Source organism: Mameliella sp. MMSF_3455 (assembly GCF_030733205.1).
GTDB lineage: Bacteria > Pseudomonadota > Alphaproteobacteria > Rhodobacterales > Rhodobacteraceae > Antarctobacter.
This window is the reverse complement of the sequence record NZ_JASHJL010000039.1, coordinates 1-48,182: the sequence shown is the minus strand read 5'-3', so window position 1 is coordinate 48,182 and position 48,182 is coordinate 1. Positions and strand designations below refer to the sequence as shown.

Below are 48,182 nucleotides of genomic sequence, written 5' to 3'. Positions count from 1 at the left end.
AACTGTCCAAGGACCAGGCCGACTACATCGGCGTCGCGCCCGAAGGACCGTTCAAGCCGGAACACTACCGGTATTGAGGGAGGGCGAAATGAGCAATCGCACACCGCATATCGTCGGCCTGGGCAATGCCCTGGTCGATGTCGTCGCCGCCGTGTCGCCCGAGGTGCTCAGCCGTCACGGGCTGACACCGGGCGGGATGCACCTGGTCGAGGCCGAGGCCGCCCATGCCCTGTTCAAGGAGGTCGGACCGGGCGTGCGCCAGTCCGGCGGCTCTGTCGCCAATACCATCGCGCATCTGGCCGATACGCCGGTGCGGGGCACCTACATCGGCAAGGTCGCCGATGACGATCTCGGCGCGACCTTTCTCGACGAGATGGTCGGTCTTGAACTGGCCGCGCCTGTCGCGGTCGCCCAAAACGACGATCACGGGACCGGGCGCTGCGTGGTTCTTGTGACCCCGGATGGCGAACGTACCATGAGCACCTACCTCGGTGCGGCGACGACCCTGATGCCTTTCGAGGCACGCGCGGCGTTGCCGGAGGAGTTCGATATCCTCTTCATCGAGGGCTATATCTGGGACGCTCCGCATGGCGCCGCCGTGATCGAAACGCTGGCCCAGATGGCAAAGGCCGCGGGCGCGACCGTGGCGCTGACGCCGTCCGATGCAGGCTGCGTGGAGCGCAACATCGGGGTGATGCGCAACACCGTTTCGCGCTATGTCGACGTACTGATCGGCAATCATGCCGAAATCGGTGCACTGGCGGAGAACGACAACGCCGAGGCGGCGCTGGACTGGGCCATGTCCAAGGTCGCCGTCGCCGCCGTCACCGAGCACGAAAAGGGCTCGTGGGTGGCTGATGCGAATGGCCGGCATCATGTGCCCGCGGCCCCTGTCGCCCAGGTGATCGACACCACCGGCGCGGGTGACGCCTATGCCAGCGGCTTCCTTGCAGGGCTGGCTCAGGGCTTGCCGGTGGACCGGGCCGGAGGCATGGGCGCAGGGCTGGCGGCCAGCGTGCTCGGCCACTATGGCGCGCGCGACGGTGCGGCAGCCCGGGCCATCGCCCTTCCGGCGGCCTGAGCCGGCCCCCGAACTGGCCAACAAACAGACCGGCCGGAGCGTGATCATCGCTCCGGCCCACTGCTGCCCCCGGCACGCCGGACCCAGCGAGAGGACACTGTCATGACCGTGCAAACCCCTGTTGCCCCTTTCTTTACCGAAAAACTGTCGTCCAGAGATCCGGAAATCCGGCAGGCGATCACCGGCGAGCTTGGCCGGCAGCGCGACGAGATCGAGCTGATCGCCTCCGAGAACATCGTCTCGCGCGCGGTGATGGAGGCGCAGGGTTCGGTGATGACGAACAAATACGCCGAAGGCTATCCCGGCCGGCGCTACTATGGCGGCTGCCAGTGGGTCGACGTGGCCGAAAACCTGGCCATCGACCGGGCGAAACAGCTCTTCGACTGCGGCTTTGCCAACGTGCAGCCGAACTCGGGCAGCCAGGCCAACCAGGGTGTCTTCCAGGCGCTCCTGAAGCCCGGCGACACCATCCTGGGCATGAGCCTGGACGCCGGCGGCCATCTGACCCACGGTGCGAAACCGAACCAGTCCGGCAAGTGGTTCAACGCCGTGCAATACGGCGTCCGCCAGCAGGACAACACGCTGGACTACGACCAGGTCGCGGCGCTGGCGCAGGAGCACCAGCCGAAGATGATCATCGCCGGCGGGTCGGCCATCCCGCGGCAGATCGATTTCGCCCGCATGCGCGAGATCGCCGACAGCGTCGGCGCCTGGCTGCACGTCGACATGGCGCATTTCGCCGGTCTGGTGGCCGCGGGCGAACATCCCTCGCCTTTCCCGCATGCCCATGTGGCCACCACCACCACGCACAAGACCCTGCGCGGGCCGCGTGGGGGCATGATCCTGACCAATGATGAAGATATCGCAAAGAAAGTGAATTCGGCGATCTTCCCGGGTATCCAGGGCGGCCCCCTGATGCATGTGATCGCCGCCAAGGCGGTGGCCTTCGGCGAGGCGCTGCGGCCGGACTTCAAGACCTACCAGCAGAACGTGATCCGGAACGCGCAGGCGCTGTCGGACCAGCTGATCAAGGGCGGGCTGGACACGGTCACGCATGGCACCGACACGCATGTGGTGCTGGTCGACCTGCGGCCCAAGGGCGTCAAGGGCAATGCCACCGAAAAGGCGCTGGGCCGCGCGCATATCACCTGCAACAAGAACGGCGTGCCCTTCGATCCGGAAAAGCCCACCGTGACCAGCGGCATCCGGCTGGGATCGCCGGCGGGCACCACCCGCGGCTTCGGCGAGGCCGAGTTCCGCCAGATCGCCGACTGGATCATCGAGGTGGTCGACGGCCTGGCCGCCAACGGCGAGGACGGCAACGCCAAGGTCGAGGCCAAGGTCCGCGCCGAGGTCGACGCCCTCTGCAAACGCTTCCCGATCTATCCCGAGCTCTGAACCCGGATTGGCGTTTGGTGCGGTCCCCTTTCAGCCGTTTCCTTTCATACCCTGCTGGCGCATCTCCACTTGATGCGCCAGCGCGTCAACAGCACGGTGCAGCAGGATGGTCAGGAGCGCGACCACCAGAACCGCGGCGAACATCAGGTCGATCTTGGCCCGTCCGTTGGCCAGCAACATCAGGTAGCCCAGCCCGCGCGAGGCGCCGACCCATTCGCCGATGATCGCCCCGATCGGCGCGTAGACCGCCGCCAGCCGCAGCCCCGACATCAGGCCGGGCAGCGCCGCGGGCATCCGAACACACCACAGGATGCGGGTCCGACCCGCCCCCATGATCCGTGCCTGCGAGACCCAGGCGGGCGGCGTCTTGATCAGCGCATCGTAGAAGGCCGAGGTCACCGGAAAATAGATAATGAGCAGCGCCATGGCGATCTTGGATCCCAGCCCGTAGCCGAACCAGAGGGTAAAGATCGGCGCAAGGGCGAAGACGGGAATGGCCTGGCTGAAGACGAGCAAGGGCCTCAGCGCCCGCGCGGCGACCGGCGACAGGGCCAGCAGCGTGGCGGAGATCCAGCCGAGAACGGCACCCAGCAAGAGCCCGAGCAGAACCTCGGAAATCGTGATGCGCGCATGTTCGACCAGCAATGCCCGATTGTCCCATAGCGCCTCTGCCACGCGCAGCGGCCCCGGCAGGATGAAAGAGGGCATGTCGAGCGCAAGAATGATACCTTGCCAGAGCGCGAGGCCGATCAACAGCGGAAGGCCGATGCGCAACAGGTTCATGCGACCTCCAGCAACAGGCGGGTGAGGCGTCCGGTTGTTGAAAGGGTGTCCGGATCGTCGGGTACACGAGGGATCGGTGCGGCGCCTTCCGGGTCGATTGTCTCGATGCCCCCTGCGGTCAGGATCAGGATGCGTTCACCCAGCCTTGCGGCCTCTGCCGGGTCGTGGGTGACATGTAGGACCGTCCGACCGCCCAGTTCGACTGCGGCCAGGTCCTGCATCCGCGCCCGTGTCGCCACGTCGAGCGCAGAGAAAGGCTCATCCAGCAGCACCACCGGTCGGTCCTCGTATAGAGTCCGGGCCAGGGCCGCGCGTTGCCGTTGCCCGCCGGACAGAGCGTGCGGCTTGCGTCCTGCCAGATCGGTCAGGCCGACGCGGGCCAGAAGAGTGCGGGCGCGGTCCCGGTCAGGCGCTTCGCGGCGCATTCGCGCGCCAAGCGTCACGTTTTGGGCCACGGTGAGCCAGGGCAGCAGGCCGTCGGACTGCGCCATCAAGGCCACGCGCCCGGCCAGGGGACGCCCGTCACCGGCTTCGATCCGCCCGTCGAGGGTCAAGCCGTCGGTCAGGCCGGCCAGGCAGTGCAGCAGGGTGGACTTGCCCATCCCCGAAGGTCCCAGCAGGCAGGTCCAGCGTCCCGGCTCTGCCCGCATCGCAACGGGGCCGAGCAGGACCGTATCGCCCAAAGTGACGCGACCGGAGAAGGCAAGCCCCGGTGGCTTCACGGGGCCAACCCCATGTCCCAGAACCCGATTTCCAGCCGCGTTGCCGTGGCAAAGCGGCGGCAGAGGTCGGTCCAGCGCGGGCTGTCTTTGGGCGCGGGACCCAGCCTGCGCGCCACCGCGCCGTCGATCAGCGCGCCGACCTCGGTGCACAGCGCCTGGTATTCGGCGCTGCCATAGGTGCCGATCCAGTCGCGATAGGTGTCCGATGTGGCCTCGTTGGCCAGCCGCGCCCCGATTTCGCCGTAGCCCAGCACGCAGGGCGCCAGGGCCGCCAACAGATCTGCGAAGTCACCGGCGTGACCCGCGTCCAGAACGTAGCGCGTATAGGCGAGGTTTTCCGGCCGTTCCTCGGCGGCCTGCAGGGTCGCCTCGTCGATCCCTTCTGCGGCGCAGGTCTGCACGTGCAGCCGCATTTCCTCGTCGATCAGCGCCTGTGTTGTCGCCGCACAGGCGCGCATTTCTTCTATTGTTCCGGCTTTGGTGACGGCCAGCCCCCAAGCCCGTGCGAAATGGACGAGAAAGACGTAGTCCTGGACAAGATAATGCAGAAAGGCAGCGCGCGGCAGGCTCCCGTCAGAGAGCCCTTCGACAAAGGCGTGGCGGGTATAGTTCTGCCAGTTCTCGCCCGACGCGGCGCGCCACAGGGGGAAGGTACGACCGTAACTCATTGATCCGCATCCGTCATGATGGCGAGGTCCGAAACAGGCCGGATCTCTTCGATCAGATCCACCGACTTCAGGAACCGCTCGAACCGGGCATAGCGGCCGGTGTCCAGCGCGGCAGGGCGCAGGGCAAAGCGCGGAAGCGTGTCCTGCCAGGCCTTCGCGTTCAATTCGTCGTCGAGTTCGGCAGAGGAGGCGGCGAAGATTTCCCAGCTTTCCTGCGGATGGTTGACGATGTATTGCACGGCCTCTTCGGTGGCCGCCAGGAACCGGTCGATCATGTCGGGATCCATCCGGTTGGGATTGGCGACGTAGATCAACTCGTCGTAGGCGGGGACGCCTTCTTCCTCGGGGTAGAAACAGCGGCCGGCGACGCCCTCGATCTCCATCTGGTTCAGTTCGAAATTCCGGAAAGCACCGATGACCGCGTCCACTTGGCCCGACATGATAGAGGGCGAGAGCGCCCAGTTGACGTTGACCAGCTCGATATCCTGCATCCCGAGACCGGCAGGGGCCAGCATGGCCGACAAAAGCGCCTCTTCGACACCGGCGACCGAGAAGCCGACCTTGCGGCCCTTGAGGTCCGCGATTTCCGCGATTGGACCGTTGTCGAGGACCAGCAGGCAGTTCAGCGGCGTGGCGACCAGCGTGCCGACGCGTTTCAGCGGCAGACCTTCCGCCACTTGCAGGTGCAATTGCGGCTGGTAGGAGATGGCGAGGTCGGCCTTGCCGGCCGCCGCCATCTTGGGCGGGTCGGCGGGGTCGGCCGGGGCCACGATCTCGACCTCCAGACCGGCATCGGCGAAATAGCCCTTTTCCTTGGCAATGATGATCGGCCCGTGATCGGGGTTCACGAACCAGTCGAGAACAAGGGTCATCTTGTCGGCAGCCGCGGCAGGCGCGGCGCAAAGGCAGAACAGCAGGGTCAGGACTCTCATGAGGTCGCTCCGGTTTGGTCGCCAAGGGCGACAAGGGTAATTTCTCCGTCCCAGACGCGCGAAAGCCGTTCGGCCGCGGTCCAGGAACGTTGGCCCGAGCGGCAGCACAGCACCGCGCGCTGGCCGGGGGCGGGCACCGGGCCGTCCGGGCCGAGGTCATCGGCCGCAAGGCGCAAGGCACCGTCGCGGACAAGCGGCCCTTCGTCGGGCGCGCGCAAATCCACGACGAAATCGCCGGCTGCGATGGCGGTGGGACTGATGAAGCGGAAACAGTTGTCCGGTTCGGGCGCACCGACGAACGAGAACCCGCCGAACCGATGCGCCCGCCCGTCATAGCTTGTGACCCGGCCCAGAGGTGAGGGACCGATCCCTGCAAGCACGGTCAGCGCCATCTGGGCCTGCAGACTGCCGATGACCCCGACGACCGGGCCCAGCACACCGTCTTCGGCGCAGGAGCCCAGCCGCTCGGGCAGGTCGGGGAAGATCGCGCGCAACGAGGGCGCCCCGCCGCAGAAACCGCCGCAATAGCCTTCTGTCCCGGTGACCGAAGCACTGATGAGCGGCAACCCGAGTTCCTGGCAGAGTTCCGACAGGATGTAGCTGGCGGCGAAACTGTCGGCGCAGTCCAGCACCAGAGTCACGCCCGCTGCCAGCGCCGCGGCGTTGCCCGGATCAAGCGCGACAGTCACCGGTTCTATCCGGCAATCAGGGTTCAGCCCGTCCAGCGACCTTGCGGCGGCTGTGGCCTTTGGCTGGCCGAGGTCCCCCGCGCGAAAGACCGTCTGCCGGTGCAGGTTGCTTTCGTCCACGTGATCGGGATCAACCAGCCGGAGATGCCCGACACCGGCACCGGCAAGATATTGCAGAACCGGTGCCGCCAGCCCGCCGGCGCCCACCACCAGAACAGAGGCCGCGTGTAGCCGATCCTGTCCCGCCGCGCCCAGTTCCGGTACCGCGATCTGCCGGACGTAGCGGGTCATCGCGTCACCTCGATCCATTCGCGGATGCGCGCCTCGGGGTCGGCGTTCAGGGTGATATCCGTCACGACCGATACTATGTCGGCCCCGGCTGCGAAGGCCTGCGGCGCGCGGGCGGTCGACAGCCCGCCGATGGCCACCAGCGGCAGATCGCCAACCCTACGCTTCCAGTCTGTCACGCGGTCCAGACCTTGTTCGTGCCACTTCATCTTCTTCAGGATGGTCGGCCAGACCGGACCCAGGGCCACGTAATCCGGCCTGCACTCCAGCGCGCGGGTCAGTTCGGCCTCGTCATGGGTGGAAATGCCCAGCTTCAGCCCGGCGCCGCGGATTGCTTGCAGGTCGGCCGTGTCGAGGTCCTCTTGCCCCAGGTGCACCCAGCCGCAGCCCAACTCCGCCGCCAGCCGCCAGTGGTCGTTGACCACCAGAACCGCACCCGCCGCCCGGCAGAGATCGCGCGATCGTTGGATGAACGCGCGGAGGTCGGCCTCGGGGCGGTCCTTCATACGCAGTTGCACCAGCTTGACGCCGAGGGGCAGCGCCCGTTCCAGCCAGTCGGGGTGATCGAAAATCGGATAAAAGCGATCCAGCGTCATTCCAGCACCGCCAGTCCCAGCACGGGGGTAGAGGGGGCGGCCATGTCGCGCGGTTCCATCGGATCGGCAGAGCGCGCCAGCCGTCCGGCCTCCAGCGCGCGGGCGAACCCCTCGGCCATGGCCGCAGGATCGCCGGCCTTGGCCACCGCCGTGTTCAGCAGCACGGCGTCAAAGCCCAACTCCATCGCCTGTGCCGCCTGGCTGGGCAGGCCCAGCCCCGCATCGATCACCATCGGTACCTCGGGAAACTGCGCGCGCAGAGTGCGCAGACCGTAGACGTTGTTCAGACCCAGCCCGGTGCCGATGGGGGCGCCCCAGGGCATCAGGACCTCGCAGCCCGCATCCAACAGGCGACCGCCAAGGATCCCGTCCTCGGTCGTGTAGGGAAAGACCTTGAAGCCGTCCGCGCAGAGGATCCGCGCCGCTTCGACCAGTTCGAAGGGATCGGGCTGCAGTGTGTCCGCGTGGCCGATCACCTCGAGCTTGATCCAGTCCGTGCCGAAGATCTCGCGCGCCATATGGGCGGTTGTCACCGCCTCATGTGCGGAATGACAGCCGGCGGTGTTGGGGAGGACGGGGATACCCAGACCGCGGATCAAGTCCCAGAACCCCTGGCCGTCACCGCCCGCTGCCTCGCGCCGGAGCGACACCGTCACGACGCCCGCGCCGGAGCGGTGAAACGCCTCGGCCAGCACCGCGGGAGAGGGGTACTGAGCCGTGCCCAGCATCAGGGGGGATGCGATTTCGGTTCCGTAGAAAACGGGCATGTCAGCCTCCCTGCCGGGGTGCGAGGATTTCCAGCCGGTCGCCTTCGGCCAAGGCATGCTGGGCGCGCGCGGCGGTGGGCACGAAGGTCTCGTTCACCGCCGTCGCGACGCGCGCCTGTCCGTAGCCCAGTTCGTCCAGGGCCGTGGCAAGGTCGGTCGCCGCGATATCTGTGGGTGCGCCGTTCAAGATGATCTTCATTGCAGGAACTCCGAGTGCTCGCCGTCCAGCACCAGCCCTGCCACCATCCGCGCCATCGCGGGGGCCAGCAGGAAGCCGTGCCGGAACAGGCCGTTGACATGGATGCGGTCGCCTTGCGGGACGATCCGCGGCAGGTTGTCGGGAAAGGCGGGGCGCGCATCGGCGCCGATTTCCAGCACCTCGGCCTCGGCAAAGGCCGGGTGCAGGGCATAGGCGGCGTTCAGCAGTTCCGCCACCGAACGCAGGGTAGGGGGGCCACGCCCGTCGCTCTCGACCTGGGTGGCGCCCAGCATGTAGACACCGTCCCCTCGCGGCACGAGATAGAGAGGGTGGCGCGGATGCAGCATCCGCATCGTCCGGCGCAGCGTAACCTCCGGCGCGCGCAGCACCGCCATCTCGCCACGAACGCCACGCAACTGGGGCAGCCGGTCGCGCGCGGCAAGGCCCCGGCAATCGATCACGGTGCCGTTCAGGTCGCCGTTCGCCGCGACACAAACACCGCGTGCAGCAAGGCCCTGTCGCAAGGTGCCCAGCGCGGTCCGCGGATCAATATGTGACTCTTGGGCAAAGTGAAGACCGCCAGAGACCCGCCCCGAAAGAACCGGCTCAAGCGCGGCGAGTTGCTCGCCATCAAGGCGCCGATGCCCCTCCGTCCGTCGGGCGAAACGGTCCAACTCTCCCCGGTCGCGGCCAAGGGCGACCACCAGCGTTCCATCCCGCGCCACCGGCACGCCAGCCGCCTGCCACCAGTCCGCGGCTTGCGCGCCCAGACGTGTCACCGGCTCTTCCGCTGCTTCGCCTTCGCAGAACGGGGCCAGCATTCCGCCAGCCCACCAGGAACAGCATTCAGGACCGGGCCCGCCCGCGGGATCAAGGATGCGGACCGCCGCGCCCCTGTCCGCCAGTTCATGCGCGACGCACAACCCAGCGACTCCGGCGCCCAGGATCGTGACTTCCGCGCTCATGCCCAGACCTCGTGGAAATGGTGCACTGGCCCGTGACCGCGTCCGACCTCCAGCCGGTCCGCCGCGGCGATGGCCCCGTGCAGCCAGCCATGCGCGCGGCGGACAGCGGCCTCCGGTGCAGCGCCCTTGGCCATTTCGGCCGCGATGGCCGAGGACAGGGAGCAGCCCGTGCCATGGGTGTTGCGCGTGGTCAGGCGCGGCGCCTCGAAAGCAGTGAAACCAGCCTCTGTCACCAGCAGGTCGCGGCAGGTTTCACCTTCGGCGTGGCCGCCTTTCATGAGCACCGCGTCCGGCCCGAGCGCTCGCAGCGCCGCGCCTTGCGCTTCCATCCTTTCAGACGTGGTTGCGGGATCGTGTTCCAGAAGCCGGGCGGCCTCGGGCAAGTTCGGGGTCAGCATCGTTGCGCGGGGCAGCAGGTGATCGCGCAACGCCGTGACCGCCGACGCGTCCAGCAGAGCATCCCCGGACTTCGCAACCATCACCGGGTCCAGGACCACCGGACCGGCGAAGCCCTGCAAGGCCTGCGCCACCGCCTCGATGATCTCGACCGCGCCCAGCATCCCGATCTTCACCGCGTCGATGTCAATGTCGTCGAGCACCGAGCGGATCTGCGCCGCCACCATCTCTTGGGCCAGCGTCGCGACGGATTGAACGCCCACCGTGTTCTGTGCGGTGACGGCCGTGATCGCCGTGGCACCGTAGACGCCAAGCGCCGAGGCGGCCTTGAGATCGGCCTGAATGCCAGCGCCTCCACCGCTGTCGGAGCCTGCAATGATCAGGAGTTTCGCGACCTTTTCCATTTTCTCCTCCGCACAAGGGCACGCGGGAAGAGTCTGGAAAACGGGCAGGCGGTTTGCCTGCGTGCGCGATCTCCGTTCCCTACGCCGGCATTGCCCGGATCAGGTTCGATGGGTCGGCGCGATGCCTCTCAGCCCTGTTGCAGGGCACCCCAACGGATTTGGCGGCACCGTAGCGCCTCGCCGCGGCAGTGGCAACCGGGGGATAATCCCGGAACCAATTGACCTGTTCCCCAAACCGATGACGGCGCTTTGCCTCTGGAGCCGGCGGGCAGGCGAGATGGCGAGGTCGAATGTGAAAAAGGTGTGAATTCCGCGCCGCGGCAAACGAAAATGTTCGGGCTCCGTGGCAAATGCGCTACACTAAGGGTGATTGAAGCGTTTCCAGGCGTCGAAAGCATGGCACCGACATATGAACTGAAGCTCTTCGGACCGATCCAGGTTCTCGACAGAGAGGGCAGGGATATTTTGACGGGCACGTGCGGAGAGAAGGCCAAGGGACTGCTGGCAATCCTCGCAATTTATGGTGACCGACCCTGTTCCAGGGCCATGCTTCAAGACAAGCTCTGGAGTGACAGGGGGGAACAACAAGCCCGCAACAGCCTTAGACAAGCCCTGTCTCAATTGCGGCGCATGTTCCGGCAAGACGCAAAGCGGATCTTGCTCACGGATGGCGGGCCGGTCCTCCTGGCCCGGGATCATCTGAAAATCGACTACTTCGATCCAGACGTAAATGCCGCCTCTCGACGGGAATTCCTAGAAGGGATCGATATCAAGGATCCCCAATTCAATATCTGGCTCTCCGAAATGCGCGTCAATTCGGAAGGATCCGATGCAAGGCCGACGGTATCCCATACCAGCGGCACCGACTGCGAAAACGGACCACGGCTGAGCCTGGGTATCCTGCCGGTATTAACGTCCGTGAACGATGATACGGCGAAACTGGTTGCCAACTTGGTGATCGACAAGATTGCGACGAACCTCAGGTACTACGAAGTTTTCGACATCCATGATTTCCGTGATGTCGCCGCCGCCGGGGCCCGTCCTGCGGATCTGTTCCTGAAGGTCCAGGCCCTGTCTCTTGGTGCGGCGACAAGCCTGTCGTTCAAGATTTTCAAGGTGGAGAACCAGTTTGTAATCTGGAGCAAACAACGCCAGCTCGAAACGGCATCTCTGGCAACCGAACTCCTGTCAGAGATGACGGCGCAACTGGTCGACGAGATCTGCAACAAGCTTCTTCATTCCGGGCTCGGCGGGATGACCGCCGAGCGCGAGGCTGCACGCAACCTCATCGAAGGCGTCGATCGCCTGATGCGGCGGTCGGAGCGGTCCCTTGCCGAAGCGACCCATGCGCTTGAAAAAGCGTGCGATCTGCAACCAAAGGCGTCTTACTTCGCCTGGAGCGCCTATTCTTCGGCTCATCTTCTCGAGGCCAAAGTGCTCGACCTCAACGAGATCCGGGCGCGGGCCGATTTCTGGGCCGCCCGTGCGATCGAGGCTGATCCGCACAATCCGCTGGCACGCTCGCTGCTTTCGCATGTCTACAGCTTTGTCTTCCGGGACTTCGGACGCGCCGCTGCCCTCATTGCGCCTCTTCAATCGGATCCTCCGGACCTTGCCTTGTATCACTACGCCAAAGGAACGCTCGCCTGCTACACCGGTGACTACGACACCGCGAAAGTCGCAGCGGCGCGCGCAGTTCGCTTCGGCCGCGACAGCCCTTACCAGTATCTGTTCGGCTCTCTCAGGCAAATGGCGCATTCCCTGTCCGGCAGCTTCGAAAAGGCGATCCAATATGGGACGAGGTCCTTGTCCCAGCAGATCCCGGGGACACAGCCTTTTTTGCCGACACTGCGCTACCTGGCCGCAAACTATGCCCAATCCGGGGATTTGGTCTCGGCGGCAGCGACCTATCGAAGGATCGAGAAGCGGGACCCGGGTTTCACATGGCGCAGGCTTGAGGATCCGGCTGCGCCAGTTCCCGCGGACCATGTGCGCCGCTTCCTGATTTCCGGCCTGCGCACTGCCGAGAAGGCCGCCAGTTGACCCCCCCAAAACCGGAGGAACCACCAATGTCGGAAGAACATCGCCTAGACGGGCCCAGCCTTCGGCTTGGGCGGAGAGGGAAGCTCTTCCGCCATGACGGAAAAGAACAAAGGGATGTTGCACCGCTTGCGCGGGCCACGACGCCGGGGCCAAGCGCCCATGCCCACGCCCATGCCCATGCGCATTTCAACGCGCATGCCCACGCGCACGCCCATTTCAGCGCCAGCACGCAGGGCGCGGGCACGGCGCCGACTGGCTCTCCGGCGTTGAACGGCGATCCGGTTCCGGCATTCGGTGATCAGGTCATCTCGACTTGGCGCGAATTGCGGGACCTCGTGCAATTGAGAGACATCGCCATTGAAACGACGGCGGCTGCGGAGTTTGAAGGCACGCTCAATACCGCAAAGAACGAGGATGCCGGTCTTGCAAAGGCCCACAACGCCTATGTGTCGAACATAGCGAAACAGAAACTCAGCAAGAATGTCTATGCGTATGAGCGTCTGCCGCTGCAGCCGCCGCCGGGCATGCAGGAAACCCGCGAAGAAGTGCGCGAACTGCACCGCAAACAGACCCGTCTGCGTGGGGATGAATTCCGTCAGAAAGAGATCATCCGCCAGGTCGCGGCAAACAATCCGACGGACATGCTACGGCGCCTCGGGATCGAGGAATTGGCGGGCTATCGGGCGACGCGCGCTTTGATCTCCACCGTGCTGCAACTGTCCGAACGGGTCGGCTATGTCTACAAGACCCGCTATACACGGCCCCGGCCTTCGCATGTCGACAATGCGCTGCGGCCGTTCATCGGAATCCCGCCGCACCCGTCCTATCCTTCGAACCACGCGTTCCAGGATACCTGCGTGGCGCTGGTGCTGTCGCGGGCCATTCCCGAATACACCGCGACGCAGGAACTGTTCCACGTCGCGCAGCGCATCGGCGAGAACCGCGAATACGCCGGCTTGCACTACAAGTCCGACACCGAGGCCGGGGTCGAGCTTGCGGGAAAGTTCGCACCCTACCTGTTCTATGCCTGCCGCTACCAGATGCGGGCCGTTCAGCGCGAGTGGTACGAGGGGAGGAGTTGACATGGCCGATGGTGATTGCACGACCTGCGAGGACCGCGAAGGTCTATTCTACCTCTGGCACCTTCAGGCGCTTGGATTTCTTGTAGAACCTTGGGAAGCTGTGGATTCAGAGGACTGCGCGGAGCCTTACGAAGGCAAGCCAAAGGAAGAGTGGAAAAAGATTTTCGACCCAGATGGCCAGTTCAAGGCCGTGACGGTGGCGATTATCGACAATGGCTGTGCCGGAAGCGGCCCGGCCGCCGCTTCCAAGGGGGCCAACCACTTCGAGCATCCGAATCTCGCCTCGGAGCGATTGATCCATCCGGTGGATTTCACCGGGTTCCTCGAGGGTGCGGTCTATGCCGGGAGAGACTACGACTGGCCTCGTATACAGGAGTGGATCGCCGGCGACCAGGACTTGCTAGACGCGTTCGATGCGGTCGGCGACCCGTTGAGGTCGGTTCTTCACGACATCTTGGGAAATTGCCTGAAGACGCACAAATACCTTGAACTGCCTGATCCCTCTGACAGGTTCGCGGCCCACGGTACCGCTTGCGCCGGCCTGGTTGCGGCCAGCCCTGGGGGATACGGAAAAAAGGAGTGCATCGACGATGGCGCCGCGACACAAACCGATGCGAAGCCCTCCGCCGCACCCGAGCCCGCCCAGGGTGAAGGTCGTGATCGCCAGAACGGATCCTCACGGCCACTCGAAAGTGGCGCGGACAGGTCCGCCAATCGCAATCCGAATGCCATCGGCTACGCGGGCATTCATCCGACGGCGAATATCATTCCGATCAGCACCGTCTACAATACCGAATACTGGCCCCTGATCATGGCGCTGCTCTGGGCGGTGGGGCACGACGCGGACGTGATCCTGATCCCGCGCGGCGTTTCCGATCTGCCCGCGACGGAAGAGGACGGCGGAAAGTCTCGCCCGCCGAGCGAGAAGGAACTGCGTGAGGACCTGTCCTTGAGAGGCACGAGGCTGCTAGCCGGTGGCGCGCGCTCCGCGGAAAAGCATCTGTTCGAGACACTTCTGTCCGTCATTTCGGAAAAGATACCGGTCGTGATGGCGGCAGGGAACAGCGGGTCGGACACGCTGGACTACCCGGCCAACCTTGTCTTGACGGGCAAGAATGGTGGCGGTCCGGTCGCCGAAAACCTGATCGTGGTGGGGGCCGTCAATGCCCGGGGCGCCCACGCATCCTACAGCGCAGGCTATGACGCGAGAGGCACCTTGTTCTATGCGCCATCGGACGATGCACAGGAAGTTTCCGACCGGTACCACCGATACGACGACATCACATGGCGCGGGCGCAACCTGGACATGGACGTGAGCGTGCCGGAGGGGGCAGGCGACCGTGGTCCTTACTCGCCCTACGGGCTGATTGCGATCGATATTCCCGGTCAGTATGGTTATGCGGCCGAAGCGGGCGAAGAGGACGACTTTGCCGAAGAGGGGGCGGACAAACGCCCCGTCCTCAGGACTTCGGGTGATCGCAACCCGGACGATCCGATCCCGTACCACACCGAGGTCATGCCACGGTCGCTTTACACCGTGTTCGGCGGAACCTCTGCCGCATCGTGCCAGATCGCCGGTTTGCTCGCCTTGCTGCAGCAAAAGCAGCGTAATGCCGGTGAGCGTTTGTTGAGCGGAAAAGAAGCTAGGGAAGAACTTGAAAAAGCCCGGGTGCCTGCGCCGGATATGGAAAAAGGCGCGCAGGACGCCGGATACGGCATGCAAATCGTCTCGGGTAAGGCGCTGCTCTCACTGTAGACCCTTTGACGGCGCGATTGCCGGGCGGTGTCCCTTGGCCATCGCCCGGCAAAGGCCGTTCATCCCACAGAGACAACTGACGTTTCAGAACGGGTGTCTTGATCAAATGGCCGGTGAGACGCGCTTATTGCCCTTGAGAACGCACCAAATCGGCATTTTCATCTCTTTCACGGCTCGTTTCGCGTTGTTTTCACACCTGTTTGACACCCCTTTGACAGTCCGTTCCTGCCTCCATGGTTGAATGGAGATACGCGCAGAAGCCTGTGTGTCACCCAACTCAAAAAGCCTGGAGGAAGTACAATGTTCACGAAAGCTGCTTTGATCGCCACGATGTTCGCCATTTCCGGACCGGCATTCGCAAATGAAACCGTCGACTTGATGGCAAAACAACTGGGCCTGCCGCCCGGCGTCTACACGCTGGCCGAAATCGTCCAGATCCAGAATGAAAAGCCCAGCAACCGGAAGACCCGGATCGAGTTGATCGACCGGAAGAAAGCAACCTTCCAGCGGGCCGTTCATGACGCGATGACGTCCAGTCCGCCAGTCGTTTCCACAAGGTGATCTGGATGTTCGGACAAAAGGGGGCCACGAGGCCCCCTTTTTCTTTTGCCTGTAGCGACGAACAGAGGATGTGCCCGATGGAGGGTACCTTGCCCGCCACGGATCTTGCATCCTGCCGCGACCGGCGCTCGGCTGGTGATTATGCCCATTGGCGCAAGTTGCGCAGTCACCCGATGCGCAGAGCTCTTGTCTTGTCTAACTGGGTGGGCGGTTGCAGTGGTCAAGTGCCGCGCAAAGTCAGCGGGGGCTGCTAGCGTAAGGCCGCGATCGCGTTCCTCGCGGCTGTAGGAGTGGTTGACGTAGATCCGCACGAGCGTCGGTCGGTGCCGGGGTAGGCCAGCTGTTGGCATGGGCCTGCATTTGGTTTGCCAATGAGTCGATCCGTTCGGTTGGCGGCGCGGCGGGCCGCGTTCCACCAACCTGCAGCGCCGCCCCGCGCAACCTTGTGCCGGGCGCGGGGTCGGTCCGGACGTGGCGCGCTTGCCACCCCCGGAACGGCCCGGAACCCGGCAAAAGCATCACGCCGTCGTGCGGGATGGCGGACGCCGGCCCTGCAAGAGGCCGGCGGCCGTTTTGCGTTACTTGGGATCGAAGAGCGCGATCAGATCTGTCCCGACCGTCCGCAGTTCGCCACGCAAAGTGTCAAGCTTGTCCGCCGCAGCGACGATTTCCGTCTCGGTGCTGTCCAGAGCCTCGATGTAGCGATTGCGCAGGCTCTCGACCTCGACCGCGTCGAGGTTCGCGCGCAGGCGGCCCTGTTCGCTCGACAATTCGCGCTGGCGGTCTTCCAGAGAGGAAATCTCCTGCTGGATGGCGCGGGCGCGGCGCAGCAGGTCATGCGCGGCATCAAAGCTTTCGCCCAGGGGCGCGTCGACCGCGATCCGCCCGGCGCGCACATCCAGCACCAACCGCTCGAAGTCACCCGAGTCCAGCGAATACTGGCGGCGGCTGACGGACCGTTCCACGACGTCCAACGAGACCTCGCCCGCCTCGACGGGCACGGTCACCCGGATGAAACCGTCGCCCTGTTCCACCTTGCCCGGCGCACGGTCGAGTTCTCCGAAGCCGCCGGGATGCTCGACCGAGAAGAGCGTCGCTTCTTCCGGCAGAGTGGCGTCATAGCGGGTCGTGCGCAGGGTGATCAGGTTGACGGTCACCTGCTCTCCGCCGGAAATCATCGCGGAAATGCGCTGGGTCTGGCGGCGGTCGGTGTTGACCACGGCGCCCGTGGCCTCGGCAAAGGGCAAGAGGCGGCTTTGTCCAGCCAACATGCCGGTAAAGGGCGCGTCGCCCACGAAACCGTTGGCATCCTGAACAGAGACCAGGCCCGGCGCCAGTGCCTGATCGGCCTGCAGCGAAGCGGCCATCAGGACCTGTTTGCCGGTCTTTTGCGGGCGGTACAGCGCCCGGATCTCGGGTTCGATTGCCATGTCGAAATACATCAGGTTGGCGGTGCGCCCGTCTTCGAGGTCGACGGGCTGCGGCATGGCATAGCGCAGGATGCCCGCGCCGCTCAGGGCCTCGCCTGCGCGGGCCGTGCCAGAGGGTTTGGCAAGATCGAGCGCCAGCATTTCCTTGACCGCGGGGGCATAAGCGGCTTCTGCGGCGGGGGCGGCCAATGCCCGGACGCCCAGGTCGGGCGCCGCCTTGATCGGGCGCGGACCCGAGGGGGGATCGTTCCGCGCAATATACAGCGGGTCGATCAGTTCGCGCCGGTAGGCGACGGGAGAGCCGGTGGTCAGCGTCAGTGCCACGTCGTCCCAATCCTGCCCCGAGACATTCTCGACCGTGGCCCAGCCCTGGAACCGGCCTTCGTCCAGCAGCAGCCGCCAGGAATTCTTCCACGCCGCGACCTCTGTCACATAGGACAGGTGCACGTCGCGAGCGTCCGCGGCCTCCAGCGTCAGGTCGAAACGCCGGGTCTTGCTATCGCGCCGGTCGGCATCCATCGCGCGGGCCAGTTGTGCCGCGACCTCCTCGGAAAAGGTGACCTGGGCACCGGGTGTCAGCACGATGTCCTGCACGCCGTCCTCGGTCAGCATCAGGACGGTGGTGCGGGTCACGTCCTTGCCTTCTTCGACGATCTGGGTTTCGCCCACGCCCATGACGCGCCCGGTGAAGGCGCCGCGGGCGGTGGTGACCTCCAGCGTCTCACCGATCATGGCCCGCACCAGCCCCTCTGTCGTGCGCGGTACACCGCCGGCAAAGATGGTGTCCGCCAGCGCCGCAAGGCTGCTGCCGGGCGTGTCGGTCTGCAGGTCGATGACGCCGCCCGAAGGATCTCGCACGACGAGCGAGGCAAGCACGTCGTCGGAATCGCGCATCGGCACGTCAAAAGACAGCGTGTTGCCCTCTGTCGGCGCGATGAAAGTGTAACGGGCGATCCCGGCTTGTCCCAGTTCGATCCGGGTGATCTGCGGAGAGGCAAGGGCGGTGGAAACAAGACAGGTGGTTGCCAGCAGGGCGGGCAGGAAAATGGATTTGGTCATGGTCGTCGACTCCTCGTCATTCGCGGACGGCTGAAAGGCCGTGGTCAGAGTCTACGACGCATCACCTGCCCGCGTCCTTGGTGGATATCCCGAAAAAAATTCATTTTTTCGCCGCGGCTGTCGGGGCGCGTCTTTGTCCCGGTTTCTGGGAATCCTGTTATGATGATCCGGCAGCAGGAGGGGCCATGTCGGATTACTATGATCTCGGAACCTATGGCCGTCCGGTCGTGACCGTTCCAGAGGCGCAGCTTTGGCTGGACCGGGGACTGGTCTGGCTGTTTGCCTACAACCACGAAGAGGCGACTCTTTGCTTTGAAAGGGCGCTGGAGGCCGACCCGGCGTGTGCGCTGGCCCATTGGGGCATCGCCTATGCCATAGGGCCGAATTACAACAAGCCGTGGGAGGTTTTTACCCCCGAGGAAAAGGCGCCGGCCCTGGCCCGCGCCCATGCGGCACTGGCCGCCGGGCTGGCGGTGGAAGGGGCGACGCCGGTCGAGCGAGCCCTGCTGGAGGCGTTGGCCGCGCGCTATCCGCAGGACCCGGGCATCGAGGATTACCAGCCGTTCAACGACGAGTTTTCCGCCGCGATGCAGCCGGTCTATGCGCAGTTTCCCGACGATCTGGATGTCATCTTTGTGCATGCCGAAGCGATGATGAACCGTACCCCCTGGCAGCTTTGGGACCATCATCGCGGTGAGCCAAACCCGGAGGCATCGACCACCGAAGCGATGGCGGTGCTGGAGAGGGCCTTTGACCAGGTGCCGGGTGCCTGGGACCATCCCGGGCTGCTGCACATGTATATCCACCTGATGGAAATGTCGCCGCATCCGGAACGGGCGCTGCCCCACGGTGACCGCCTGACGGGGTTGGTGCCGGACGCGGGGCACCTGGTGCATATGGCGACGCACATCGACGTGCTGTGCGGCGATTACCAGAACGTGCTGTCGCGCAACCTGGCCGCGGCAAGGGTCGACGAGACCTTCAAGAGGCGGTCGGGGGCCGCGAATTTCTACGCGCTCTACCGCATCCACAATTTGCATTTTGCACTCTACGGGGCGATGTTCCTGGGACAGAAGGCGGCGGCCCTGGACGCGGCCACACGCTTGCGCGCCGAGGTGCCGGACGAGGTGGTGCGGGTCTATCCCGACCTGTTCGAGACATTCGTAGCGGCCCTGCCGCATGTCTACATCCGCTTCGGCATGTGGTCCCATGTGCTGGACCTGGAATTGCCCGAGGACACCGAACTTTATACGACGACCAATGCCTTGATCCTCTACGCCCGGGCTGTCGCGCTGGCCAACCTGGGGCGGCACGACGCGGCGGCGGCCGCAACAGAGGCCTTTGCCGATGCCTATGCCTTGGTCCCGGAGGAGCGGATGTTGTTCAACAACACCGCGCGCGACGTTCTGGCAGTGGCCGAGCAGATGATGCTGGGCGAGGTCGCCTACAAGGCTGGACGGTACGAGGAGGGTCTGGCCCGCTTGCGCGAGGCGGTCGCACTGGATGACGGGCTGCAATACGAAGAGCCCTGGTCCTGGCCGCAGCCCACGCGGCACGCGTTGGGCGCCTTGCTGATGGATGCCGGACACTACGCCGAGGCCGAGGCGGTTTATCGGGCCGATCTTGGTCTTGACGGTGCCTTGCCGCGTCCAAGCCAGCATCCACGCAACGTCTGGGCGCTGCATGGCTTGGACGAATGCCTGGCCCGGCGCGGCGAGACGGTGGAGCGTGCTCATGTCAGGGCGGCGCTCGACGTCGCCCTCGCCCGGGCAGATGTGCCGATCCGGGCAAGCTGTCTTTGCCGGTCTCGGGTGGCCTGACAGGCCAGGATTAACCCGTTGGTATTTTTAGAATTTTTTCGCCGCCCGTTGTGGGGCAGCCCTTGCCGGGGTGCAGCTATACCTATGATATTCAGAATGTGTCGAAGATTTCTTTGCGGTTTCGGAAAGAAAATATTACCAATTTCATGGGGCGGACTTAGAGTTGCCCCTAGGGAGCCCGGTTCCGTCATGATCGGGCGCCTGGATAAATGGGAGGACGAAGATGACACGAAATATCTCAACGCGGCGCGCAGCGCTGCGCACCTTGGCTGGTGCCGGCGCGGCAACTCTTGCGGCCCCGCATCTCGCAACGGCGCAGGGTCAGACCACCACCTGGAAGATCCAGACCAGCTGGCCCGGCGGCGCCGGCCTGCAGATTTTCAAGGACTGGTGCGCAACCATCGAGGAAAAGACCGGCGGCGAACTGGCGTTCCAGCCCTTTGGCGCAAATGACGTCGTGGGGGACTTTCAGCTGTACGACGCGGTCAAGAACGGCGTTCTGGACGCGGTGAACCCCTTTACGATCTACGCGCAGGGCATCATTCCGGCGGCCACGTTCCTGACCTCGATCCCTCTGGGCCTGCGCAACCCGCATGAATTCGATGTCTTTTACTACGGGCTCGGCGGTATCGACATCGCGCGCGAGCTTTACGCCGCGCAGGGCATGCATTTCGTGGGGCCCGTCCACCACGGCCCGAACATCATCCACTCCAAGGTGCCGATCCGCTCGATCGACGACTTCGCGGGCCGCAAGATGCGTCTGCCCGGCGGCATGGTGGCCGAGATCTTTACCCAGATCGGTGCCGAAACCACGGTTCTGCCCGGTTCGGAAATCTTCCCGGCGCTGGAAAAGGGCACGATCGACGTGGCCGACTACGTTGGGCCGGCGGTCAACTACGCGCTCGGTTTCAGCCAGGTGACGGATTACATCGTCATGGGCCCTCCGGGTTTCATGTCGCTGTACCAGCCGGTCGACATCATGGACATCACCGTGGGTCAGGCTGCCTGGGACGCGCTTAGCCCGCAGATGAAGCAGTTCGTCGAAATGGAAACGCATGTCTATTCCGACATGCACCATGCCGCGATCCAGAAGGCCGACCAGGACGCATGGGCCAAGTTCGAGGCCGACGGCACCGAGGTCACGCGCCTGACGCAGGACGACGTGGAATTGATGACCGAGGTCGCCGTTCCGGTCTGGTTCGACTACGCGAACCGCGATCCGCAGGCTGCGCGCGTCTTCAAGATCCAGCTGGACTACATGATGTCCGGCTCGTTGGGTTATGTGGACCCGGCGCTGACCCAGGGGCTTGAACTCAAGCTCTGATCGGTTCGACCGCAAAGATCGTTTCCGCCCGGCGCCAGACGTGTGCCGGGCGCTTTCCTTGTCATGCCAAACCATGAGGACCGTCAATGCCCGGTCTCAGCTTCACGCTTCCACATTGGCTCTACTGGGTGGGGCTGATCGTCTTTCCCATCATCGCGATGATCCTGTCGCGACGCCCCCAGAGGGCCGAGAAACGCTATACCTTGCCGCTGGCCTACATGATCGGCGTCACCGGCGGAATCATTGGCCTGCATCGCTTCTACCTCAAGAACCTGCTGGGACTGGTCTATATCCCGATTTTCCTGTTCATCCTCTTTGCGAACGGGCAGACGCAGGATGCACGCTCGGTCCTGTCGGACTACGAGAACCAGTTGCGCGTGGCGCAGCGGGTGCTGGACCGCGAAGAAAGCCGTGTCGAAGAGGCGCGGGCCGGAATGGCGGACCTTCAGGACGCCTTTGACGAGGCGGAGGAAGGCAGCTTTGCCAAGCGTAGTGCCGAGCGCCGCCTGCAGAGGGCACAGGACACGGTGTCCAAGGGCGAGGAGCGCCTGACCGATGCCCGCGCGACGCAAGAGGATATCACCCCCCTGCGCGATGAGGCCGCCGAAACCCGCGCCTTCTGGGATAGCGCGGCGGGGTACGGACTGTATCTCATCCTGGCCCTGCTGGCGCTGGATTTCGTGTTGATGCCCATGCTGGTGCGGCGCGCGAACGAGGCCCTGCCACCGCACGAGGAAATGTCGGAAGCCGAAAAGGCGCTGATGGCCGCCGAGGCCGAGGAAGGGCCCAGGCACGACAGCGATTATGCGCAGAACTGGATCGACCGGCTGTCGCTGTTCTGCGGCGAGTTCGTCGCCTACTGGGCGGTGATCGCGGTCTTCGTCTACTATTACGAGGTGATCGCGCGCTATGTCTTCGGGTCACCGACCAACTGGGCGCACGAGGCGATGTACCTGATGTTCGGGATGCAATACCTGATCGCGGGTGCCTACGCGATGCTGACCGAAAGCCATGTGCGGGTCGACATCTTTTATGCCCCGCTGACCAAGCCGAAAAAGGCCTGGGTCGATCTTCTGACCTCGATCTTCTTCTTCATCTTCGCCGGCACGCTGCTGGTGACGTCCTGGATCTTTGCGATGGACGCGATCGCGGTGCCCTCCGGCAATGCGGTGGTCTCGGACTGGGCGCGCGGACAGATCTCCTTTGGCGAGATGGTCGGCGGCTTTGGTCTGGATCAATGGGCCGATCCGAACATCCGCTGGGGCGAGATCAGCTTCAACGAGTGGGAAGTGCCGCTATGGCCGATGAAATGGGTCATGGTGATGGGTGGGCTTTTGCTGGTGCTGCAGGGCATCTCGAAAGTCTCGAAAGACATCCGTGAAATCGCGCGGGGGAACTGAGGCATGGGTATCGAAATCGGAATCGAGTGGCTGACGCTCATCATGTTCGGCAGCCTTCTGGCGCTGCTCATGGCAGGTCTGCCACTGGCCTTCGTCACCGGGGGGCTGGCCTGTGTCTTCCTCTTTGTCCTGGGTGACGCGCGGGCGCTGAACATCGTGCCCAGCCGGATCTTCCCGCTGATGACCAACTATCAGCTTTCGGCGATCCCCCTGTTCATCTTCATGGCGGCGATGCTGGAGAGGGCAGGGATCATCAACGACATGTTCGACGTGATCTACAAGGTCCTCGGCGGGGTGAAGGGGGGGCTGGCCTCGGCCACGATCATCGCCTCGACGATCCTTGCGGCGATGGTCGGCGTGATCGGCGCGGCGGTTGTGACGATGGGCATCATCGCCCTGCCGGCCATGCTGAAGCGCCAGTACGACCCCAAGATCGCGATGGGCTCGATCATGGCCGGCGGCACGCTGGGTATCCTGATCCCGCCATCGATCCTGGCCATCATCTATGCGGTGGTCGCCGAACAATCGGTGGGTGAGCTGTTCATCGGCGCGGTCATCCCGGGCCTGCTGCTGTCGGGGATGTACATCCTCTACGTCACACTGCGGTGCTATATCAATCCGGCGCTGGGTCCGGCAATTCCGGTCGAAGAGCGGGTATCCAACGCCGAGAAACTGCGCCTCGTCGGCAAGATGGCAGCGCCGATCACGCTGGTCGTGGTGGTGCTGGGCATCATCTTTTCCGGCGTGGCGACCCCGGTCGAGGCGGCGGGCATCGGCACTTTCGGCGCCTTCATCGTCGCCGCCATCCACCGCAAGCTGGACTGGCCAACGGTGCGCGAGGCCTGCACCACGACGCTCAAGGCCAGCGCGATGGTCATCTGGATCATGTTCGGCGCGACGATCTTTGTCGGGCTCTACGTGCTGGAAGGCGGGCAACAGTTCGTGCAGGACGCGCTGGCGGCTACGGGGCTGGGCCCTTGGGGCATCCTGATCCTGATGCAGGTGTTGCTGGTGATCCTGGGGATGTTCCTGGACTGGGTCGGCATCCTGCTGCTCTGCGTGCCGATCTTCGTCCCGATCATCAAGGCGCTCGGCGCGGCCGCCTTTGGCCTCGACAGCCCCGAGGACCTGGTGCTGTGGTTCGGCGTGCTCTACCTGGTGAACATGCAGATGTCGTTCCTGTCGCCGCCTTTCGGTTACGCGCTGTTCTACCTGCGTGGGGTGGCCCCGGATCACATCCCGATGACCGACATCTTCAAGTCGGCGCTGCCGTTCCTGTTCCTGCAGATCGTCGGGCTGGTGCTGTGCATGACGGTGCCAGAGATCATCACCTGGCTGCCAAGGCTGGTCTACGGCTGATGCCCTGAAGACAACGGCCCCGCCCGAAAGGCGGGGCCGTTTCGCGTTTGGCGGTCAGCGCGACGCTTCGGCCTCGATGGCCGGGCGCATTCCCTGATCCAGCATGACAGCCAGCCGCGCGATCACCGCATCGCGCCATCCGGGCGCCTCCGTCAGGCGCGCGGGGATCAGGTCGGGGATCGCAGTCAAGCGGTCGTGGAGGCCCTCGGGCGTGACCGGAACATCGGGCGGCGGGGTCAGCAGGGCGGACCTGGGGTCGCGCAGGTCATAGGTCTTGCCCGCTTCGTCGCGGCCCAGCGTGTAACGCATCCAGGCAGCGGTGGCGAAGGCGAAGGGGGCCAGTCCCTGCTTGCGGTCCGTCGCGTCGCAGGCGGCGGCAAAGATGCGCTGCGGCATCTTCTCGGTCCCGTCCATGGCGATCTGGTAGGTTTCATGCCCGAGGTGCGGGTTGGCGAACCGCGCGGCCAGGTCCTTGGCGTAAACAGTCAGGTCCACGCCGGGCAGGGGCGGCAGGGTGGCAGATGCGGCGGCCAGGTGCCGCCGAATCAGAGCCGCCAGCGCGGGATCGCCCATCACGTCGCGGACGTACCTGTGACCGGCCAAGAAACCGGCATAAGCCAGCATGGAATGGGCGCCGTTCAGCATCCTCAGCTTCATGTTCTCGAAGGGACGGACATCCTCGACAAAAACCGCGCCGCCGGCCTCCCACGCCGGGCGGCCATAGGGAAAGCGATCCTCGATCACCCATTGGCGAAAGCTCTCGCATTCGATGGCGCCGCGATCCTCCACCCCTGTCATCTCGCGGGCCAAAGCCAGCGTCGCCTCGGTGCGGGCCGGGGTGATGCGGTCAACCATCGTCGAGGGGAAGGCGACATCGTTGGCTATGTGATTGGCCAGATCCGGCGCAGTTTCTCGGGCGAAATCAACCAGCAGCGACCGGACGAGCGTGCCGTTTTCCGGAAGGTTGTCACAGCAGAGCACTGTAAAGGGCGGCGCGCCGGCCTGCCGCCGTTGCGCCAATGCCCAGACCAGAAGGCCGGCGACACCCTGCGGATCATCCGGATCTGCGAGGTCCGCGGCAATTGCCGGGTGGCTGCGGTCAATTCCGCCCGTGGCCCGGTCGATGCCATAGCCCTTTTCGGTGACGGTCAGCGAAACGATGCGCGTGGCCGGATCGCACAGCGCGTCCAGCACCGCGCGCCGGTCGGTGGACAGGCTCAGCGCGCGGTCGATGGCGCCGATGATCCGCGCCGTACTGCCTTCGACGCCACGTTCGATGAGGGTGTACAGCCCGTTCTGCGGTTTCAGTTCCGCGGCCGGTTCCAGGCTGCGCAGGCTGACGCCGGTGATGCGCCAGTCGCCACCCGCCGACGCGAGGGCGTCATCGGTATAGAGCGCCTGATGCGCCTTGTGAAAGGCGCCCAGTCCGATGTGGACGATGCCGGGCCCGTGGGCGGCCGGGTCATAGTCGGGCCGACGGACCCCCTGTGCCAGTTGGTCAAGCGTGCCGAGACGGGTCATGCCACCACCCGGGGCGACAGCGCGGCGATGATGCCGCGCAGTTCCGCCAGCCCCTTGAGGCGCCCGATCGACGGATAGCCCGGCTGTGCCTTGCGACCTAGGTCATCGAGGATGTCCTGCCCGTGGTCGGGGCGGAAGGGGATGGACCAGTCGGCACGTCCCTCGGCCTTGCGGCGGGCCTCTTCCTTCAGGGCGGCCTCGACAAGGGCCACCATGTCGGTGTCACCGCCCAGGTGCTCTGCCTCGTGGAAGGACCCACGCAGGTCCGGCGTCTCGCGTTTGACGTTGCGCAGGTGCAGGAAGTGCACCCGGTCGCCCAGCCGCTCCATCATGCCCGGCAGGTCGTTGTCGGGGCGCGCCCCGAGCGAGCCGGAGCACAGCGTGATGCCGTTGGCGGGCAGGTCGACCGCTTCCATCACCGCGCGGTACTGCGGTTCTGTCGACATGATGCGCGGCAGGCCCAACAGCGGGAAAGGCGGGTCGTCCGGGTGGCAGCACAGCCGCAGCCCCAGTTCTTGTGCGACTGGTGCGACCTCGGAGAGGAAGTCGACCAGGTGGTTGCGCAGGGTGGCTTCGCTCATGGCGGCGTATTCGGCCAGGTGCGCGCGCACGTCCTCGAGCGAGAATCGCTCTGCCGCCCCGGGCAGACCGTAGACGACGTTTCCGGCCAGCGCCTCCTTTGCCTCGTCGGACATCCCGGCAAAGCGGCGCGCGGCGGCCTCTTGCAGCTCGGCGTCATAGTCTTCCTTGGCGTTGTCACGCGCCAGGATATGCAGGTCGAAGGCCGCGAAATCGGTCAGGTCGAACCGCATGCAGGTGGCGCCGCTGGGCAGGCGCCAGGCCAGGTCGGTGCGGGTCCAGTCCAGCACCGGCATGAAGTTGTAGCAGATCACCTCGATCCCCGAGGCCGCCAGATTGTGCAGGCTTTCCTTGTAGTTGGCGATGTGCTGCCGCCAGTCGCCCTGCTGTTTCTTGATGTCCTCGGACACCGGCAGGCTTTCCACCACGGCCCAGTCCAGCCCCGAGGGGCTGCCATCGGAAAGGCGCGCGATCTCTGCCTGTCGTCTTGCGATCTCGTCGCGGCTCCAGACGGTGCCGGTGGGGACGTGGTGCAGGGCCGATACGATGCCTTCGGCCCCGGCCTGCGCCACGTCATCGGTTGTCACAAGGTCCTTGGGACCAAACCAGCGCCAGGTCTGCTTCATGATGTCCTCCCGCGTTGAAGTATTGCGGCTCTCTATCATCCTTCATGATTGCTGGCTAGTATGGAAGTATGGTAGTCAGCACCCGGGAGGACAGCGAATCATGAATGCCGAGGGCAGCGGAACCTGGGAACTTGATCCGACATTGCCGATTTCGCGGCAGGTCTTGCGGATTCTGCGCGAGCGGATCATCCACAACGACCTGAAGCCCGGCGACAGGCTGTCCGAGTCCGAGGTCGCCCGCACCTATGACGTCAGTCGTCAGCCCGTCCGCGAGGCCTTTATCCGCCTCGCCGACCTGGGGTTGCTGGCCGTCCTGCCGCAGCGCGGCACCATCGTCAGCCGTATCGGCTATTCCGCGGTGCTGGACGCGCGGTTCCTGCGTGAGGCGATCGAAGCCGATATCGCCAAGATCCTTGCGCGCTCGCCCGACCCTGCGGTCATTGCCGAGCTGCGCGCGCAACTGGCCAGGCAGGAAGAGGCCGAAGGCGGCGACCCCAATGATTTCATCGATCTCGACGAGCTGTTTCACCGCACCCTGGCCGAAGCGGCCGGAAAGCGCGGCGCCTGGAAACAGATCGAGGGGCTGAAGGCGCAGATGGACCGGGTCCGCTTCCTGTCGCTGGGTCATTTCCCGCTGCGCAAGCTGATCGCGCAGCATCACGACATCGTGGACCAGATCGAGCAGGGCGACGTCACCGGCGCCAACTCGGCGGTCCGGTATCACCTGCGCGAGGTTCTCAGCGACCTGCCGCAGATCGTGGCGGCCAATGCCGCCTATTTCGAACTGCCGGACGGCGACTTGCCGCAACCGGTGAACGCACCCATCCAAGGAGGAGAACAGGGATGACTTTTGGTTTCAGGATGACCGCAATCGCCGCAGCCGTGGCGGCCATGGTCGCAGCCCCGGTCGCGGCGCAGGAAATGACGCTCAAGCTGGGCCACCTCGCGAACGAGGACAACTCGTGGCACAAGGCCAGCGTCAAGTTCGGCGAGGAACTGTCGGCGCTGACCGACGGTCGCATCGCCGTCGAGGTGTTCCCGAACGAGTCGCTGGGCAAGGAAATCGACCTGATCAACGGCATGCAGCTGGGCACGGTCGACATGACGATCACCGGCGAAAGCCTGCAGAACTGGGCGCCGATGGCCGCGCTGCTGGCAGTTCCCTATGCCTTCCAGACCATCGAGGACATGGATGCCTTTGCCGCCGGCCCTGTGGGTGACGACATCAAGGCGCAGATCGTCGACAAGGTGCAGATCCGCCCGATCGCCTATTTTGCCCGCGGCGCGCGCGACCTGACCTCGAACCGGCCGATCACCACGCCCGCTGACCTAGACGGCCTCAAGATGCGCGTTCCGAACGTGCCGCTCTTCGTGGACGTCTGGAAGGCGCTGGGCGCCAACCCCGGCCCGATGGCCTTCTCCGAGGTCTTCACCTCGCTCCAGAACGGCACCATCGAGGCGCAGGAAAACCCGCTGGCCCTGATCCGTTCGGCGTCGTTCTACGAGGTCCAGAGCCACGTCAACCTGACCGACCACGTCCGGTCATGGATCTACCTGACCATCGCGGAATCCACCTGGGCCAAGCTGTCGGATGCCGACAAGGATGCCGTCATGGAAGCGGCAAAGCGTGCGCAGGCCTACGAGCGTGAGCTGTTCGAGAAGAGCCTGGCAGATGACCGCGCCTTCCTCGAGTCGCAAGGCATGACCTTTGTCGACGTCGATGCGGCAGCCTTCCAGGCCGCGGCCAAGGATGCCGTCCTGGCCAACGTCAACGACGAGATCAAGCCGATCGTCGAAGAGCTGTTCGCGCAGTAAGACCCGCGCGTTCGCATGAAAACCTGGCCGGTGCCGCGGGTGCGTGGCGCCGGCCTGATTGACAGGGGGTATACGGTGAAACACGTCGATCGCTTTATCCGGGCCGTTGTCCTGCTTGCCCGCATAGGGGCGGGGCTGGGCTTTGCGGTGCTGATGGGGGCCGTGCTGGTCCAGGTCATCGGGCGGCTGGCGGGCACCTCGCCGGTCTGGACCGAGGAACTGACCCGCTACGCGCTGCTTTACATGGTGGCCTTTGGCGCCGGGGCCGCGATGCGGTCGGGCGACCTGGTGAACGTGGATGTCATCAGCGAGGCGCTGCCCGCGCCGCTGCCGTGGATGCTGCGCCTGTTGGCAGCAGTGGCCACCGCCGGGCTGGCCATCTTCCTGCTGTCGCACGCCTGGCGCTATGTCTCCATCGGCAAGATGCAGACCTCTCCCGCGCTGGGTATCCGCATGGATTTTGTCCATTTCACCGTCTGGCTGATGCTGGTCGGGCTGGCCGTCTTTGCCGTGCTTCGTGTCATCGGGATGCTGTCCGGCACCGAAGACGGCAAACCTCACCGTCCCGAGGAGGAGTGATCCGTGGACGTTGCTATCCTCTTCTCTGTCTTCGTGGCCGGTCTTGCACTGGGCATTCCCGTCGCGATCACCCTTGGCCTGTCGTCGCTGGCCTACCTTCTGTTTTCCGGGATGCCCCCGGTCGTCATGCCGCAAAAGATGTACGCGGGGATGGATGTCTTTGTCCTGCTGTCGATTCCTGGATTCATCCTTGCAGGCAACCTGATGAATCAGGGGGGGATCACCCAGCGGATCATCCGTTTTGCCAACGCCATCGTCGGCTGGATCAAGGGCGGGCTGGGCCTGACGAATATCTCGGCCTCCATGCTGTTTGGTGGCATCACGGGGACCGCCGTGGCCGATGCCGCCAGCCTTGGCGGCGTTCTGATCCCGGGCATGAAGAAGGCGGGCTATCCGGCCGATTTCTCGGCCGCCGTGACCGCGGCCTCCTCGACCGTGGGGCCGATCATCCCGCCCTCTGTTCCGATGATCATCGTCGGCGCGCTGTCGGGGATTTCGGTCGGCAAGATGTTCCTCGCGGGCGCTATTCCCGGCATCTTGATGGGCGTTGCGATGATGGTGACCTGCTACGTCATCTCCGTCCGGCGGGGCTATCCCCACCAGCCCTGGCAAGGCTGGGGAGAGGTCGCGCGCAGTTTCGGCGGGGCGATCTGGGCCATCGCCATGACCTTCCTGATCATCTACGGGCTGCTGTCGGGCTACGCCACGCCCACCGAAACCGCCGTGGTGGCCTCTGTCTATGCCTTCATCGTCGGCGCTTTCATCTATCGTGAACTGCCGCTGCGAAAGGTGCCTGGCATCATCGCCGACAGCGCGGTGTCCGCGGCGGGCATCCTGGCGCTGGTGGGGTTTGCCAATGTCTTTGGCTGGATCCTGGTGTCGGAACGCATCCCGCAGGCCATCGCCGATTCCGTCCTGTCGGTGACCGAGAACAGGATCCTGGTGATCCTGCTGATCAACATCCTGCTGCTGTTCGTCGGCATGTTCATGGAAACCATCGCCGCGTTGATCATCCTGTTCGTGCCGCTTTTGTCGCTGTCGAACGCGGTGGGCATCGACCCGCTGCATTTCGCGACCTTCGCGGTGCTGAACCTGATGATCGGCCTGACCACGCCTCCGGTGGGGGTCTGCCTGTTCGTCTGCGCCAATATTGCCCGGCTGCCTCTGGCACCGGTCGTGCGCGCGATCCTGCCGTTTCTTCTGACCAACATCCTCGTGCTGCTGGCGGTTTCGTTCTTTCCGCCGCTGGCCACCTGGCTGCCATCCGTCCTGACCAACTGAGGAGGACCGACATGCAAACCCGAGTCTGCCGTCTTTACGGCGCCAATGACCTGCGCATCGAAACCGAGGAGGTCGCCGCGCCGGGGGCGGGAGAGGTGCTTGTCGCCGTCGCCGCAGGCGGGATCTGCGGTTCGGACATGCACTACCTGTCCGACGGTGGAATCGGCACCATCCGCGTCCGCGAACCGATCATCCTGGGCCACGAGGCCTCGGGCAGGGTGATGGCAGTGGGCGAGGGGGTGTCGCATCTGTCGCCGGGAGATCCGGTGGCGCTGAACCCCAGCCGCCCCTGCGGAGAGTGCGCGTACTGTGCCGAGGGCCTGCCCATGCATTGCCTGAATATGCGGTTCAACGGATCGGCCATCCGTCTGCCGCATGAACAGGGCTTGTTCCGCGACCGGATCGTGGTGGATGCCACCCAATGCATCCCCTTGCCGGAGGGGGCTGACCTGGGTGCTGTGGCCTGTGCCGAACCCCTGGCGGTCTGCCTGCATGCCGCGCACATGGCCGGAGACATCGCAGGCAAGCGGGTACTGGTCACCGGCGCTGGTCCCATCGGCGCGCTTTGCGTGGCCATCGCGGCGCGCGAGGGCGCAGCGGAGATCGTTGTCACCGATCTTCAGGACGCCACGCTGGAGGTCGCCCGCGCAATGGGCGCGACCCGTACGATCAACGTCGCCAGGGACCCCGATGCGATGGAGGCCTATGCCGCCGACAAGGGGCATTTTCACATCGTTTTCGAATGCTCCGCGGCCGCGCCTGCGATCCGCTCGGCCATCGCGACCCTGCGCCCGCGCGGTGCGCTGGTGCAGGTCGGCGTCGTTGGCGACACGCCTATGCCGATCAATGCATTGGTCGCCAAGGAAATCCGCGTTCAAGGCACCCATCGCTTTCACGAGGAGTTCGCTCAGGCTGTCGAGGCCATCACATCTGGCAGCATCGACGTGGGCCCGATCATCACCGCGCGCTTTCCGCTGGAAGAGGCAGCACAGGCCTTTGCGGTCGCCGGCGACCGGACGAAATCAGTCAAGGTGCACCTGACATTCGAGCCTGCGTGATGCAGTGATTTCGCCGTGATGACCGGTTCGATCTGGCCCGTGCCCTGCTGACAGGGGGCGGGCTTGACCGCGCGACAGTGCCTCGGCACCGGGGCGCGATCCGGAGCAAAGTCCAGGGGGCGGGCCGCGGGCGGGATGGTGGCGGGTCTTGCGTTCCCCCTGCGCGACTGGCCTGAGATGGCAATAGACACCGAAACCTGATGAAAAAATAGGCATCTGCACGTCACAAGACACCTGTCAGAGCGGGGGTTATCAAGACCTGTTTCCGCGTCGAATCGCGGCTATGCTACCCATGTTTGATAAAGTCATTGCATGGAGCCAGCCCCGTGACGTCACAGAATGCCGCCAGCCCGTCGTCCCGCTCTGGCCCGGGTCTGCCTCGCCGTGCGATCATCGGTGCGGTCCTGGTTGCCGCGGCATTGGGCGGCGCCGCGGCGCTGGGAATCGCCGGCGCGGCGCTGAAACCCGCCAGCGAGGATTTCGTGTTTAGCCGGGGAACGGGCTTTGCCGCCGGCGAAGAGGCGCGCCTCAAAGCTAGGTTTTCGCAGCTGGCCGCCGATGACCGCATTGTCATACGGATCACCGGTCACAGCGGCACCCAGGGCGACGAGGCCGCCAACCTGAAACTCTCCGAGGAGCGGGCCGAGACCGCGCGGCAGGTGGCGCTGGACGCTGGTTTCCCGCCACGTCGTATCGATTGGACCGGCGGCGTCGGCGGGGGTGATCCGTTGCCACGAGAGGACGGGACGGGCGATCGCGCCTACCAGTCCAGCCTCGCGCGGGTGACTCTGTCCTGGCAGGTGCGACCATGACCATGCACGACCGTGTTCTCCGTGCGGGCAGCCTGTCGGCGCGTACGCCGGTCCTGCCAATGATGCTGGTTCTGGTGACGGTGCTTGTGGCCGGACTGGCCTACCTGGCTTTCGTGCGCCTGCCGCTGTGGTTTCCTGGCGCCCATGTCGTCATGGCCCTGGTTCTGGGGCTGGCGCTGTCGCTGGGGGCGCTGATGCTGTTGCCCGCTCGGATGCTGCATTCCGAGGCGGCGTTGCTGTCCCATGCCTTCAGCCAATTGCACGGCGCCCGGTCCGGACGCCATGCCACGGCGCTGGCCACCGTGATCGAAACCCATGACCGTGCCCGCCGCATCCGTCGCATCGTGCCCGGAACACAAGCGGACATCGCCGCGCTGCTTACCCGGACGGCAGACAGGTTCGATGCCCTGGCGCGCAGCCTGTTCTATGCACCCGGCGAACTGCCGCGGGTACAGGCGGTGCTGGCACGGTCCGATCTGGTGGTCGAGGCGATCGAGACCCACGGTGCCCTGCGCGCCCGCACCGGCGGTGATGGCAAGGATGTCGAGACCAGCCGTGCGCACCTGCGCACCAGCATCCAGAGCCTGCACGACGCGCTGGACGGGCTGGAGGCGCGGGCGATCACATCTTTGCTTGAGAAGGTCGAAGTCGCCTCTTCGACCGCAGAGACCCTGCTGCGCCGCTGAGCGGCGCTGATTTTTCGGGGCCAGGTTCCCGACAACGACGAAGGACTTGTTATGAAGAAACTCTTTCGATCCTTTTGCACAGTGCTGGTTCTGTCCGTTCTAGGCCTGCCGGCGATGGCCGAGACCGGAGATCCGCTGGCCCAGGTCGTCACCAGCCCGGTGCGTGACTGTTCCGGCGGAACCACGCAGAAGATGCCGTTGATCGCCTGGGGGGCGGATGGTGTCGTCGTCCATGCCAACGGAAATTCCCTCACCCCGCGCGGCGGGTTGCTGCAGGACGCGGGGTGGGAACTGACGCTGTCGGTCAAGGACAAGTTCGCAGGTCAGGTCGAGGACTACCTTGCCTGCGACACCCCGTTCCTGCGCGGCACGCTGGGCATGCTGATGGCCGCCGCCCCGGTGACGGAGGCCGATCCAAGGACCGAGCAGATCGTATTCTTCAAGCACAGCTGGTCGGCCGGTGACGGCATCGTCGCGGGCGAAGGCATCCGCCGCCCCGCCGATCTGGCGGGCAAGCGGATCGCGATCCAGGCCTATGGCCCGCACGTCGATTTCGTGGGGCGGGTGCTCTCGGACGCGGGGCTCAGCTTTGACGACGTGACCGTGGTCTGGGCAGAGGCGCTGACAGGCGATGGCGACACGCCGGCCAATCTCTTTGCCGATGGCAAGGCCGATGCGGCGGCGGTGATCCTGCCGGATGCGCGCTTTCTGACCTCCGGCGGGGCCGTGGGCACCGGGGCCGAAGGGTCGGTCAAGGGATCGACGATCCTGATTTCGACACTGGAGGCCACTTCGGTGGTGGCCGACTACATCGCGGTGCGGGCGGACTATTTCGATGCCCACCGCGACGAGGTCGCCCGGCTGGTCAACGCGCTGTTCCGGGGCGAGGAAGAAATGCGCGCCTTCATGGCCGAAGAGGGCCACCCCGACCGTACGCAGATGGCCCAGCTGATGGCTGACGAGTTCCTTGGCGGGCTGCCGCAGGAAGAGGGCGTGTTCCTCTGGATGGACGCGATCACCGACGGCTGGTCGGGCAACGCCCGCCATTTCGCCGACCCGGCGGACCTGCGCCGCTTCGCCGTGCTCAGCCAGGAGGTGGCCACGGCGCTGCGCGGCGCGGGCATGATCGACTTCCCGCATGAACTGGCCACGGCGGAATGGGACTACACCGCTCTGACCGAAGGGCTGAAGAACCTCGACGACCGCCAGGTCGCGGCCTTCAACCCGGAAAAGGCGGCCCAAGCCGTCAACCGCCTGCGCCGCACCGGCCAGCTGGACGCCAACACCAAGATCGACTTCCAGGTCTATTTCGAACCGGACACGCCGGATTTCCCCGCCGACCTCTACGCCGAGGATTTCGCCGAGATCCTGCGCCTGGCCTCGACCTATTCCGGTGCGATCATCACGGTCGAGGGTCATGCCGACCCGCTGCACTTCCTGCGCAGGCAAAAGGACGGCGCGGCCAAATCGGAACTGCGCGGCATCCGCACCTCGACGCAGAACCTGTCGCTGCAACGGGCCATCGCCGTGGTCGATGCTCTGGAAACCTACGCCGAGGACAATGGCATCCGGCTGATCCGCGACCAGTTCATCGTCGATGGCGTCGGCATTTCGAACCCGGCGTTCAACCCGCCCACCACCGAGGCCGAGTGGCGGCAGAACATGCGCGTCGTTTTCCGGGTGCTGACGGCCCAGGCCGAAGCCACCACCTTCGATCCGCTATGACACGGGGGATGGTGACATGAGCAAGGCAAAAACCCTTCTGGTGGCCGTGGCCGGTGTCGTGGCTGCAAGCGGCTTTTTCATCTACAACACGGTGTCGGAGCCGACCACCTACGCCGCCTCGAAGGACATGGGGACCGTGGACTGGGAGGCGCTGGCCGCCTGGCCGCCGCTGATCGAGGTGCCGGACGTGGAAACCGTGCCGGACCCGGACCGCATCTTTACCATGATCGTGCTGGACGATTCCGGTTCGATGGGGTCCGACCTGGAACAGGCCAAGGCCGCCGTGCTGCAGGCCGTGCGCATGATGGACACCAACGACAGGGTGGGGGTCTTGGCGCTGAACGCCGGGTTGGTCCTCCCCTTCGAGACGGTCGAGGATGCCGCAGACATCCTTCCGGGCAGGTTGTCTCCACTGCGCTCCACCGGCTCGACCCCGCTCGGGCCGGCCCTGTCAGCCGCCCGTGACCTGCTGTCCGAAGAGGCGGCGCGCTCGCGCTCTTTCGGCACTTACCGGATCATCGTCACAACGGATGGCGCGGCGGACGATCCCGACCTGCTGGTGCGCGAGGTGATCGAAACGGTGAACAAGACTCCGGTGCAGGTCGCCACCATCGGCATCGGCATCGGGCGGCGCCACGTCCTGAACGCCGAGGGCCACACCAGTTATGTCGCGGTGGACGATGTCGGCAAACTGGCACAGGCGCTGCAGGCAGCGGTTGCCGAGAACGCCAGTTTCGATCCGATCACCGCCTTCGAGGGGGGCAACTAGGGCATGGGCCGCGCACTGCTGCAATGGGACGAATGGAACCCGGGACTGGACACCGACGACATGACCCTGGCCGAGGTGCTGGCGACCATGCCCGCCGCCGAGGCCGAGGATGTGCCGGAGATCATTCGGAAGTACGAAAATCCCGAGAGCCCTGACGCGCTGCCCGGCGCCATCAGCCTTGCCCGGCATGACTGCATCCATGTCCTGCTGGGCCGGGGCCTGCATGTCCAGGACGAGGCCTTCATCATCGGGGCGACGATGGGCGCGGCCTCGGACATCACGGATGAGGCGGTCGACACCTTCATCCATGTGTCCACGACGCTTTACCCCAAGGTCTGGCAATTCAGCCCCGAGCACATCCCCAGCTATCGGCTGGGGGTGGGCTATTCCATCGACAACCTGCCGAACCGGGATCTGCACCTTGTCCCGCTGGAGGAAGATCCCTGGCAGTCGATGACCGTGCGCGAGGTGCGCAGGCATTTCGGCATCGTCAAGGAAGAGCTGCGCGCCTATTTCCGTAAGGCCGAACTGCTGGTGCCGGGCACGCGTGCCACGCGGCGGCTGGATACTTCGGCCCAAAGGCGCGACCAGTCCTTGAGCTACCGCGACAGCGATGACTGACGGTCAGGCCGGTTCCGCCTGCATCAACCGGCAATCCAGCGTCGGGAGGACATGCGACCCGGCGGCCCGTGCCATCGCCCAGGCAAGGGCGAGGTTGCTGCCGAAGACCGGCAGGCCCAACTCCCGTTCCAGCGGTCCGATCACGTCCAGCGTGCGCAGATTGGTGCAGGACAGGAATATTCCGTCAACGTCCCCGTGCCGGGCGACCTGACGCGCGGCGGCGACGACGCTGTTTCCCGAGATACGTGCGACGTTGGCCTCGATCGCCTCGCCGAAATGCACGGCGCGGGTGACATTTGTCCCCCTGCCGGCCAGGGCATCGCAGACGGGCTGTGCCACGTCCGGGCGATAGGGCGATACCAGTCCCAGACGATGGATGCCCAGGAGACGGCAGGCGTCGCGCGCGGCGCTCAAGGGATTGCAGACGGCGTCTGTCCGGCAGGCACCGTTCACCAGTTCCGTCACGCGGTCGGCGCCGATCATCGTGGTGCCCGAGGTGCAGCCATATCCTACGGCGGCAAACTGCGCCGCGGGCGGCAAGAGCGCGGTCACGCGCGGCAGGTCCGCCTCCATCCGGCCCAGTGTTTCCGGCGTTGCCTCGGCCCCCGAGGGAATGCGCGTTACATGGAGGGCGACGTTTGCACCGGGAAAGATGCGGCGGAAGTCACTTTCGATGGTCTCGTCCACATGCAGGACGATCAGGCCCAGGCGGATTGTCTCGGGGGCGTCGAGGTCGAAGGGAAAGCCGGTCATATCCCGATCTCTGGCAGGTCGAAAGGCGCGCGTTCCGTCAACAGTTCCGGCCCGTCGGCGCGCAGCACGATATCCTCTTCGTGGACAAGGATCCGACCCGGCGCGATCTCGACAGAGGGTTCCAGCGTCAGCACCATGTTCTCGCGCAGGGGGGTGCGGTCCCGATCGGTGAAAGAGGGCCATTCGGTCAGCGTGATGCCCAGTCCGTGCCCCAGCCTGCCGCCGCCGGGCGTCGCGCCGCGTTCGGACAGGGCGCAGGTCAGCAGCCGGTGCGCATCCCGTGCGGTCATGCCGGGGCGCAGGCGGTTCAGGGCAACCTCTGTCGCCTCGTACAGCGCGTTTTGCGTGCGGCGGGTGTCGTCATCGGGGGGGCCGATGCTGAAATTCCGGTCGAAGTCGCAGAAATACCCGTTCTTCACCGCGCCCGTGTCCAGCATCAGAACGTCGCCGCGTTGGACCGGGACGGACAAGGGTGGCGAGATCACGTCGCCATAGCCGCCCGGACCGGCACCGCCTGCGGTGTAGCTGACCCAATCGGCCCCGGCCTCCAGCAGGGCGCCCTGGAAGCCGCGAAAGATCGCGTCAAGATTGCGCTCGGCGGCAACGAGGGCGGGCACGGCGTCAAAGGCGCGCGCGGCGAGGGTGCAGGTCTCGCGGATGGCGGCGATTTCCAGTTCGGACTTGATCTCTCGGACGCGCTGCACCGTGTCCGTTGCGTCGGCAAAGGCGCGGGGGGCGAGCGCTGCGGTCAGGCGGCGGTAGTCGGCCAGCGGCATCCGCAGGCTGGTCTCCAATCCCATCGGCAGTCCGATCCGTCCCCTTTCCGGCACCAGCGCGGCCAGCGTGTCGGTCAAGAGGCCGATGCCGTCGTCCACCGGGTCAGGCGCGGGCCAGGTGCGGATATCGCCCAGATGGCACTGCCCCATCAGGTGGGCGCCGATCTCCGGGATCACCGCAACGGGGTCTCCCTTGGCGGGCAGCACGATGAACCAGGGACGGGCCGGGCTTTCCCAGAAGCGGGTCAGGAAGCCCGTCAGGTAGAAGACATCCGCGGCGCCGGTCAGCAAGAGCGCATCCTCGCCCGCCTCGGCCATGCGAGCCTGCAGCGCGGTCCAGCGGCGGCGGTATTCACCCGCGCCGAAACCGGGGCGCCCGTCAGCCATCCTCGGGGCCTTCGCTGAGCACCGCAAGCACCCGTGCCTCTGTCCCGATCCCCGGCAGCCCGGCAATCAGCGCGGCCAGGCCCGCCCCGCCCGAGGGGGTGGTGGCCAGCCCGCCCCGGGCCAACGTGGCGACACCATCCTGCGCCTCGGCTTCGGCGATGGTCGCAAATCTGTCCGCATCCCGCGACAGCCCGGCCAAGGCGATCATCGAAGGCGTCTTGCAGTCGAGGCGCCCCATGCAGGATACCGGCCCCGGTGCGGTCACGGCGCGGCCTGCGCGGATGCTGTCCCGCAAGGCAGGGGCGGCATCCGGTTCCACGACGACGATCTGCAGGGTATCCCCCCAGGCGGCGCGAAAATGCGCGGCGAGGGCTGCGGCCATACCGCCGACGCCGGCCTGCAACAGGATATGCGTGGGCGGTTCGGGTACCTGATCCACGGCCTCGGCGGCCAGTTGCAGGTAGCCCTCCATGACCGCCAGCGGCGGATCGGTGTAGCCCTCCCAGGAACTGTCGGACAGCAGGGTCCATCCCTTGTCGGCGGCGGCCTGTTCGGCGGCGGCCATGCTGTCCTCGTAGGTGGCGCCCGCGCGCACGACCTCGGCGCCCTTGGCACGTAGCCGGTCGGCAAAGGCCTCTGGCACGGAGTCGGCCAGGTAGATCACCGCGCGGGCGCCAAAAACGGCGGCCCCTGCGGCCACCGACAGACCGTGGTTGCCCGCGCTGGCCGCGACATAGGTGCGGCCAGCGGCCGAGGGCGGGTCGCCGCCCGCATCGCAGGCGTCTCGTGCGATGGCGTAGGCGGCGCCAAGCGCCTTGAAACTGCCCAGACCCATGCGCCCGCTCTCGTCCTTGATGTTCAACACGGCCACACCGCAGGCAGAGGCCAGTTCTGGCGCATCATGCAGCGGCGTGGGCGCATGTTTCGGGCAACGCGCCAGAAGAGCCGAGACGGGTGCCGGATCAGAGGCGGGCAGGGGCCAATCCTGCAAAATCCCCTTGCCCCGGAACGGGTTTGGCTCGATCTCTGGCACGTCGCTGACCTCCGGCGCGGTTTCGCATTCCCGCCGAGCCTAGGCGCATTCCCCTGACCGCGCAATCGCGGTGGGACAGGCCGTCAGCCGTCGGGGGCCGGCTCCGAGAAATGGTCGGGAAAACGGGCACGTAGCACGTCAAGGCGGCTGATCGTGCCGGAAAGATGACTGCGCATCGCCTCTGTCGCCGCCAATGCATCGCCAGTCTCGATCCCGGTTAGGATGCGTTTGTGGTGGTCCACGATGTCGGCCATCTTTCCCTCGGACGGGAGATCCAGCCTCTGGCAGCGCAGCAGGTGGCCCATCCGCCGGACCAGCATCTGCTGCAGGTTGGTCATGCCGACGCCGGCGAACAGCGTCCGGTGATAGGCACGGTCCAGTTCGTAGAACATGCCCATCTGTTCGGTGTCGCCGACAAGGGTCTCCTGCATCCGCACGATGGCGCGGGCGCGGCCCTGGATCGTCGGCTGCGGGGCCAGGGCGAGGCGGCGCACCACCTCGGTTTCGACGGCAATGCGCAGGAATTGTGTTTCGTACAGTTGGTCGACGTCGATCCGGTTCACCACGGTGCCCGACTGAGGCATGATCCGCAGCAATCCGTCCTCTTCCAGCCGCTGCATCGCCTCGCGCACGGGGGTCAGGCTGACGCCGTATTCCTGCGCAAGCGCGTTCCGCGAGAGCGAGGTGCCGGGCGGGTAGTCCAGCGACACGATCTTGCGGCGCAACGCGTCATAGACCGTCCCCGCAGCCGAGGTCGGGGCGCTTTTTGCCGTGTCGCCAAAGCTTTGTTCAATCGAGGCCATCATCGGACCACTCCCTGCGCCCACCCTGCGAATGACGAGGATCTAGCAGGGCGGCGTTGGTATTCAATCAAGATTGACCGGTTGTATCAACTAATATATTAGTTTGGCCAGCTGCCGATATACCCGCGTGAGAAAGCGTGACGCGCAGCGAAGAACGGGAGGAATTTATGAAATTCGAGATGCTCAAGACGCTGTCCAGGGCAGGGGTCGTGGCGGTCGCAGCCCTGGCCACGGCCAGCGCGGCCACTGCCGCGGACCGCGTGCTGAAGATCCAGACTTCGTCCAACGCCAGCCACGCCTCGCTGGCCTACCTGAACGAGGAATGGGTGCCCAAGCTGGAGACCATGACCGGTGGGTCGCTGACGGTCGAACTGCTGCCGATCAACGCGGTTGTGCCGCGCCGCGAAACCCCCGAAGCCATCGGTGTCGGCATCCTTGACGGCGATCTGACCTCGATCAATTATTTCGCCGGTGTCGATCCCGCCTTTGCCCTGATGGGTGACTTGATCGCCGGGTACGACTCCGCCGACCAGATCCAGGCCTTTTGCGCGCAGGGCGGCGGCAAGGAAATGCTGCAAAAGCTCTATGACGAACATTTCCCGGGCGTCCATGTGGTCGGCTGCGGCGCCTATGCGCGCGAGGCCTTCGTCTCCAAGGTGCCGGTGCGCGGCGTGGCCGATCTTGAGGGGCTGAAGATCCGCTCGCCCGAGGGGCTGGCTGCCGACGTGTTCAAACGCGCAGGCGCTGCGCCGGTCTCGATGGCCGGGTCGGAAACCTACGGCGCGCTCGAAAAGGGCGTGATCGACGCGGCGGACAACTCTGCCTACGCCAACAACGATGCCAACGGCATGCACAAGATCGCCCAGTACCCGATCTACCCCGGCATCCACTCGACACCGATCCTGCAATTCACCGTCTCCGAGCAGGTCTGGGAAGAGCTGACTGAGGCAGAGCAGGTTGCGCTCGAGACCTGGTATCTTGCTGCCTACAACGGTCTGCGCCAGCACTTCGACCGCCTCGACCGCCAGCTTGTCGCCCGCGACAAGGCCGAGGGTGAGATTACCGTCATCGACTGGCCGCAGGAAGAGCGCGACAAGTTCCGCAAGATCGCCCAGGAAGCCTGGGAAGACTTTGCCGCCGGGTCGGACCTGGCCAGGGAAGTCTACGACGCGCATGTCGCCTTCATGAAGGAGGCCGGCCTGCTCTGAGGTTCGCCGCAATTGACAAGGGCACGCCCGCCAGCCGCGGGCGTGCCATGCCGCGCCCAAGACACCGGACCAATACACCAATTGACGCGCTACAAGACCGCCCCGCATCCCGGGGGCGGCCGGGATAGGAACATCGAGCGATGACGCGCAACCTAGACGACGCCCTGGACCAGACCGAGATCGAGATCGGCGCCCAGGACCCGCTGCACGAAGAAGCGGACCTGCCGCGTTCGCAATACACGGTGGTCGAGCATACCAGCCACATCACCGGCATCGCCATTTCCACCTTCTACATGGTCGCGGCTCTTGCGACCCTCTGGGAGGTGTTTTCCCGTTATGTCCTGCACGCGCCCACCTACTGGGCCTTTGAAACGGTCATGACCATCGTCGCCGCCGCATGGATGTTGTCGGCGGGCTACGTCACCATGAAACAGCGCCATATCGCGATCACGGTGATCCACAACATGGCCAGCAAGGCGCAGCGCTGGTGGCTGGAACTTTTCGCGATGATCGTCGGTATCATCGCGCTCTACATGCTGCTCAGCGATGCCTCGATCCGGGCCTATGACAGCGTCGGACGGATCGAGAAATCGGGCTCTGCCTTCAACTCGCCCATGCCGATGATGATGAAGAGCCTGATGGTCATCGGCGGTTTCATGTACCTTGCCCAATTGATGATGAACCTGCATCGGCACCTGTCGAGCAAGCCCGCCAAGCTGGCGGTCAAGGTGGTTGGCGGGTATTTCATCGTCTATTTCATCTCGGCTTTCCTGGCGCATGTGCTGGACGTGCAGATCGCGGTGATGTTCTCGGACTTCATCACCGAGATCGGCAAGGCGATGGACCCGTCCAAGGCGCTGAAACTGCGCGAGATGGATCTGGGCACGATCTCGATCATCATGGTGGTGCTGCTTGTCGCCCTGATGATGACGGGCATGCCGCTGGGCATCGTGACGCTGTTTGTCTCGGTGGTCATGGCGATTGGCTTCTTCGGTCCGCGCGGCCTGTTCCTTGTGTCGTCCAACGCCGTGGGCCTGCTGGAACACTACAGCCTGGTTGCCGTGCCCTTCTTCGTTCTCATGGCCTCGATCCTGGAACGGGCGGGGATTGCCGAGGATTTGTTCGATGCCATGTCGATCTTTGCCGGCAACCTGCGCGGCGGCGTGGCGGTGCAGACCACGGTCGTGGCCGTGATCCTGGCCGCCATGTCCGGCGTCATGGGCGGCGAGATCGTGATGCTGGGCCTCGTGGCGCTGCCGCAGATGTTCCGCCTTGGCTATGATCGCAAGCTGTCCATCGGGTTGATCTGCGCCTCGGGCGCGTTGGCCACGCTGATCCCGCCGTCGATCATCATGATCGTCTACGGCCTGGCGGCGGAGGTCGGTATCGGTGATCTCTTCATGGCCGGAGCCATTCCGGGGATCATGCTGGCGGTCTTTTACGCGGGCTACGTCCTGCTGCGGGTGAACCTGAACCACAGCCTGGCCCCCACCGCCGCCGAAGTGGCCGAGATCACCGGATCGGAACAGAAGCTGTCCAAGGATCGCCTGACGGCCGTGATCCTCTGCATCCTGCTGATCGCCTCCGTCATGGGGTCGATCTACGGCGGCATCGCCTCGGTGACGGAAGCCGCGGCCGTGGGCTGTATCGGGGCGCTCTTCATCGCCGCCGTGCGCCACAAGTTCCAATGGGACGTGCTGTCGGCCGCCATGTTGGGCACGATGACCACGGTCGGCACCATCATCTGGCTGGTGCTGGGCGCGGTCAGCTTTGTCGGCATCTTCAATCTCGTCGGCGGCGGAGAGTTCATGCGCTCGCTCTTCCTTGACCTCGGGCTGTCGGCGCTGGGCACGGTGCTGGTGATGATGCTGATCCTGATGGTGCTGGGCACGTTCATGGAATGGATCGCCATCGTGCTGATCACCGTTCCCGTCTTTGCGCCGGTGATCATGACGCTGGCGCCCGACCTTGGCCTGACCGAGGATCAGGCCAAGATCTGGTTCGGCATCCTTTTCGTCATGAACATCCAGATCTACTTCCTGTCGCCGCCTTTCGGACCGGCCTGTTTCTGGCTGAAATCCGTGGCGCCCAAGGATGTGACCCTGCAGGAAATCTTTCTGGCGGTGCTGCCCTTCATCGGGTTGCAGGTCGTCGGCCTGCTGCTGGTGATGTTCTTCCCGCAGATCGCGCTTTTCCTGCCTGAATTCCTGAACTGAGGAGAGACCCAATGATCGGACGCGACAGTCACGACGACATCAACGGTTACGGAATCTGGCCCTGGGTCTTCGGTCTTGCGCTTGCGGCGCTGATCGTCTTCCTGATGTTCCAGTACGCACAACCGATTTCCTGAGAAAGACCGGACAATGACCAAGAAACCCGAAGACCTCCGCTCTGCCCGCTGGTTCGCGCCGGATGACCTGCGTTCGATGGGGCACCGGTCACGCGCGATGCAGATGGGGCTGGACGGCGAAGACTGGGAAGGCAAGCCGGTCATCGCCATCATCAACACATGGTCCGACTTGTCGCCCTGCCACCACCACCTTCGCGACCGCGCCGAGTTCGTGAAGAAGGGCGTCTATCAAGCGGGTGGCATGCCGGTCGAAATGCCGGTACACAGCTTTTCGGAACAGTTCCTGAAGCCGACTTCGATGCTCTACAGGAACATGGGCGCGCTGGAGGTGGAGGAGACTCTGCGCGCCCACCCCATTGATGGCGTGGTCTTGCTTGGTGGCTGTGACAAGTCCACCCCGGCGCTGGTCATGGGGGCGGTCAGCATGGGGCTTCCCTTCATCTTCATGCCCGCAGGTGCCATGTTGCGCGGCAACTACGCCGGGCAGAAGCTGGGCTCTGGCACGGATGTCTGGAAGTACTGGGACGAACGTCGCGCAGGCACCATCGGCAAAGAGCAATGGATGGGCGTGCAGGGCGGTATCGCCCGCAGCTATGGCACATGCATGACCATGGGCACCGCCAGCACCATGATGTCGATTGCCGACGGCTGGGGCCTGACCCTGCCGGGCGCCTCGTCGATTCCGGCACCGGACGCGGGACACAAGCGCATGGCCGCCGCCTGTGGCCGCCGCGCCGTGGAAATGGTTTGGGAAGACCTGACACCGGACAAGATCATGACGCCGGAATCCACGCGCAACGCGGTCACCGTGGCGATGGCCACCGGCTGTTCGACCAATGCCATCATCCACCTGATCGCGATGGCGCGCCGCGCCGGGATCCCGTTGACGCTGGAAGACCTGGACGAGATCGGCCACGGCACGCCGGTGATCGCCAACATCCGTCCCTCGGGCAAGGAATACCTGATGGAGGATTTCTTTTATGCGGGCGGTCTGCCGGCACTGATGAAGGAACTGGGGGGCAAGCTGGACCTGTCGGTCATGACCGTGAACGGCAAGACGATGGGCGAGAATATCGCCGAGGCGGTCAACTACAACGATGACGTGATCCGTCCGCTGTCCAACCCGGTCTACCACGAGGGATCGCTGGCGGTGCTGCGGGGCAACCTTGCCCCCGATGGCGCGGTCATCAAGCCGGCGGCGATGGACCCGAAGTTCCAGAAACATTCCGGACCCGCCATCGTTGCCGACAGCTATGCCCAGCTCAAGGAGATCATCAACGACGAGGATTACCCGATGACGCCGGACCATGTTATGGTCCTGCGCAACGCGGGGCCGCAGGGTGGACCGGGGATGCCGGAATGGGGCATGATCCCGATGCCCAAGGCGCTGTTGAAACAGGGACATCGCGACATGCTGCGGCTGTCGGATGCGCGCATGTCGGGCACTTCCTACGGGGCTTGTATCCTGCACGTCGCGCCCGAGGCCTTCGTCGGCGGGCCGCTGGCCCTGATCGAGACGGGCGACATCATCGAGATCGACGTGCCCAACCGGGCGCTGAACGTGCGTCTCACGGACGAGGAGCTGACCGCGCGCCGTGCCAACTGGACGGCGCCCGAGCCACGCTTTGAACGCGGCTATGGCTGGATGTTTTCGAAACATATCGAGCAGGCCGACAAGGGATGCGACTTCGACTTCCTGCGCTCCGAGTTCGGTGGACCGGTACCGGAACCGGAGATCAACTGACCTTTCCCCTTGCAATGGCCCCGGACCTGTTCCGGGGCTGTTGCCGACAGACGATCCCGGCGGGGGCCGGGACTCAGGAGCTTTGACATGACCGAATTGAGCCAGGCCCTGACGGGCGTCTCCGGAATTCTCGTCAACCCGTTCGACAGCGCCGGAGAGATCGCGCCGGACCTGCAAAAGCCGGTGGTGGATCGGGCGGTTGCCGCGGGCGTGCACGTCCTGACTGCCAATGGCAACACCGGCGAGTTCTATGGTCTCACCGTGGACGAGGCCTGCGCGATGGTCGCGGCCGCCGGGGCCCATATCGCGGGGCGGGTGCCGATGGTTGCGGGTGTCGGTCGTGGCGTGCGCGATGCGGAGCGCCTGGCCGGGGCCTCGCACGCCGCTGGCGCCGCGGCCTTGATGATCCACCAGCCGCCCGATCCCTTCGTCGCGCCCCGCGGTCTTGTCGATTATGTCCTCGCGGTTCGCGAGGCGGGGCAGGGGCTGCCGATCATCCTCTACCTGCGCAACGATGCCATCGGCACCGATGCCATCGCCGCGCTCTGCAACGTCGAGGGCGTCGTCGGCGTCAAATGGGCCACGCCCAACCCGATGAAGCTGAAGGCCGCTATCGCCGCCTGTCCCGATCACATCATCTGGACCGGCGGCCTGGCCGAGGTCTGGGCGCCTGCCTTCTACGCCGTGGGCGCGCGCGGCTTTACCTCGGGCCTGATCAACGTCTGGCCGGAACGCTCCGTGGCGATCAACACCGCGCTGGAAGGCGGCGACTACGCCGAGGCGCGCCGCCTGATCGCGGAAATGCAGGTCTTCGAGGACATCCGTGCCGAGGACCAGGGCGGCGCCAACGTGCCTGGCGTCAAGGCGGCTTTGCAACTGATGGGCGAGGATTGCGGCAGCGCCCGCCCGCCCGCGGCCTGGCCCCTGACCGACAGTCAGATGACCCGCTTGCGCGCTTTCATGACAACCAACGGCCTGATCTGAGGACCAAATCCATGAGTGACACCCCGATGAACCCGGAAACCAAGTCCAAGCTGGAACAGGTTTCCGTCGCAACACTGGCCACCGCGCTTTACAAGCGGGGCCTGCGCCACCAGGTCATCCAGGACGTGCGCCCCCTTGGCCAGAAGGGCCGCAACATGGTCGGGCCCGCGTTTACCCTGCGCTACATGCCCGCCCGCGAGGACCGCAACCAGCTGGTCGAGTTCCGCAACCCCGACCATCCCCAGCGCAAGGCGATCGAGACCTGCCCGCCCGGGCACGTCATGGTCATGGACAGCCGCAAATCGGCCCAGGCCGCGAGCGCGGGCGACATCCTGATCACCCGGCTGATGGTGCGGGGCGGTGCCGGTGTCGTGACCGATGGTGGCTTTCGCGACGCCATGAACATCGCGAAACTGGACATGCCGGCTTATCATTCACGCCCTTCCAGCCCGACCAACCTGACCACAAACGAGGCCATCGACATCAACGTCCCCATCGGCTGCGGCGATGCGCCGGTCTTTCCCGGCGACATCGTGGTGGGCGACGATGACAGCGTCATCATCATCCCCGCGCATCTCGCGGACGAGATCGCGGACGAGGCCATCGAAATGACCGCTTACGAGGATTTCGCGCTCGAACAGGTCCAGAACGGGCAGACGATCATCGGCCTCTACCCGGCCACCCAGGAGGAAAACCTCGAGAAGTTCGCCGAGTGGCGCAAGGCGAACAACCGCTGATGCCCGCCGCGCCGGTCATCCGCCTTGACCCGCGCGACAATGTGGTTGTCGCGCGGATCGCGCTGGCTGCAGGCACCGAGATCCCGGAGGAAGGGGTGACCGCCCTGCAGGATGTGCCGGCGGGCCACAAGCTGGCCACGTCGCACATCGCCAAGGGCGCGCCGGTGCTGAAATATGCCACGGTGATCGGCTACGCCGGAGAGGACATCTCTCCCGGCACCTGGATGCACAGGCACAACGTGCTGGTGGACGAGATCCAGAAAGACTATCGCTTCGGCAAGGACTACATCGCGGCGGAACTGCTGCCCGAGGATCAGCGCGCAACCTTCCAGGGTTTCGAACGGGCGGATGGCCGGGTAGGCACGCGCAATTATATCGGTGTCTTCATCACGGTGAACTGTTCGGCCACGGTTGCGCGCAAGATCGCGGCCTATTTCGACGACGAACGGTTGGCCGAGTTCCCCAATGTCGACGGCGTCGCGCCCTTCATCCACAATCAGGGATGCGGCATGGAGGCAACGGGTGAGCCGATGGACCTGCTGCACCGGACGCTAGCCGGGTACATCCGGCATCCGAACATGGCGGGCGCGGTGGTCTGTTCGCTGGGGTGCGAGCGCAACTCGCTGGAACGGTTCTTTGCGGATACCGCTCTGGAAACCGGGCTTATGCTGCGCACGGTCCGGATGCAGGACGTCGGCGGTACGGCGGCAGCCATCGAGGCGGGCAAGGCGGCGGTGCGCGAGATGCTGCCCGAGGCGAACAAGGCCAAGCGCAGCCCGCAGCCCGCCGCGCATCTCAAGATCGGGCTGCAATGCGGTGGCTCGGACGGGTTTTCCGGCCTCAGCGCAAACCCGGCACTGGGGAGGGCGGTGGATATCCTGGCCCGTCACGGAGGTACCGCGATCCTGTCGGAGACGCCCGAACTCTACGGGATCGAACACACCCTGACGGCGCGGGCGCGGGACGAGGAGACGGGCCGCGCGCTTCTCGACCGGATCAAGTGGTGGCTGGACTATACAGACGGGAGGGATGTCCAGATGCAGGGGGTGGTCGGCCCCGGCAACCAGGCGGGTGGGTTGGCCAATGTGATCGAGAAATCGCTGGGCGGGGCGAAGAAGGGCGGCATGACCGGCATAGAGGCGGTCTATCGCTACGCCGAACCGGTCACGGCGCGCGGGCTGGTCTTCATGGACACGCCGGGGTACGACCCGGTGGCAGCCACGGGCCAGATCGCAGGCGGCGCCAACCTCGTCTGTTTCACCACCGGTCGGGGCAGTTGTTTCGGGTCCTTCCCGGCGCCGACGATCAAGCTGGCGACCAACACGCCGATGTTCTTGCGCATGTCGGGGGACATGGACATCAACTGCGGCGCCGTCATCGACGGCGAGACAACGCTGGACGCGATGGGAGAGGAGATCTTCGACAGGATCCTGGCCATCGCCTCTGGCGAGACATCGAAAAGCGAGGCGCTGGGTGTCGGCGCCGAGGAATTCGCTCCCTGGCCCATCGGGGTCACAGGTTAACGAAAGGACAGATCATGCTGGACAAAAGCAGCTTCACCCCCCACGGTCGTCATCTGATCGCGGGAGAGTGGGTCTCTGGAGAGACGACCT

45 protein-coding genes and 1 riboswitch are annotated in these 48,182 nt (G+C 65.1%); of the genes, 28 read left to right on the top strand and 17 right to left on the bottom strand.

Annotation, left to right across the window (positions count from 1 at the left end):
* The 3 genes from RBB42_RS21905 to glyA all read left to right on the top strand — a co-directional run.
* Positions 1–77, top strand: a 77-nt coding sequence (locus RBB42_RS21905) for an adenosylhomocysteinase (RefSeq protein WP_305971653.1), incomplete at its 5' end; no start/stop codon positions are given.
* 11 nt (positions 78–88) lie between these two features.
* Positions 89–1,081, top strand: coding sequence for an adenosine kinase (locus RBB42_RS21900; protein WP_305971613.1), 993 nt, complete (start codon positions 89–91; stop codon positions 1,079–1,081).
* A 102-nt stretch (positions 1,082–1,183) separates the two neighbouring features.
* On the top strand, positions 1,184–2,479 hold the full coding sequence (gene glyA / locus RBB42_RS21895) for a serine hydroxymethyltransferase (protein ID WP_305971614.1): 1,296 nt from the start codon (positions 1,184–1,186) through the stop codon (positions 2,477–2,479).
* Between the two features lie 30 nt (positions 2,480–2,509).
* Here glyA and RBB42_RS21890 read toward each other — a convergent pair whose 3' ends face one another.
* The 10 genes from RBB42_RS21890 to thiD are packed head-to-tail and all read right to left on the bottom strand — an operon-like array spanning position 2,510 to position 9,888.
* On the bottom strand, positions 2,510–3,262 hold the full coding sequence (locus tag RBB42_RS21890; protein ID WP_305971615.1) for an ABC transporter permease: 753 nt from the start codon (positions 3,260–3,262) through the stop codon (positions 2,510–2,512).
* Entirely contained in the window at positions 3,259–3,984 is a 726-nt protein-coding gene (locus RBB42_RS21885) for an ABC transporter ATP-binding protein (protein WP_371931814.1), read from the bottom strand. The genes RBB42_RS21890 and RBB42_RS21885 overlap by 4 nt, the downstream gene beginning before the upstream one ends.
* Positions 3,981–4,652, bottom strand: a complete 672-nt coding sequence (gene tenA / locus RBB42_RS21880) for a thiaminase II (protein ID WP_305971616.1) — start codon at positions 4,650–4,652, stop codon at positions 3,981–3,983. Before tenA ends, RBB42_RS21885 begins: the two co-directional genes overlap by 4 nt.
* On the bottom strand, positions 4,649–5,584 hold the full coding sequence (locus tag RBB42_RS21875; RefSeq protein WP_306043828.1) for an ABC transporter substrate-binding protein: 936 nt from the start codon (positions 5,582–5,584) through the stop codon (positions 4,649–4,651). Before RBB42_RS21875 ends, tenA begins: the two co-directional genes overlap by 4 nt.
* Positions 5,581–6,564 (bottom strand): HesA/MoeB/ThiF family protein, encoded by a 984-nt coding sequence (locus tag RBB42_RS21870; protein WP_305971618.1) that lies wholly within the window; start codon positions 6,562–6,564, stop codon positions 5,581–5,583. The genes RBB42_RS21875 and RBB42_RS21870 overlap by 4 nt, the downstream gene beginning before the upstream one ends.
* Positions 6,561–7,157: a thiamine phosphate synthase gene (locus tag RBB42_RS21865; protein ID WP_305971619.1), complete on the bottom strand. Its 597-nt coding sequence runs from the start codon at positions 7,155–7,157 to the stop codon at positions 6,561–6,563. The genes RBB42_RS21870 and RBB42_RS21865 overlap by 4 nt, the downstream gene beginning before the upstream one ends.
* Positions 7,154–7,924: a thiazole synthase gene (locus RBB42_RS21860; RefSeq protein ID WP_305971620.1), complete on the bottom strand. Its 771-nt coding sequence runs from the start codon at positions 7,922–7,924 to the stop codon at positions 7,154–7,156. The genes RBB42_RS21865 and RBB42_RS21860 overlap by 4 nt, the downstream gene beginning before the upstream one ends.
* Before the next feature lies 1 nt (position 7,925).
* Complete coding sequence (thiS, locus tag RBB42_RS21855) at positions 7,926–8,123, bottom strand: sulfur carrier protein ThiS (RefSeq protein WP_305971621.1); 198 nt, start codon at positions 8,121–8,123, stop codon at positions 7,926–7,928.
* Complete coding sequence (locus RBB42_RS21850) at positions 8,120–9,088, bottom strand: FAD-dependent oxidoreductase (protein WP_305971622.1); 969 nt, start codon at positions 9,086–9,088, stop codon at positions 8,120–8,122. Before RBB42_RS21850 ends, thiS begins: the two co-directional genes overlap by 4 nt.
* Positions 9,085–9,888 (bottom strand): bifunctional hydroxymethylpyrimidine kinase/phosphomethylpyrimidine kinase, encoded by an 804-nt coding sequence (gene thiD, locus RBB42_RS21845; protein WP_305971623.1) that lies wholly within the window; start codon positions 9,886–9,888, stop codon positions 9,085–9,087. Before thiD ends, RBB42_RS21850 begins: the two co-directional genes overlap by 4 nt.
* 59 nt (positions 9,889–9,947) lie before the next feature.
* Positions 9,948–10,050: riboswitch (TPP riboswitch) on the bottom strand.
* Between the two features lie 234 nt (positions 10,051–10,284).
* Between thiD and RBB42_RS21840 the strand changes: the two genes are divergently transcribed.
* The 4 genes from RBB42_RS21840 to RBB42_RS28160 all read left to right on the top strand — a co-directional run bounded on the left by RBB42_RS21840 (position 10,285) and on the right by RBB42_RS28160 (position 15,330).
* The gene (locus RBB42_RS21840) at positions 10,285–11,931 is read left to right on the top strand and encodes an AfsR/SARP family transcriptional regulator (protein WP_305971624.1); all 1,647 of its coding nucleotides are present in this window, start codon (positions 10,285–10,287) and stop codon (positions 11,929–11,931) included.
* 26 nt (positions 11,932–11,957) lie between these two features.
* Entirely contained in the window at positions 11,958–13,013 is a 1,056-nt protein-coding gene (locus tag RBB42_RS21835) for a phosphatase PAP2 family protein (RefSeq protein WP_305971625.1), read from the top strand.
* Position 13,014: 1 nt separating this feature from the next.
* Entirely contained in the window at positions 13,015–14,769 is a 1,755-nt protein-coding gene (locus tag RBB42_RS21830) for a S8 family serine peptidase (RefSeq protein WP_305971626.1), read from the top strand.
* A gap of 318 nt (positions 14,770–15,087) precedes the next feature.
* The gene (locus tag RBB42_RS28160) at positions 15,088–15,330 is read left to right on the top strand and encodes a hypothetical protein (RefSeq protein WP_371931813.1); all 243 of its coding nucleotides are present in this window, start codon (positions 15,088–15,090) and stop codon (positions 15,328–15,330) included.
* A gap of 578 nt (positions 15,331–15,908) precedes the next feature.
* On the opposite strand, the gene RBB42_RS21815 is transcribed toward RBB42_RS28160, so the two are convergent.
* A complete protein-coding gene (locus tag RBB42_RS21815; RefSeq protein ID WP_305971628.1) occupies positions 15,909–17,819 on the bottom strand; it encodes a hypothetical protein in 1,911 nt (636 codons plus the stop codon).
* A gap of 185 nt (positions 17,820–18,004) precedes the next feature.
* Here RBB42_RS21815 and RBB42_RS21810 point away from each other — a divergent pair, with 185 nt between their 5' ends.
* The 4 genes from RBB42_RS21810 to RBB42_RS21795 all read left to right on the top strand — a co-directional run bounded on the left by RBB42_RS21810 (position 18,005) and on the right by RBB42_RS21795 (position 23,722).
* Positions 18,005–19,639, top strand: coding sequence for a tetratricopeptide repeat protein (locus RBB42_RS21810; protein WP_305971629.1), 1,635 nt, complete (start codon positions 18,005–18,007; stop codon positions 19,637–19,639).
* Positions 19,640–19,862: 223 nt separating this feature from the next.
* Positions 19,863–20,963 carry a TRAP transporter substrate-binding protein DctP gene (dctP, locus tag RBB42_RS21805; protein ID WP_305971630.1) on the top strand — a complete coding sequence of 367 codons (1,101 nt, stop codon included), beginning with the start codon at positions 19,863–19,865 and terminating at the stop codon, positions 20,961–20,963.
* 86 nt (positions 20,964–21,049) lie between these two features.
* A complete protein-coding gene (locus tag RBB42_RS21800; protein WP_305971631.1) occupies positions 21,050–22,363 on the top strand; it encodes a TRAP transporter small permease subunit in 1,314 nt (437 codons plus the stop codon).
* Positions 22,364–22,366: 3 nt separating this feature from the next.
* Complete coding sequence (locus RBB42_RS21795) at positions 22,367–23,722, top strand: TRAP transporter large permease (RefSeq protein WP_305971632.1); 1,356 nt, start codon at positions 22,367–22,369, stop codon at positions 23,720–23,722.
* A gap of 54 nt (positions 23,723–23,776) precedes the next feature.
* Here RBB42_RS21795 and RBB42_RS21790 read toward each other — a convergent pair whose 3' ends face one another.
* Together RBB42_RS21790 and uxuA are read right to left on the bottom strand one after the other, a co-directional pair.
* Positions 23,777–25,243: a mannitol dehydrogenase family protein gene (locus tag RBB42_RS21790; RefSeq protein ID WP_305971633.1), complete on the bottom strand. Its 1,467-nt coding sequence runs from the start codon at positions 25,241–25,243 to the stop codon at positions 23,777–23,779.
* A complete protein-coding gene (uxuA, locus tag RBB42_RS21785) occupies positions 25,240–26,448 on the bottom strand; it encodes a mannonate dehydratase (protein WP_305971634.1) in 1,209 nt (402 codons plus the stop codon). The genes RBB42_RS21790 and uxuA overlap by 4 nt, the downstream gene beginning before the upstream one ends.
* Before the next feature lie 100 nt (positions 26,449–26,548).
* On the opposite strand from uxuA, the gene RBB42_RS21780 reads away from it, so the two are divergent.
* From RBB42_RS21780 to RBB42_RS21735, 10 genes are all read left to right on the top strand, one after another.
* Complete coding sequence (locus RBB42_RS21780; RefSeq protein WP_305971635.1) at positions 26,549–27,295, top strand: GntR family transcriptional regulator; 747 nt, start codon at positions 26,549–26,551, stop codon at positions 27,293–27,295.
* Complete coding sequence (locus RBB42_RS21775; protein ID WP_371931812.1) at positions 27,292–28,263, top strand: TRAP transporter substrate-binding protein; 972 nt, start codon at positions 27,292–27,294, stop codon at positions 28,261–28,263. The genes RBB42_RS21780 and RBB42_RS21775 overlap by 4 nt, the downstream gene beginning before the upstream one ends.
* Before the next feature lie 75 nt (positions 28,264–28,338).
* Positions 28,339–28,842: a TRAP transporter small permease gene (locus tag RBB42_RS21770; protein ID WP_305971636.1), complete on the top strand. Its 504-nt coding sequence runs from the start codon at positions 28,339–28,341 to the stop codon at positions 28,840–28,842.
* Positions 28,843–28,845: 3 nt separating this feature from the next.
* A complete protein-coding gene (locus RBB42_RS21765; protein ID WP_305971637.1) occupies positions 28,846–30,123 on the top strand; it encodes a TRAP transporter large permease in 1,278 nt (425 codons plus the stop codon).
* Positions 30,124–30,134: 11 nt separating this feature from the next.
* Positions 30,135–31,181, top strand: a complete 1,047-nt coding sequence (locus tag RBB42_RS21760; protein WP_305971638.1) for an L-idonate 5-dehydrogenase — start codon at positions 30,135–30,137, stop codon at positions 31,179–31,181.
* A 326-nt stretch (positions 31,182–31,507) separates the two neighbouring features.
* Entirely contained in the window at positions 31,508–31,993 is a 486-nt protein-coding gene (locus RBB42_RS21755) for an OmpA family protein (protein WP_305971639.1), read from the top strand.
* Positions 31,990–32,679: a hypothetical protein gene (locus RBB42_RS21750; RefSeq protein WP_305971640.1), complete on the top strand. Its 690-nt coding sequence runs from the start codon at positions 31,990–31,992 to the stop codon at positions 32,677–32,679. The genes RBB42_RS21755 and RBB42_RS21750 overlap by 4 nt, the downstream gene beginning before the upstream one ends.
* Positions 32,680–32,730: 51 nt before the next feature.
* Positions 32,731–34,404 carry a phosphate ABC transporter substrate-binding/OmpA family protein gene (locus tag RBB42_RS21745; protein WP_305971641.1) on the top strand — a complete coding sequence of 558 codons (1,674 nt, stop codon included), beginning with the start codon at positions 32,731–32,733 and terminating at the stop codon, positions 34,402–34,404.
* Positions 34,405–34,420: 16 nt separating this feature from the next.
* Positions 34,421–35,173, top strand: coding sequence for a vWA domain-containing protein (locus RBB42_RS21740; protein WP_305971642.1), 753 nt, complete (start codon positions 34,421–34,423; stop codon positions 35,171–35,173).
* A gap of 3 nt (positions 35,174–35,176) precedes the next feature.
* On the top strand, positions 35,177–35,794 hold the full coding sequence (locus RBB42_RS21735) for a hypothetical protein (RefSeq protein ID WP_305971643.1): 618 nt from the start codon (positions 35,177–35,179) through the stop codon (positions 35,792–35,794).
* A gap of 3 nt (positions 35,795–35,797) precedes the next feature.
* Here the strand turns inward: RBB42_RS21735 and RBB42_RS21730 are convergent, their stop codons facing one another.
* From RBB42_RS21730 to RBB42_RS21715, 4 genes are all read right to left on the bottom strand, one after another.
* Positions 35,798–36,547 (bottom strand): maleate cis-trans isomerase family protein, encoded by a 750-nt coding sequence (locus RBB42_RS21730; RefSeq protein ID WP_305971644.1) that lies wholly within the window; start codon positions 36,545–36,547, stop codon positions 35,798–35,800.
* Positions 36,544–37,710, bottom strand: a complete 1,167-nt coding sequence (locus RBB42_RS21725) for a M24 family metallopeptidase (protein ID WP_305971645.1) — start codon at positions 37,708–37,710, stop codon at positions 36,544–36,546. The genes RBB42_RS21730 and RBB42_RS21725 overlap by 4 nt, the downstream gene beginning before the upstream one ends.
* The gene (locus RBB42_RS21720; protein ID WP_305971646.1) at positions 37,703–38,743 is read right to left on the bottom strand and encodes a pyridoxal-phosphate dependent enzyme; all 1,041 of its coding nucleotides are present in this window, start codon (positions 38,741–38,743) and stop codon (positions 37,703–37,705) included. The genes RBB42_RS21725 and RBB42_RS21720 overlap by 8 nt, the downstream gene beginning before the upstream one ends.
* An 83-nt stretch (positions 38,744–38,826) precedes the next feature.
* The gene (locus tag RBB42_RS21715) at positions 38,827–39,549 is read right to left on the bottom strand and encodes a GntR family transcriptional regulator (RefSeq protein WP_305971647.1); all 723 of its coding nucleotides are present in this window, start codon (positions 39,547–39,549) and stop codon (positions 38,827–38,829) included.
* Between the two features lie 164 nt (positions 39,550–39,713).
* Here RBB42_RS21715 and RBB42_RS21710 point away from each other — a divergent pair, with 164 nt between their 5' ends.
* The 7 genes from RBB42_RS21710 (at position 39,714) to RBB42_RS21680 (ending at position 48,092) form a co-directional block, all read left to right on the top strand.
* Positions 39,714–40,754, top strand: coding sequence for a TRAP transporter substrate-binding protein (locus tag RBB42_RS21710; protein WP_305971648.1), 1,041 nt, complete (start codon positions 39,714–39,716; stop codon positions 40,752–40,754).
* A gap of 140 nt (positions 40,755–40,894) precedes the next feature.
* Positions 40,895–42,970 carry a TRAP transporter large permease subunit gene (locus RBB42_RS21705; protein ID WP_305971649.1) on the top strand — a complete coding sequence of 692 codons (2,076 nt, stop codon included), beginning with the start codon at positions 40,895–40,897 and terminating at the stop codon, positions 42,968–42,970.
* 11 nt (positions 42,971–42,981) lie between these two features.
* The gene (locus RBB42_RS21700; protein ID WP_043145432.1) at positions 42,982–43,104 is read left to right on the top strand and encodes a hypothetical protein; all 123 of its coding nucleotides are present in this window, start codon (positions 42,982–42,984) and stop codon (positions 43,102–43,104) included.
* Between the two features lie 13 nt (positions 43,105–43,117).
* On the top strand, positions 43,118–44,848 hold the full coding sequence (araD, locus tag RBB42_RS21695) for an L-arabinonate dehydratase (RefSeq protein ID WP_305971650.1): 1,731 nt from the start codon (positions 43,118–43,120) through the stop codon (positions 44,846–44,848).
* Positions 44,849–44,935: 87 nt separating this feature from the next.
* The gene (locus RBB42_RS21690; protein ID WP_306043827.1) at positions 44,936–45,832 is read left to right on the top strand and encodes a dihydrodipicolinate synthase family protein; all 897 of its coding nucleotides are present in this window, start codon (positions 44,936–44,938) and stop codon (positions 45,830–45,832) included.
* A gap of 11 nt (positions 45,833–45,843) precedes the next feature.
* Complete coding sequence (locus RBB42_RS21685; RefSeq protein ID WP_305971652.1) at positions 45,844–46,569, top strand: ribonuclease activity regulator RraA; 726 nt, start codon at positions 45,844–45,846, stop codon at positions 46,567–46,569.
* Positions 46,545–48,092, top strand: a complete 1,548-nt coding sequence (locus tag RBB42_RS21680; protein WP_371931811.1) for a UxaA family hydrolase — start codon at positions 46,545–46,547, stop codon at positions 48,090–48,092. The genes RBB42_RS21685 and RBB42_RS21680 overlap by 25 nt, the downstream gene beginning before the upstream one ends.
* Positions 48,093–48,182 lie beyond the last annotated feature (90 nt).

What these genes read in the sequence shown, in the direction of transcription:
- RBB42_RS21900 (WP_305971613.1), top strand. Translation starts at nt 89, where the DNA reads ATGAGCAATCGCACACCGCATATCGTCGGCCTGGGCAATGCCCTGGTC.
- glyA (WP_305971614.1), top strand. Translation starts at nt 1,184, where the DNA reads ATGACCGTGCAAACCCCTGTTGCCCCTTTCTTTACCGAAAAACTGTCG.
- RBB42_RS21890 (WP_305971615.1), bottom strand. Translation starts at nt 3,262, where the DNA reads ATGAACCTGTTGCGCATCGGCCTTCCGCTGTTGATCGGCCTCGCGCTC.
- tenA (WP_305971616.1), bottom strand. Translation starts at nt 4,652, where the DNA reads ATGAGTTACGGTCGTACCTTCCCCCTGTGGCGCGCCGCGTCGGGCGAG.
- RBB42_RS21875 (WP_306043828.1), bottom strand. Translation starts at nt 5,584, where the DNA reads ATGAGAGTCCTGACCCTGCTGTTCTGCCTTTGCGCCGCGCCTGCCGCG.
- RBB42_RS21870 (WP_305971618.1), bottom strand. Translation starts at nt 6,564, where the DNA reads ATGACCCGCTACGTCCGGCAGATCGCGGTACCGGAACTGGGCGCGGCG.
- RBB42_RS21865 (WP_305971619.1), bottom strand. Translation starts at nt 7,157, where the DNA reads ATGACGCTGGATCGCTTTTATCCGATTTTCGATCACCCCGACTGGCTG.
- RBB42_RS21860 (WP_305971620.1), bottom strand. Translation starts at nt 7,924, where the DNA reads ATGCCCGTTTTCTACGGAACCGAAATCGCATCCCCCCTGATGCTGGGC.
- thiS (WP_305971621.1), bottom strand. Translation starts at nt 8,123, where the DNA reads ATGAAGATCATCTTGAACGGCGCACCCACAGATATCGCGGCGACCGAC.
- RBB42_RS21850 (WP_305971622.1), bottom strand. Translation starts at nt 9,088, where the DNA reads ATGAGCGCGGAAGTCACGATCCTGGGCGCCGGAGTCGCTGGGTTGTGC.
- thiD (WP_305971623.1), bottom strand. Translation starts at nt 9,888, where the DNA reads ATGGAAAAGGTCGCGAAACTCCTGATCATTGCAGGCTCCGACAGCGGT.
- RBB42_RS21840 (WP_305971624.1), top strand. Translation starts at nt 10,285, where the DNA reads ATGGCACCGACATATGAACTGAAGCTCTTCGGACCGATCCAGGTTCTC.
- RBB42_RS21835 (WP_305971625.1), top strand. Translation starts at nt 11,958, where the DNA reads ATGTCGGAAGAACATCGCCTAGACGGGCCCAGCCTTCGGCTTGGGCGG.
- RBB42_RS21830 (WP_305971626.1), top strand. Translation starts at nt 13,015, where the DNA reads ATGGCCGATGGTGATTGCACGACCTGCGAGGACCGCGAAGGTCTATTC.
- RBB42_RS21815 (WP_305971628.1), bottom strand. Translation starts at nt 17,819, where the DNA reads ATGACCAAATCCATTTTCCTGCCCGCCCTGCTGGCAACCACCTGTCTT.
- RBB42_RS21810 (WP_305971629.1), top strand. Translation starts at nt 18,005, where the DNA reads ATGTCGGATTACTATGATCTCGGAACCTATGGCCGTCCGGTCGTGACC.
- dctP (WP_305971630.1), top strand. Translation starts at nt 19,863, where the DNA reads ATGACACGAAATATCTCAACGCGGCGCGCAGCGCTGCGCACCTTGGCT.
- RBB42_RS21800 (WP_305971631.1), top strand. Translation starts at nt 21,050, where the DNA reads ATGCCCGGTCTCAGCTTCACGCTTCCACATTGGCTCTACTGGGTGGGG.
- RBB42_RS21795 (WP_305971632.1), top strand. Translation starts at nt 22,367, where the DNA reads ATGGGTATCGAAATCGGAATCGAGTGGCTGACGCTCATCATGTTCGGC.
- RBB42_RS21790 (WP_305971633.1), bottom strand. Translation starts at nt 25,243, where the DNA reads ATGACCCGTCTCGGCACGCTTGACCAACTGGCACAGGGGGTCCGTCGG.
- uxuA (WP_305971634.1), bottom strand. Translation starts at nt 26,448, where the DNA reads ATGAAGCAGACCTGGCGCTGGTTTGGTCCCAAGGACCTTGTGACAACC.
- RBB42_RS21780 (WP_305971635.1), top strand. Translation starts at nt 26,549, where the DNA reads ATGAATGCCGAGGGCAGCGGAACCTGGGAACTTGATCCGACATTGCCG.
- RBB42_RS21775 (WP_371931812.1), top strand. Translation starts at nt 27,292, where the DNA reads ATGACTTTTGGTTTCAGGATGACCGCAATCGCCGCAGCCGTGGCGGCC.
- RBB42_RS21760 (WP_305971638.1), top strand. Translation starts at nt 30,135, where the DNA reads ATGCAAACCCGAGTCTGCCGTCTTTACGGCGCCAATGACCTGCGCATC.
- RBB42_RS21750 (WP_305971640.1), top strand. Translation starts at nt 31,990, where the DNA reads ATGACCATGCACGACCGTGTTCTCCGTGCGGGCAGCCTGTCGGCGCGT.
- RBB42_RS21745 (WP_305971641.1), top strand. Translation starts at nt 32,731, where the DNA reads ATGAAGAAACTCTTTCGATCCTTTTGCACAGTGCTGGTTCTGTCCGTT.
- RBB42_RS21740 (WP_305971642.1), top strand. Translation starts at nt 34,421, where the DNA reads ATGAGCAAGGCAAAAACCCTTCTGGTGGCCGTGGCCGGTGTCGTGGCT.
- RBB42_RS21735 (WP_305971643.1), top strand. Translation starts at nt 35,177, where the DNA reads ATGGGCCGCGCACTGCTGCAATGGGACGAATGGAACCCGGGACTGGAC.
- RBB42_RS21730 (WP_305971644.1), bottom strand. Translation starts at nt 36,547, where the DNA reads ATGACCGGCTTTCCCTTCGACCTCGACGCCCCCGAGACAATCCGCCTG.
- RBB42_RS21725 (WP_305971645.1), bottom strand. Translation starts at nt 37,710, where the DNA reads ATGGCTGACGGGCGCCCCGGTTTCGGCGCGGGTGAATACCGCCGCCGC.
- RBB42_RS21715 (WP_305971647.1), bottom strand. Translation starts at nt 39,549, where the DNA reads ATGATGGCCTCGATTGAACAAAGCTTTGGCGACACGGCAAAAAGCGCC.
- RBB42_RS21710 (WP_305971648.1), top strand. Translation starts at nt 39,714, where the DNA reads ATGAAATTCGAGATGCTCAAGACGCTGTCCAGGGCAGGGGTCGTGGCG.
- RBB42_RS21705 (WP_305971649.1), top strand. Translation starts at nt 40,895, where the DNA reads ATGACGCGCAACCTAGACGACGCCCTGGACCAGACCGAGATCGAGATC.
- RBB42_RS21700 (WP_043145432.1), top strand. Translation starts at nt 42,982, where the DNA reads ATGATCGGACGCGACAGTCACGACGACATCAACGGTTACGGAATCTGG.
- araD (WP_305971650.1), top strand. Translation starts at nt 43,118, where the DNA reads ATGACCAAGAAACCCGAAGACCTCCGCTCTGCCCGCTGGTTCGCGCCG.
- RBB42_RS21690 (WP_306043827.1), top strand. Translation starts at nt 44,936, where the DNA reads ATGACCGAATTGAGCCAGGCCCTGACGGGCGTCTCCGGAATTCTCGTC.
- RBB42_RS21685 (WP_305971652.1), top strand. Translation starts at nt 45,844, where the DNA reads ATGAGTGACACCCCGATGAACCCGGAAACCAAGTCCAAGCTGGAACAG.